The organism is Mucilaginibacter sp. CSA2-8R (genome assembly GCF_038806765.1).
Taxonomy (GTDB): domain Bacteria; phylum Bacteroidota; class Bacteroidia; order Sphingobacteriales; family Sphingobacteriaceae; genus Mucilaginibacter.
On the sequence record NZ_CP152389.1, the window covers coordinates 5,071,144 to 5,128,814 of the forward strand.

A 57,671-nucleotide genomic window follows, 5' to 3' on the forward strand; every position below is an offset into this window, starting at 1 on the left:
ATCTTGGTAAGTCGGTATTGCTTTGTAAATTAGGCTTCGAAACTATTAACTGTATTTCATGAAAAAACTTGCCTGCTTTATACTGGCTTTTGTTATGGCAAACACTTTTGTTTTTGCACAGCAAAGCGATTACGCCAAAGAGCATTACACCAAAAAAGAGGTATACATCACCATGCGCGATGGTGTAAAACTTTTTACCTCCATTTATACCCCCAAAGATGCCTCTGCGCAAAAAAAGTATCCTGTTATTATGCAGCGCACCTGCTACAGCGTAGCGCCCTACGGTGCTGATAAATATCCCGCTCGCTTAGGCCCGTCAGAACTGATGATGAAAGAAGGTTATATTGTGGTATACCAGGACGTACGGGGCCGCTGGAAAAGCGAAGGCAACTGGACCAACATGACACCGGTGATTGATAATAAAAAGAGCAAAAAAGATGTAGACGAAGGCTCTGATACTTACGATACTGTTGACTGGCTGGTAAAAAATGCTCCTTATAACAACGGCCGTGTAGGGCAGTGGGGTATCTCTTATCCGGGCTTTTATACGGCAGCCGGCATATTGGCTAATCACCCGGCTTTAAAAGCTTCATCACCGCAGGCACCAATATCCGATTTTTGGTTTGATGATTTTCATCATAACGGCGCATTGCTGGAGTCGTACTTTTTTACTTATCCGGTTTTTGGCGTGCAGAAAAAAGATACCACTTCTAAAGCATGGTATGCCGACCAGAACATCAAAACCAATACCCGCGACGGCTACCAGTTTTTACTGGACATGGGCCCTTTAAGCAACGCAGACAAGTATTATAAAGATAACTTTTACTGGCAGGAAACTGTGAACCACCCTAATTACGACGAGTTTTGGCAAAAACGCGATTTACTGCGCCACTACAAAAAGGTACTGCCTGCCGTAATGCTGGTAGGCGGCTGGTACGATGCCGAGGACTTACGTGGCCCGCTGGCTATTTTCAAGACCATTAATCAGAAAGATCCATCGGCTTACAACACTATCGTAATGGGGCCTTTCGGCCACGGGCGCTGGTCGCGCGAGACGGGGCATACCCTGCATAGCAATGTATACTTTGGCGATAGCATTGCTACATTTTACCAAAAGAATATCGAGGCTAAATTTTTCAACCACTTTTTGAAAGGTAAAGGCGACAAAAACACTGATTTGCCAAAAGCTTACATGTACAATACCGGCAAAAAAGAATGGGAAACTTTTAGCCAATGGCCTGTAGCTACGGCATCACACCAAAAATTATTTTTGGGAGCAGATGGCAAGCTGCCCATGAGTCAGCCTACAGCTGCCGCCTCAACTTCGTTTATCAGCGACCCGTTAAAACCGGTTCCGTACACTGAAGATAATACCACTACCATGGGCTTTACGCCTCACAATTACATGAGCGAGGACCAGCGCTTTGCCGGTCGCCGTCCGGATGTACTGGTATTCCAGACTGATGTACTGCAAAACGAGGTAACTTTAGGCGGCGAAATTATGGCGCATTTAAAAGTGGCAACTACCGGTACCGATGCCGACTGGATAGTTAAACTGATTGATGTGTACCCGCCAGATGAGCCGAATCATGCCTACATGCCTAATAAAAACATCATACTGAGCAATTACCAGCAAATGGTACGTTCGGAAATTATGCCGGGCCGTTTCCGCAACAGCTTTGAAAAACCAGAAGCTTTTGTACCTAACCAAAAAGCCAGCGTAGATGTAAAATTGCAAGATGTGCTGCACACCTTTAAAAAAGGGCACCGCATTATGGTGCAGGTACAAAGCACTGCCTTTCCGCTGTTTGCCCGTAACCCTCAAAAGTTTGTACCCAACCCTTACAAAGCAACAGAGGCTGATTACATTAAAGCCACCCATACCGTTTTCAACGACAGCTATGTTGATGTAGAAGTGTTAAAATAGCCGTCAGCATTTAATAAAACCAAAGGCGCATAGATTAAGCAGCAAGCCGTTTAATCCATGCGCCTTTTTTGTTGATGTATTGCGGTGAATTTACTCTACACAATTATCCTTACGCCGGGTGTCAACAATGTAAATAATTTTCCAGCCTTCAGCTGTTTTCATTAACTGAAATACGTCAACACCACAATGGCTGAAGGTATTGCCTATATAAAACTTGTACGGCGCCCAAACACTCGCCAGTGGACCATCAATTTTCACATCGGTAATGACGATGCGTTCGTCGTAAACCTCTTTGTGTGGTGTGCCTACCGATTTAATAAAAGCAACCGCTTTTTCGGTAACCAAACCTACATTGCCGTCGCGCTTATTCATCACGCTTTGCAAAACCATATCCGGCGCAAAAACCGATTTAAGTGAAACGGTATCGTTGGTGCGCATGGCAGTAAACAGATTATTTACCACCTTTTTAACAGCCTCCTGCTCACCCGACTGGGCAAATACTGCCGGGGTAAACAAAGCGAATAATATCAGCAGAATTGATTTTTTCATTTTTAGATCTTTAATCATCCTAAAATAAGAAAAGCCCTGCCGGTTAGGCAAGGCTCTCATTATAAAATCTGTCTTTATATTATTGCCCTAAAGCAGCAGATGTATTGGTTGCGCGGCTTTGTTTTAGCGACTGTACTTCGGCTTTCAGCATTTCTATTTGCTGTTGCTGCTCTTGTATAGCGCCCAATAATACCGGTACCAGGCTTTGCATATCTACTTTGGTTACATCGACCGAGCGGTACTGGTTTTTACCGGCAGGGTACATTACGCTTTCGGTTCTAACTACGGCTGGCAATACTGACTGCATGTTAGCGGTGTTAAAACCGTATTGAGTCCCGCCCGGTAATTTGGCACCTTTAGCCATTTGTGTATTGTACTGAAAAGAGATTGGCTGTAAGCGATTAACATAGCTTAACGAACTGGTTAAGGGCGTAACATTGGTTTTCAATTCGTTTTCTGATACGGTAGTTTGAGCTTTAGCAGTAACGCTAAATAAAACCACTGCAAAAAGCAGTGCTATATAATTTGGAGTTTTCATGATATAAAATTTGATGTAAATAGGTAAACAGGGTAAAGTATCACCCTGCAATAAATTAAGTAATAGCAGTTGTAAGTTGGCTTAACAGTTAGGGGGAGGCGTAAGCACATCAGGATAAAAGGACATCCGCATGCCTAAATCCGGCAAAACATAATGCTTTACAGGTATAATAAATACCGGAGAATGAAAATAGAAAGCAAAGGTTTGATGCAAATAATCCTTAATCGATTCGGCTTTAATAAGCTCTGCCTGGTCGGTGGGGCTTTCGGCACAACCATTGTCAGTTGGCTTGCTTTGGCTGGTTTGATTAAAGAAACCGCTGATCACAGGTATACCATTACTCTCTGATATGCTCAGCAGCAAACAAATGGTTATGATATATTTGAAAATAACGGTTTTCACTTTAACACCTTTTCAGTTACAAAAGTACGACTTTGAAAATTAAATTGCTGAAAATTACACAGGGCAGCATTGTCTACTCCATACAGTTTAAGCAACATAAACTATGCCGTTATTTCAGGTATTTAAATTCCAGATGCGCTCTGCCCGTCGCCCAATTAACCAGAATGACGCGGCCAGTATGGCAAAGAAAAGGGTGTACGGAATATGGCTCCACAAATACTCAAAATATTTGGTGTAGATAAAAATGAGTACAAAGGTAATTCCAAATTCGCGGGCAATGGCATCTTTGGTTTTTAGCCCGTAAAAAGTAAAGCCGGCTGCTACAGCCATAGCAATGAGTCCCCAATAATAAAGGCTAATTTGTTTTACCTGCAGCCAATCCTCTAATTGCCCGTAGTTGCCAAAAATACTCATCAACCATAGTGAGACAAACAAGTAAAGTAAACCCACTACATAAGTAAGCTCCCAAAACTGGGCTATCCATTTTCTGCCTTTTAAAATGTAACAGGCGGCTAAAAGCACCAGCCCGAAAAGCACAAACCGTAACGGATAGTTCATTCCCAAAAAGTAATAACTCCACTTGGTTTGATAACCGGTTTCGGTACCAAACCAGCTGCCTAATGACACCAGCGCAAACAGCCAGATAAGGCGCGAGTTAAGTTTCCACCCTAAAAAGCCATATACAAAAACTGATAAGAGAAACAATAAAGAGTAATGGCCTGAACCGTTATCAAACGCCTTACCCAGGTATGCTATACAGCAGGCTGTAAACAAGATGCCTGTAAAAATGGTAGCCTCATTACTAAACACCCGCTCCGGGTACCGTTTTTGGCGGTAACGGCCCAGGTAAAACGCACCAGAAGCCAACAGCCCAGCCCCTACACTTATAAAGATATCGGGTGTATAATACAGGCTTTTTATCCAATTAATTACTTTATCGCTAATGATGAGTGACCCAACAGCAATAGCACCGCACACCAGAGCTACCCAAAAAGAGTATTTTGCCAGACGCATCCAATCAAAGCCCTTCACCTCGGCCGAATTGCGCAGGGTTTGCGCCTGTTCTGCAGAAAGCATATTTTCCTTTTCCCAGTGCGCAATCACCCGGTTCAAAAATTCACTTTCCTGTTTATCGAGATTAAGCTTCATTGCTATTTATTGTTCGCCGACAAGGATGAGCAGACTCTAATTTCCCTGCGTATAAAAGCCTAATGTATAAACAATCTCAGAATATTAAAACTGACCGATTAGCTTAAAAGCAATTTACGGGTACTTCTAATAGTAACTTAGTTGTTTAAAAGCGCCAGCACATTTAACCTATCCTGGGCTAATTGGTCTTTTAACCCGTCTAAAGATGAAAACTTTACATCATACCGCACAAAATGGATAAAGTTCATTTGCAGCACCTGGTGGTAAATATCCCGGTTAAAATCAAATATATTTACCTCGATGTTACGCGTCATGCCGTTAATAGTTGGCCGGTGGCCGATGTAGGCCATGCCCTGAAACACTTCGTCGTTTAATTGCACGGTAACTGCGAAGATACCATCGGCCGGAATGAGCTTGTAATTTTCTTCTACCAGCAAATTTGCTGTTGGGTAACCAATTTGCCGGCCTATCTGGTTGCCGCGTATAACCTTGCCGGTAATAAAAAAGGGATAACCCAAAAAGTTGTTAGCCTGTTCAATGTCGGCCTTCAACAAAGCTTCGCGTATGCGGGTGGAACTAACGGCCACATGGTCAATATCCTGTGCAGGTATTTCGATGACCTCAAAGCCGTAAACCGGTGCCGCTTGTTGTAAATCAGACAAACCACCCTGCCGGTCTTTTCCAAACCGGTGGTCGTAGCCGATGATGATTTGGCGGGTACCTATTTTATTGACTAAAACGTCCCTGATATAAGCCTCGGCAGACTGGTTTGAAAAATCGCGCGAAAAAGGCGTGATAATTAAATGGTCAACACCCAACTGCTCCAACAAGGCTGCACGCTCGTGTATGGTGGTAATGAGTTTTAAATCCTGGTCTTCGGGATGAATAATCATCCGTGGATGCGGGAAAAAAGTAAGAATCACCGTTTCGCCACCGGTTTGCCGGGCTAACTCTTTAAGGCGGGCAATAATCTGCCGGTGCCCCTGGTGTACCCCATCAAAGGTACCAATGGTAACTACAGCGTTATCAAGCCGCTGAAAATCGTCGATGTGGTTGTAGATTTTCATAAAGCCCCTCCTAAATCCTCCCCGGTAGGGAGGACTTCCTGCTGGGATTGTTTTTCCTTCAACCCTCTAATCAAACCAACCAATTCCATCACTTCCCAGGCATCTGCTACCTTAAAATTACCGCTTCGGGTACGACGCAGTCTTGACAGGTATGCTCCGCTATTAACGTATTTACCAAAATCATGAACCAACGAACGTATATAAGTACCCTTACTGCATACTACCCTAAAGTCAACTTCCGGGAGTTCGATACGAGTCAGTTCAAATTCGGTTATGGTGATGGTGCGCAATCTTAATTCAACATCTTCGCCGCGCCGTGCCTTTTCGTACAGGCGTTCGCCGTTAATTTTGATGGCAGAATGCGCTGGCGGATATTGTTGTATTTCGCCAATGAATTGTGCGCAGGCCTCTTTTAAGTATTGCTCATTCAAGTGAGTAATATCGAAAGTTTCGTCGGGCTCGGTTTCCATGTCGTACGAGGGCGTGGTCGCTCCCAATACCATGGTGCCGGTGTATTCTTTCTCTTCGGCCTGAAAGCTGTCAATCTGCTTGGTCATTTTGCCGGTGCATACAATGAGCAAACCGGTAGCCAGCGGGTCGAGGGTACCGGCATGGCCTACTTTAAGTTTAAGCGGCTTAAATGCGTTGCGCACCTTGCCTACGATATCAAAGCTGGTCCAGCGGTAAGGCTTATTAATTAACAGCAGTTCGCCGGCTGCAAAATCAAAGTCTTTATGTTTAGCGTGTAAATCGTTCAACGTGTACTCAATAAAGGCACAAAGGTAACGAATAGTGCCAAGATTTGTTAATTAACCAAAAAGGCCCGTCTTTTTACAAGACAAGCCTCAAATCATAATATATTACCAGGTCAGTTTTATATCATTTCCAGGTTATGCCCAGTCATGTATAAGCCAATAATAATGGCACCCACAATAATGCGGTACCAGCCAAACAGTACAAACCCTTTACGCTGTAAAAAAGTAATGAAGCTGCGGATAGCCAGTAAGGCTACTATAAAAGCTATTACGTTACCAATAGCCAGTAACTTTATTTCTTCGCCGGTAATGGCATGGCCTTCTTTGTAAAAGTCGAGCAGTTTTTTTGCCGTAGCGGCAAACATAGTAGGCACCGCTAAAAAGAATGAAAACTCGGCAGCGGCCTTACGGCTTAACTTTTGCGTCATACCACCCACAATAGTAGCTGCCGAACGCGATGTGCCTGGAATCATGGCGATACACTGAAAAAAACCGATTTTTAACGCTGTCAAGTAGTCTACCTCATCTTCGTTATCAATTTTAGGGTTATTGAACCACTTATCAACAAATAACAGGATAATGCCACCTACAAACAAAGTAATACCTACGGTAAGCGCACTTTCAAGCAGCTGATCAATCTTTTTGCTGAAAAGCAAACCGAATATAGCAGCAGGAATAAAGGCAACCACCAGCTTAATGTAAAACTCGACGGACCGGAAAAAGCGCTTGAAATACAGCACTACAACCGATAAGATAGCACCTAACTGGATAGCAACGGTAAATAGCTTAACAAAATCATTATTGGCAATACCCATTGCCGATGAAGCGATAATCATGTGGCCGGTGGATGATACCGGCAAAAACTCTGTCAGGCCCTCAATAATGGCCAGGATAATAGCATGGATCAGGTTCATGCCTCGGGCGCTGTTTTTTTCATGATGGCGTAAAAGCCTAATCCAAAACCAGCCAGTACCACCAGCGGCGCTACTACAATTTTAGTGTTGCTGTAAATATCGGTAGTGCCCGACATGATAACAAAGCCGATAGCTACAATCAGTACACTAAGGGCCAGTAACTGGTAATTAGCTTTTCCAAATACAAACCTCACCGGGGTTTGCTGCTTAGCTTCCGTAGCAGACAGTATGGGTCTGCTTACGTAAGGCTTATCTTGTTTTTGTGCCATAAATATCGTTATCTGTAAAGTTGATATATTTTTAATCGTAAAAAGCGGTTCACGGCCAGGAAGGTACTGAAGCCGGCTATAAATATGCCCAGGGCTGTCAGTCCTAAAAACACCACCACAAACTCAAACGGATTTTGCAGTACCACCAAATCAGGAATTTGCCGGTAAGCCAAGTATAAAATACCTACCAGTAAAATAATAGCAATTAAAGCACCCAGTAAACCATGCCATATACCATACAGCAAAAAGGGCTTACGTATAAAGGCTTTAGTGGCCCCAACTAATTGCATTGATTTAATTAAAAAGCGTTGCGAGTAAATAGCCAGCCTGATGGTATTGTTGATTAGGGCCACCGAAACAACCACAAAGATGCTGGCAAAGGCCAGTATAACTAAGCTGATGGCCGTTAAATTCTTATTCATCTGCTCTACCAGCGATTGCTGATACTTTACCTCTTTAACTAACGGATTTTTTCGCAGGTCGGTGGCAAAGCGAGTCAGGTCGGCATTGTTGGCATAATCAGCCTTCATATATACGTCGATGGATTGCGATAGCGGGTTTACACCCAAAAATTTCACAAAATCTTCGCCCAGGTCTTTTTGCAGGTTACGGGCTGCCAGCTCTTTACTCACATACTGGGTGCGTTTTACGTAACGGTTGTTATCCAGTTCGCGCTGAAACTGCAACACGTCGGTTTCGCGGGCACCCTCGTCTACAAACACATTTACCACCATATTTTCTTTAATATAGCGCGACAAATTGTTGGCATGTACCAAAATAAGCCCCAGCATACCCACCATCAGCAACACCATAGCAATTCCAAAAACCGTTGAAATATAAATGGCTTTTGTTTTTTTGGCGGCCGTACTTGCTTCAAATTCTTCCATATCGTACCTGTTGGGTTGCGAAATTAACAAACACTGCTTAAAGGTAAAACTTTGTTGTTGATAAATGTGATTTATATGTTACTGCCTAAAGCGCTTTTAACAATATTTAACTACTACGCCTGTTTATTAACCCTTATTGCATATACATAAACAAAGGTTAGTAAACTACTGTTACCCATAAAACAAAAGGTATGACTACACCAGCAAACTCACATCAAAAACCATCGCCTTCTGATACACCGACGGAAAGACCTGACGATAACGGCAACAAAGCAGTAAAGAAACAAGAAGACGAGCAATACAACCAGGATAATGCAGATTTTGGCAACGTAGCTAAAAAGCACGAAGAAGACGAAGAACCGGTTAAGCCTATCAAAACACCGCCCGACGAGTTCCAGGACCCGGAGAAGGACAACCCGCCGGTGAGATAACAGTGGGGATTAGATTCAAGAATATAGAGTCAGGAATTGAGAAAAAATACAGCAATCCAGTGTGTCTTTATTTTAAGAACTAAAAACGAAAATTCTTAGTCTGTATTCTTGACTCTATATTCTATACTTCAAAAAAACTCTATACTCCAAAATCAGCGCTCAATACCAGCAGAGTTAAACTGTAAGTCATAAAGTTTACGGTAGTAGCCGCCCTCGATGCGTAATAGTTCCTGGTGAGAGCCCATTTCTTTGATTTCGCCGTGATCAAGCACAATGATTTTGTCGGCTTTCTGTATGGTAGATAAGCGGTGGGCAATCACAATGGCCGTACGCCCCTCCATCAAGCGGTCGATGGCATTTTGAATGAGAATCTCGGTTTCAGTATCTACCGAAGAAGTTGCCTCATCAAGCACTAATATAGCCGGATTATAAACCAAAGCCCGCACAAACGAAATTAGCTGCGCCTGCCCTGCCGAAAGCGTGGCACCGCGTTCCATTACATTATAATCGTAGCCACCGGGTAATCGTTCAATAAACTCATGTGCGCCAACATTTTTTGCTGCTTCTACCACTTGAGCAGGGGTAATAGCCGGATTGTTCAAGCTAATATTATTGGCAATGGTGTCAGAAAACAAAAATACATCCTGTATTACCGTAGCAATCTGCGAGCGCAGGTAACGCAGTTCGTATTGCTGCAAATCAACGCCGTCAATTTGTACACTGCCCTGGCCAATCTCGTAAAAACGGTTCAGGATATTGATGGTAGATGATTTTCCGGCACCGGTAGCGCCCACTAAAGCCAGCGTTTCACCAGGCTGTACGGTAAAGCTGATATTTTTGAGTACCCAGTTATCATCAATATAGGCAAACCAAACGTTTTTAAACTCAATTTGCCCGCGTAGCATACCTGCTTGTATGGTACCGGTGTTAGGTGCCACCTCGTCAGTATCCAGCACTTTAAAAATACGGTCGGCACCTACCATACCCATCTGCAGGGTATTAAATTTGTCGGCCAATTGCCTGATGGGCCTGAAAAGCAGGTTAAGTAACGTAATAAAAGCCAGTATTTTGCCCGGTGTAATTCCCTGCCGATCGGCCGTGATAGAGGCCAGTTGCTGATCGCTCAAAATGCGCTTGCAGCCATACCAAACCAGCAAACCGATAGAAGCAGCCACAAAAATTTCGACCACCGGAAAAAAGATAGAGTAATACCAGTTGGAGCGGATGTTGGCATCGCGATATTTCTCGTTAACCGCTTTAAACTTGCGCATCTCCTGCGCCTCGCGCGAGAAATATTGGATGATGCTGATGCCCGAAATATGTTCCTGCAAAAAAGTATTGAGCTGAGCCACATGGGTACGCACATCCTGAAAAGAAGACTTGATAGCTTCTTTAAAAATATAAGTGGCAGCCAGCAAAAAAGGCAAAGGAATTAGTGTAATGAGCGACAGTTTCCAGTCTTGTATCATCATATACACCACAATAGAAACCACCAGCAGTAAATCGCCGGCGATAGAGATCAACCCTTCCGAAAATATATCGGCAATCGTTTCCAGGTCAGACACGGTACGAGTAATGAGCATACCTATTGGTGTGCGATCAAAGTACCGCAGCCGCAAGCTCATAATGTGTTGAAATACATGGATGCGTAAATCGCGGATAACCGACTGCCCCAAGGCATTGGTTAAATAAGTTTGATAGTACTGGGCAGCGGTTTGTACAGCCAGCAAGCTCACCATCAGCCCTACAATCATCACCAGGCCATTGTAATTACCGGCCAGAATGTATTTGTCTAACCCTATTTCCATTAATATAGGTTGCGCCAAAGTGATGACCGCTAAAAAAATGGTTAAAAGAGCAGCAATTACAAACGTACGGTTGTAAGGCTTTACATACTGCATAATGCGCAGCAGTAATTTCCAATCAATCGCTTTTCCGGTTACCTGAGACATAGTTTATCTTTACACTGTATTGTTGCTACAAGAGGCATCCCCTTCAACAACACTGATCTGATTTTTCATTGCAATAATTTAATTCAACAGCAAAATTACAAATACGGATATTTTACTTGGGTTAAATACAATCCGCACGCCGGAACCGAAGTGCCTGCATTACTACGGTTCTTGCTTTCAATAATTTGCCTGATTCGTTCAGGCGCAATTTCGTGCCGACCTACCATTATACAGGTCCCCACGATAGCCCTCACCATGTTACGCAAAAAACGGTCGGCCGAGATATGAAACACCAGGCTATCACCATGATCTATCCACTCGGCACGACTAATTTTACAGTTATTAGTAAACACCTGCGTGTTTGATTTGCTAAAACAGCTAAAATCATTATACTCCAGCAAAATGGCGGCTGCTGCATTCATGGCCATAACATCCAGCCTGCCTTTAATAAGCCACGAATAGTTTTGCTTAAACGGATCCTTCAAAAAATGCAGATGATACTCGTAAGACCGCAAAGTAGCATCAAAACGGGCATGAGCATCAGTATGTACCGGCACAATCCGCTTCACTGCAATATCATGCGGCAACAACGCATTCAAAGCCTCCAGCCTAAGTTTGGGTTTTTTTACTAAATCCTGTTCCGCCTGCAAATCAACTCCTGGGACCCCTTCAGGGAGCTGGGGGATTTGAGATACCTGCACATCAATATGCACAAACAACTGCCGGGCATGCACGCCCGTGTCGGTGCGGCCGGCACCTGTAGTTTCTACCGGCTGCCTTAATAAAATAGCCAGGGCTTCGTTTAGCTTTTGTTGTACTGTGATGGCGTTAGGTTGTAACTGCCAGCCATGGTAACGGGTACCGTCATAAGCTAATTCTAAAAAATAACGTTGTAAAGCCACAGCAGCAAAGTTAAGAAACGCCTACACAAGGTTACGTCATTATTTAGGCAAACAATTTTATATTTGCAGCACTATTATTATCAGTTATGATACAACGTGTACAAAGTGTATATCTTTTTTTGGCCAGCCTGGCTATTTTTGCTCTTTATGTGGTTACTATAGCCAACAATGTATATCTCAACGGTATCCCAACCAGCATCAAAGTAACTGGCTTGTTTCAGGATATTAACGGTGCTCAAAGCCATATACAAAGCTTTGTAGCACTTACTGTGGTTACTGCATTGGTTGCGTTAATTCCTTTGGCTGCTGTATTTATGTTTCGCAATCGTAAGCAACAGGTAACACTTTGCTACAGTGCAGTACTGGTAATTATAGGCCATAGCTTTTGGCTGGCACAAACGGTAAAAAAAGCAACCGGCGGCATAAACTTAGGCACCAACAACTTTGGAGTGGGTTTATTTTTACCACCTATTGCCATACTGCTTATTTTTTTGGCTATAAAGGCGATAAAACGAGATGATGCACTGGTGCGCTCGGCCGACAGACTTCGCTAACATTTAATTTTAATTATATTAGCTAAACGCCATGCAGCCATGCATGGCGTTTTTATTTCTTATAAGAATTTTAAAAGTTATATAGTTCGTTACAACTGCTCACTTTTGCCGGCTGCAATTGCCGTTAAGTTTTAGCATAAGTACAAAGCATTTTACTAGAATACAACTTTTTGATTTTCAGTTATAAAAGACCATACATCTTTCATATATCACTTTAATCTCATTTTAAAATGCCTATCTAAAAACAGCTTAATTTTTCGTACATTTGCACCCGATTTGGCGATGTTGCCGAATTCGTTATTTTAATTCATGAACAACCCATTTTTTGAACTGGGAATCCGTCATGATATTGTTAATGCCATCACTGAGTTAGGATTTGAAAATCCTACACCAATCCAGGAGCAGTCAATCCCGGTATTGTTAACAGGCAGCAACGATTTTGTCGGATTAGCCCAAACCGGGACCGGAAAAACTGCTGCTTTTGGCTTACCATTATTGGAACTGCTGGATTTTGAAGAAAACTATCCACAGGCACTGGTTTTGTGCCCTACACGTGAACTTTGCTTACAAATCACTAATGATTTGAAAAACTACTCTAAAAACATGAACAACGTAAACGTTGTGGCTGTTTATGGAGGTGCCAGTATTTCAGATCAGTTACGCCAAATTAAACGCGGCGTACAAATTGTAGTTGCTACCCCGGGCCGTATGCTCGATATTATCAACCGCAAGGCTATTGATTTTTCGCAAGTACAATTTGTAGTACTGGATGAAGCTGATGAAATGCTCAATATGGGCTTTCAGGAAGACATTGACAGTATCTTATCCACTACGCCCGAGGATAAAAAAACCTGGCTATTTTCGGCCACTATGCCAAGCGAGGTACGCCGTATTTCTAAAAAGTACATGACCGACCCTTACGAGTTGACCATGGGCGCCAAGAATACCGGTAATGCCAACATTGAGCACGAATACTATATTGTACGTGCCCGCGACAAGTATGCAGCGTTTAAACGTATTGTAGACTTTAACCCCGAAATTTTCGGTATCGTATTTTGCCGCACCAAAATTGAAACTCAGGAAATTGCTGAGTCGTTAATTAAAGACGGTTACAATGCCGACTCTTTACATGGAGACTTATCACAACAACAACGTGACAAGGTAATGAAACGTTACCGTGAGCGCAGCCTGCAATTGTTAATTGCTACTGACGTTGCCGCCCGTGGTATTGACGTTAATGATGTTACCCACGTTATTAACTACTCGTTACCTGACGAAATTGAGAATTATACCCACCGTAGCGGCCGTACTGCACGTGCCGGTAAAACAGGGGTATCTATCTCTATCATCAATGGTAAAGAAATTGGCAAAATACGTCAGATTGAGAAAGTAATTGGCAAACGTTTCAATAAAGCGGAGATACCAACCGGTTTTGATGTTTGCGAAAAACAATTATTTGGCTTGATACACAAGGTACATAACGTGGAGGTTGATGAGCAGCAAATTGAGCAGTACATTCCACGCATCATGACCGAGTTTGCAGATTTAAGCAAAGAAGACCTGATTAAACGTTTTGCTTCAATTGAGTTTAACAGCTTCCTGGCCTATTATAAAGATGCACCAGATTTGAACGCACCTGAGGATACCCGCACAGCGTCACGCGATGGCGGCGAACGCTTCCCGCGTACAGGTAACCGCTCTGATTTTACCCGTTTGTTTATCAACCTGGGTTCGGTAGACGGATTTACCCGCGGCGACTTACTGGGTTACTTCTGTAATCAAACTGGCATTGTAGGCCGCACTATTGGCAAAATTGACATTAAAGGTGTTTATTCATTTTTAGAGGTTGCCAATGAAGATACCGATAAAGCCTTTGCAAGCTTTAAAGAAGCTGAATTTAAAGGCCGTCAGGTAAGGATAGAAATATCTGCTGATGGTAGTGGTGATAACCGCGGCAGCTTTGGCGGTGGCTACAGAAACCGCGAAGGTGGAAGCCGTCGTGAGGGTAGCAGCAACCGTGGCAACGAAAGAAATGGCGGTGGTTTCCGCGATTTCTCGGGCAAACGCCGCGAAGACCGTACCGAACGCCGTAAAAGATATTAATACTATAACTACGATCTAATTTAATACAAAACAGCGAAGCCTCCATATTGGAGGCTTCGCTGTTTTGTATTAAAAGACTTTTTTAATTGAAATAGTAATTAACGCCTAATGCCGCGCCCTGGTTTGCGTTAAAATCAAAACTTGTGAATTTAGTAGTTGTGTAGTTACTTTTGTTTGTTTGATAACTGTAAGCCAGTGCCCCATAAGTAAAGTTTAGCGCCAGTTTTTTAGTGGCAAAAAATGTTAAATTAGGATTGATACTGGTTCTGAACAGCTTAGTATCTGTATTCGACTGCCCAATTGATACGAGGTAGCTGCTCGATAATTGCGGAAAGAAAAACAATTTGGGCACAATAGCAAAGTAGTATCTAAAATCAATTCCACCGCCTAATAAATGCGATATGTTTTTACTTATACTAAGCCCATTGCCGGTAAATGCCTCTGTATTATTTTTTGAATAGCTGTATTGTGGTGAAAGACCTACCGAAAAGTTTTTTGCTAAAAAAAGCCCGACAGTTGGTGTAACGTAGGCTGTTGAGAATTCATTACTGTAGCCATTCTGACTGGTGGTTGATCTATTAAAAGATAAACTGCCGCCAATGTAAACGTTTCCTTTTTCCGTCTGCGCTTTTGCGCAGATTGAAAATACGATAAGAGTTAAGGTTAAAATGAGTTTGTTCATAAATTATATTTTACTCTCAAACGGAATAAAATATAATTATTGTACGTATAACTAAAGATTTAATTATTCCTTAACGCACAAAGTCAATCGCTGTTGAATCTGGGTATAGCAGCTTTAAGTTGTGATTATCCAAGTGTTCAATCACAAATTTAGTGTAAGGTTGGTTACCTTCAAAAGAAGTGAATATTGAGTCTTCTTTCAAAAAATAATCTTCGGCCATAGGTGCGCCGCTATCATTTAAGATAAACTGTTTACTGGTAATTTGTAATTTACTTTTGCCATCCTTAGTATGCCAGTCGCCTTTCAGATTGCCTTTGCCGGTATCAGAGCAAGCTGCCGATACCAGTATAAGCGCACACGCTACATGCAGGAATGCTAAGAAATAATTTTTCATGGTAGTAAACAGTATTGAAAGAGTGCCTGCCCAAGGGCAGGCACTTTCATAAATTACATAGGTTTATTTTTCAGCTCAGCCTCTCTCACATAAATGCGATGGCCTTTTTTGTTTACATAGTAGTAAGCCGAATTTTTGTCTATATAGATAGTTTGACCACCAGGACCAACCTTAGCGTCATATTTTTTATCAACTACTGCAGAAGCACCTTTTGATGCAATTTCAGATGTTTTACGTCCAACAGCTTTAGCACCTTTACCTACAGCTTTGGCACCTTTGTCAATTCCGCGACCTGCTTTTTCGGCCACTTGTGCGTGAGTATCGGCAGCTACAAATAATCCAGCTGCCAGCAGAGCAACTTTAAATACGTTTTTCATGGTTTTAATTGAATTTATTTTAAAAACTAACTCAATTGTTCTGCCAAACGTCTCATTTCCAGTGCCGGAGTCTGTTTTTTGTATAAAATACGGTATACAGCGTCGCAAATGGGCATTCGTACGGTGTATTGTTTATTTATCTGGTGTAGACAATTTACTGCATAATAGCCCTCAGCCACCATATTCATTTCGAGTTGGGCCGAGGTTACCGTATAGCCTTTACCTATCATATTACCAAAAGTACGGTTGCGGCTAAACTGCGAATAGGCCGTTACCAGCAAATCGCCGAGGTAAGCCGACTCTTTAATATCGCGGTCGATGGGATGAACGGCATCTACAAAATCCTGAATTTCGCGGATGGCATTAGAGATAAGCACCGCCTGAAAATTATCGCCGTATCCAACGCCATGGCAAATACCACTGGCTACTGCATAAATATTTTTAAGTACTGCCGCATACTCGGTACCATAAATATCATCAGATACAATGGTTTTTAAATAGCGAGTATTTAACATACCGGCCAACCGGGTGGCAAGCGCGGCATCAGCCGATGCGATGGTAAGATAAGAAAGCTTCTCGAGCGCCACCTCTTCAGCATGGCATGGCCCGCTGATGACAACCAAATCCTCAAAAGGGATTTGATAATATTTGTGCAAAAACTCGCCGATAATCAGGTTCTCGTCGGGAACGATACCTTTAATGGCCGATATGAGTTTTTTACCGGCTAAATCGACCGGTGTAATTTCGTGCAAGGCATTTTTTAAAAATGCGGCCGGCACGTTAAGCAACACAAAATCGGCTTTGGCTATTAAGACTTTTAAATCGGTAGACACGTTTTCTACCGGTACCTTTACTTCAACAGAGCTTAGATAATTAGGATTATGCCTAAACTTCTGTATATCTTCAACCGCCTGTTGGTTACGCATCCACCAAAATATTTCTTTCGAGGTGCCGTTATCACTAAGCATTTTTATGTTTGCGGTGGCCCAGCTGCCTCCTCCTACTACCAGTATTCTTTGTGGTTGCCCTTGCATGGTTTATCATCGGCCCGGCAAATTGATGTTCCTTTTTCCGGATGAGCAAAGGTATAACTTTTTACATGTGCAGCGGGGTATTATTGGCGGATGGTGATGTGGTAAGCCGTAATAGCGCTTAAATAAATAAAGCAAGCCAAAAATAACTTACTTTGCCTGCATGTATCTGGTTAAAACGCCGTGGCTGCTTAAAAAGCTTTACCCTCAACTGGTATGGAACTACAACCGTACACAGCCTGTTATTTACTTAACTTTTGACGATGGGCCAATACCTGTTGTAACCCCATTTGTACTTAAAACCCTAAAAGAGTTTGACGCCAAAGCTACGTTCTTTTGTATAGGCGATAACATTAAAAAGCATCCGGATATTTTTAAACAAGTACAGGCCGACGGACATAGCATTGGCAACCACACCTTTAACCATCTAAGAGGCTGGAAAACAGAAGACCATATCTACGCCGAAAACTTTACCAAGGCCGATGAGCAGCACCCAACATTATTGTTCAGGCCGCCTTATGGCCGCATTAAACGCTCGCAAACTAAGCAATTGCAGGCCTTAAAGCCCGGCTTAAAAATTATTATGTGGGATGTGTTGAGCGGCGATTTTGATATGTCGTTAAAACCCGAAGATTGCCTTAAAGGTGTAATTAAACATACGGGTAACGGAGCTATCATTGTTTTTCATGATAGTTTAAAGGCCTTTAACCGGCTCGAATATGTACTGCCACGAGCTTTAGCGATATGGCAAAAAGCGGGGTATACATTTGAAAAGCTCACCGTTTGATTAAATTTCCGTAAAATTGCCGGCTCAAAATATAACCAATGTCACGGTTTTGTGTCTGGTGAGTTACAGGCACCATTATTGACTAAGTTATCTAAAAGTTAAAATATGTCTATTACTTCAGATACCGAGTTAGCAGGAATTCAAGAAATCAGCAATTGTGTAGCACTGGTACTAAAAGCCATGCGTGAGTACTGTAAACCCGGTATCACCACCTACCAGCTGGATGAGTATGGCGGTAATATGCTGGCAGACATGGGTGCCAAGTCGGCCCCTAAATTAACTTACGGTTTTCCGGGGTATACCTGCATCAGCATCAATAACGTGATTGCACATGGTATACCATCAGCCAATGTGGTGTTAAATGAAGGCGATTTGGTTAACATTGATGTATCGGCCGAAAAAGACGGTTACTGGGCAGATAATGGCGGCTCATTTGTGTTAGGCAACGACATTAATAACCACCAGGCCCTGGTTACCGCATCACAAGAAATATTACAGAATGCACTGAGCCAGATACGCGGCGGGATAAAGATAGCCGACATTGGTAAGCTGATTGAAACGCAGGCTGCCAAACGGGGTTACAGAGTAATTAAAAACTTAGCCGGACATGGCGTGGGCCGCAGCCTGCACGAAGAACCGCATGATATTTTAAACTATTACGAAAGGTCAAACACAGCACGCTTTAAAAAGAACAGTGTCGTAGCCGTCGAAACTTTTATTTCCACCCAATCTACCTGGGCCAACACCGGGGCCGATCAATGGACACTGACTGGCGACAAGGGCGGTTATGTAGCCCAGCACGAACATACTATTATCGTAACCTCGGGCGAACCTATTATTTTAACGCAAGCCAACGGTATTTTTGCCTAACTGTTAAGTAACACGCTTACTTTTTTCGGCGACCAAAAGGCTTCGGCCAGTTGTTGCCAGTTAGCTACAGGCTGCCTAAGTTGCATGCTGTCGGCAATATGCTGATAAACTTGCCCGGGCTTATAACCTTGCTCTCGTAAGTACTTAACAGACGTTGCTCCGGAAGATTTGGACAGTTTTTGGCCGTCTGCTCCGGCAATTAGGTCATGATGGTAAAACTGCACGTTGCTAAAAGCATCAGCGGGTAACGCTTGCGCCAGGTAAAGTTGCGCCAGGGTAGACGCCCATAAATCAACACCCCTTACAATGTGGGTAATGCCAAAATGCAGATCATCAATCACAGAGCTTAACTGGTAAGCTGGATGCCCATCCTTTTTACGCACTACAAAATATTGCATGGATGCTGGCAGCGTTATTGTTTGCTCTTTTAGTTGCCAGGTATTTACCGATACTTGGGCGCTTGGCGACGTTTGCATTCTCCAATTTACCTCTGCCTTGTCAAACTCCAACGCTTTGTGGCAACAGGTACCGGGGTAACTTTCGTCGGCACTCAGCGCTTTTATTTGCGACCGGGAACAGTTACAAGCAAACAGTTGACCTTTCTGCTGCAAACTGCTTAGTACCTCGTGGTACAATGGCATACGGTGCATCTGCGACCACTCGGTGGCAAATTCCTGCGCATTACGCGGTCCCTCGTGCCAGGGTAGCTCTAAAAAATTAAGTGTATCAAAAATATCCTGCACATAAGCAGCATTGGCACGCTGCTGATCCATATCGTCAATACGCAACAAAACATTAGCCTGCTCACGCTCTGCAAGTGCAACGGTTAACGCAAACGAAAGCACATTACCAATGTGCAGGTAACCGCTGGGGGTAGGTGCAATGCGTACTTTATTCATGAGTATTACACTGGCAAATCTAATATCTGTATGCAATTTAAGCATTGCTACAGATTGATTTTTGACAGCAAAATCATTATTCATTCACCCGATGTTATATTATTCAGAATAAATCTAAATAGTATTTGCTAAAATCCTACGGTCATATTTGGGAGTTAAATTTCGTACATTCGCGGCGTTCGCCCTGTAAAGGGGTTCTGAACAGCGAATTGTTCATTTTTTACCTAAAAATCAATCAAATGGCTTTTGATTTAGATATGATTAAAAAGGTGTACGACCGCTTTAGCAGCCGTATTGAAGCTGCCCGCCAAGCGACCGGCAAACCTTTAACTTTAACTGAAAAAATCCTGTATTCACACCTGTCTGAAGGCGAAGCAAAACAAGCTTTTCAGCGTGGTACTGATTATGTTGACTTTGCACCCGATCGTGTAGCAATGCAGGATGCAACGGCGCAAATGGCATTGTTGCAATTTATGCAGGCAGGCCGCCCGCAAGTGGCTGTACCTTCAACCGTACATTGCGACCACTTGATTCAGGCAAAAATCGGCGCTACCGAAGATTTAAATACAGCTAAAGATATCAACAGCGAAGTTTATGACTTCCTGGCTTCTGTGTCTGATAAATATGGTATTGGTTTCTGGAAACCAGGTGCAGGTATTATTCACCAGGTGGTTTTAGAAAACTATGCTTTTCCGGGTGGTATGATGATCGGTACCGACTCGCATACACCTAATGCAGGTGGTTTAGGCATGATTGCTATTGGCGTTGGCGGTGCTGATGCCTGTGACGTGATGGCCGGCTTACCTTGGGAGCTTAAATTCCCTAAATTGATTGGTGTTCACTTAACCGGTAAATTATCGGGCTGGGCATCAGCTAAAGACGTGATTTTAAAAGTTGCAGGTATTTTAACTGTAAAAGGTGGTACCGGTGCAATTGTAGAATATTTTGGTGAAGGTGCACGCTCATTATCAGCTACCGGTAAAGGTACTATCTGTAATATGGGTGCTGAGATTGGCGCAACTACCTCTATTTTTGGTTACGACGAAAAAGCAGAAGCTTACCTGCGCGGTACTCAACGCGAAGATATTGCTGACCTGGCTAATGCCATTAAAGAGCATTTAACCGGTGATGCTGAAGCTTATGCAACTCCTGAGCAATACTTTGACCAAGTAATTGAAATTAACCTGAGCGAGCTTGAGCCGCATGTAAACGGTCCTTTTACTCCGGATCTGGCTTGGCCTATTTCTAAGTTTGCCACTGCAGTTAAAGAAAACGGCTGGCCAACTGAGTTAGAAGTTGGTTTGATTGGTTCATGTACCAACTCATCTTACGAGGATATTACCCGTGCAGCATCTATTGCTAAACAGGCTACTGATAAAAACCTGAAAACTAAAGCTGAGTATACTGTAACGCCAGGTTCAGAACTGGTACGTTACACCGTAGAGCGCGATGGTTATCTAGATACCTTTGAGCAAATTGGTGGTGTAGTTTTGGCTAATGCTTGCGGACCATGTATTGGCCAGTGGGCACGTCATACTGATGACCCGACCCGTAAAAACTCTATCATCACTTCGTTTAACCGTAACTTTGCTAAACGTCAGGATGGTAACCCTAATACACACGCTTTCGTAGCATCTCCGGAGATTGTTACTGCCTTTGCTATTGCAGGTGATTTAACTTTTAACCCATTAACCGACACGTTAACTAACGAAAACGGTGAGCAGGTTAAATTAGACGAGCCACTGGGTATTGAATTACCGGTAAAAGGCTTTGCAGTAGAAGATGCCGGCTACCAGGCTCCTGCCGAAGACGGCAGCCAGGTACAGGTAATTGTTGATCCAAAATCATCACGTTTACAATTACTGGATCCGTTTAAAGCTTGGGAAGGTACCGACTTAAAAGACCTGCGCTTATTAATTAAAGCTAAAGGTAAATGTACTACCGACCATATTTCGATGGCTGGCCCATGGTTAAAATTCCGCGGCCATTTAGACAACATCAGCAACAACATGCTGATTGGTGCTATTAACTACTTTAACAACACTGCCGACAGCGTTAAAAACGAACTGACCGGCGAATACGGTCCGGTTCCGGCTACCCAACGCGATTACAAAGCTAACGGTATCGGTACTATCGTAGTAGGCGATGAAAACTATGGCGAAGGTTCATCACGTGAGCACGCTGCTATGGAGCCTCGCCACTTGGGTGTTCGTGTTATCTTGGTAAAATCTTTTGCCCGTATCCACGAAACCAACCTGAAAAAACAAGGTATGTTAGGTATCACCTTTGCTGATACTGCAGACTATGATAAAGTTCAGGAAGATGACAGAATTGATGTATTAGGCTTAACTGAATTTGCTCCGGGCAAACAGTTAACCGTAGTATTACACCATGCTGATGGTACTGAGGATTCTTTCGCAGTTAACCATACTTACAACGCTCAGCAAATTGAGTGGTTTAAAGCTGGTGGTGCGTTAAACATCATCCGTAAACAACAAGTAGCTTAATTAACTACTTTATTATAATAACAAGAAAGCCGTTGCATTTTGCAACGGCTTTCTTGTTTACAGCGCTTTTTAATGTGCTTATATCTGCTTATCCGTCGCTACATGATAGGCAGGGTCTTCCAAAATATTTACATCAATTACTGCATCCGCATTTTTTAACAATTGCTTGCAATCGGCACTCAAGTGTTTTAAATGAAGCTTTTTGCCGGCCTTTTGGTAACGGTCGGTCAACTTATTCAACGCCTCAATGGCCGACATGTCAGCCACCCGGCTATCCTTAAAATCAATGATGACTTCCTGCGGATCTTCATTTACATCAAACTTCTCGGTAAAGGCTGTTACCGAGCCGAAAAACAATGGGCCGTATACTTCATAATGTTTTGCACCCGTAGCGTCAACATATTTACGCGCACGTATGCGTTTGGCACTTTCCCAGGCAAATACCAGTGCTGATATAATTACGCCTACCAGTACAGCCAGTGCCAGGTTATGCAGCCAAACGGTAATCAGCGCCACTAATATGCCTACAAAAATATCCTGCCGAGGCATTTTGTTGATGATGCGGAAACTGGCCCACTCAAAAGTGCCAATGGCCACCATAATCATTACCCCGGTAAGGGCCGCCATAGGCACACGCTCAATCACCGGTGCACCCACAAAAATGATGAGCAGTATAGTAAGCGCAGCCACAATACCTGATAACCTTGCCCTTGCCCCGGCTGATAGATTAACCAGCGTTTGAGCAATCATGGGGCAGCCCCCCATTCCAGAAAAGAAACCATTTAAAATGTTGGCCGTTCCTTGGGCTATACATTCGCGGTTGCCATTGCCACGGGTGGCCGTCATTTCGTCAACCAGGTTTAAGGTAAGCAATCCTTCGGTTAAACCTACACCTGCCATAATCAGAGCGTAAGGGAATACAACCTTCAGGGTTTCTAAATTAAACGGTATGGCCGGGATGTGAAAAGGCGGAAAACCACCGCTTACAGCTGCAATATCTTTCACGGTTTTAGTTGGGATACCAAAGCCCAGCACTATCAAGAACACAATGATAATGGCTACCAGCGATGGCGGAACGGCTTTGGTAAACCGGGGCAGTAAAACAACAATAGCAATGGTTAAAGCGACTAACCCAGCCATAATAAATAACGGCTCACCGCTTAGCCAAACCGATTGCCCGTTAATCACAGTCTTAAACTGCTCCAGCTGGGCGGTAAAGATGATAACGGCCAACCCGTTAACAAAGCCATACATCACCGGCTGCGGCACCAGCCTGATGAATTTGCCTAATTTAAACACACCGACTAAAATCTGCACTACACCGGCCAGCGCCACGGCAGCAAAAACATATTCGATGCCATGGGTTTTCATTAAGGCTATCAGCACCACTACGGTAGCTCCGGCTCCGCCAGATATTAAGCCAGGACGGCCGCCTAACACTGCTGTTACCAAGCCCATGATAAAGGCAGCATACAAACCCATTAGCGGCGGAAAGCCGGCCAGGATGGCAAAGGATAAAGATTCGGGCATCATGGTCATGGCAACGGTTAAACCGGCCAGTACCTCGTTTTTATAATTTACTTTTTGCGAAAAATCAAAAAGGCGCAGAACTGCATGCATATAGAAAGAAATAGAAAAGATAAAATAATAGCGTCCGGCAGTCATTTGCCAGGCACATTAATAGCAATAGTGTATGAATTATTATTTAACAGAAAGATATTGCCCGTTTATAGAAAAAGAGGCAGCTGTAACGTCAGAAGAGAAACCTAACTCAAGGTGGTGTAACCGGATTATGATAAATAGCTTTTTTCATGGCTTGGCTGCAAAGTTAATAACTTAATCCCCTTAACTAACATTTATTGTGGTATTTCGGCCAAACCCGCCATGATTTCCTCCAAGCTGCTTTCGTCCAATATCAACCGCTCAGGTATTCCGGCAGTATTGTACTCCCATTTAATCAAACGCATTTGGCCATCGCTAATTTCTAAGCCGGTGATATCACCATCATCAAAACAACAGCAACCGCTGTTAAAATAAGATGGCCGGTAACCGGGAAAGGTAAATTGAGCTTCGCCTTTTAATACATGCTTATTTATTTGTTGCTGCAATTGTTCAACCTTTTGCTGGTCGCCTTGCTTTTGGGCTGTTTGTAAATTAATATACAGGCGCTCCAGGTGTGTTAACGACTGGAATACCGGCTGGTGGGTGTGCCCGGTAATCAGCAGCAAATTATTTTGCCTGCTGCTCCACTGGTACATAATTTCGTTATGCAGGGTTTTTAAATGATCGTTAGTAGCCGGTGTATTGGGGTTGATGGCCAGGTAAGCCTGTAACGGCCCCCAAACATTGGCTACAAACCATTTGCTAAACCAGTTACCGTCGCTTTGTAAATCGCCCTGATGGCCGTGGGTTAAATAAATACCTAAGGGTTTATCCGCAACGCGGGTTTGCAGTACCACGCCTTCATATACTTTTACCGGCTGCCCGTAAATTTGCTGCAGTACCACCTTGGCCAGCGGGTCATTGTCCCAGTACAAATCGTGGTTGCCAAATACTTTAATAAATGCATTACGTTTTAAAAACTGCGCTTCGTGCGCAAAGGTGGCTTTATTGTACTTGGTTACTCCAATGATGCCGTTTTCCCATAACTCTTCGCTATCACCTAAGTTGATGTAATGATATTGCTGCTCATTGTAGTAGTTCAGTGCAGTTAGGTAGTTCTTTTCAGCAAGCGTAAAATCATCTGCACTATTGCGGGTACCCTTGTGCTGGTCTGAAAGGATTACGAATTTGCCTGTTGCCACATCAAACGGGATGATGACGCCACGCTTTCCATGGTCAGTGATTAAAGAGTTATACAAATCAGTCAGCGCTGCATGTACACGTTTGGTGTCCGGCCTCGACGAGTATTTGTTAGCGATGTTAATTAAAGGTTGCTTTAACCATTTTTGCAGCAAGCGGCGCATGCTACATCAACAGCATAGTGCAGGATAGGTTTATGTATTGAGCATAATTAATGATAATCAGTAAGTTATTTAAATAAGGATAGCACTGTCAGAGCTTTGGATGAGAAAGCTTGGCACTAAACTTGTACCTATAAAGCAGATTACAATGAATTAACAATATAAAAATCACAAACCATGAGCTTATTTAAATGGGCCGTGTTCGGCGCCGCTGCTGCCTACGGCATACAACACATCACTAAAAAACGTGTAGAAGATGGTAAATCAATCATCGATGACTGGAACGAAAAAGCACCGGAGTGGATTGAAAAGGCTAAGCAGTATACTGATGAGGCCATCACTAAAGCGACCAGCAAAGTACAGCCGGAAGAGAATTACCAGTAATATATCATAAGAACCAACGCAAAAAGGCTTTCAAATTGAAAGCCTTTTTGCGTTATGATAATTAATAAAGCGTTATTTACTCAATGGCAAGCGCAATACATTAAATGAGTAGGGCTTAACAGCCAGTGCCAGTGTTTTACCTTTAACAGTAACCCGCTCATCTTTAGGACTTACATTTACCGCATTTTCGAACGAGTTGATTGCCTTAAGGTTCGGGGTGCTAATGCTGGTTAATATAGCGGTGGCAGGCATCTGTTTACGGCTCTGCACTTGTATATTACGGGTTTGTGCTTTACCCGATGCATTAACAATCTTTACAATCAGCTCGTTATGCTTGCTATCCACCACGGCTGAGGCATATAAGCTATCCTGACCGGCCACTACTTTTTTACCAGTACTAATGCTAACTACTTCTGTACCTTTGTATAAAGAATATAACTTTTGCACGTAATAATTTGGCGTTCCATACACATTCAGGTTATCTACCCAAATCATGTCGGGTGTCCACTGCCAGGCATCGGCATGGGCAAAAAGAGGTGCGTAGGAGGCCATGTTAACTACCTGGGCATTGCGCTCTAAACCCGTCATAAAAGCAGCTTCGGCAAGGGCACACTGCCAGTTGTTTTGATTTTTGGCGCTGGCTATCCCATCGCTTTGCGCAGCATATTCACCTGCAAAAACTTTAGAGCCATTACGGTCGTAATTGTCATAACGGGTAGCATTGCTCAAAAACCACTCCGGCGAACGGTAGTAGTGCTCGTCAATAATATCGGCTTTATTTTTACGCAAATTACTATTCAAAAAATCGAACCGCGCGCCGTTCGGGTCAGTACCCGAACTGTTAACCAGTTTAATTTCAGGATATTTAGCTTTAAGGCTATCGGTAAATATTTTAAGGCGTTCTAAATACTGCGGTCCCCAGTTTTCGTTACCCACACCCATCATTTTTAAGTTGAACGGAGCCGGATGGCCCATTTCGGCACGTTTTTTACCCCACGGCGTATTCACGTCGCCATTGGCAAACTGCACCAGATCTAACGCGTCCTGTACGTAAGGGCCTAATTGGTCTAATGGCACTAACTCAGCGGTATTAAACTGGCAGGCCATGCCACAATTTAAAATGGGCAGGGCCTGAGCACCAATATCTTCGGCTAACTGGAAGTATTCAAAAAAGCCCAGGCCATAAGTCTGAAAGTAATCTCCGGTAAGGCGGTGCTTAAATTCGGTATTCCATCGGTTAATATTCAGTTCACGGTTTTCAACCGGGCCAATGGTTTTTTTCCAGGGGTAACGGGTAGCCAGGTCGCGGCCTTCCACAATACAACCGCCCGGAAAGCGGATAAAGCCGGGCTTCATATCAGCTAGCAATTGTACCATATCTGCCCTTAAACCTCCCGGGCGCTGTTTCCAGGTATCACCAGGGAACAAGGAAATCATATCCAGATCGATAACACCTGTACCTTCCATCCAGATAGCAAACTTGCCTTTTGGAGCCATAGCATTCGCGGCGAAACTTACACCTTGTTTATGCCATTCGGCACCACTTTGATCAGGTTGCAATACTGTAGAGCCTATGACGTTCCCTTTTTCATCCTGTAATTCCAAATGCAGTTTTACGCCGGGCTTTTCTTGGCGGTACATGAAAGAGAAATTATAATTAAGCCCTTTCTTGACGCCCATTCCGCGAAATCCCTCATTAGTTAAACTAAAGTCTTCCCTTTTATCAGCGTTTTTAACGTTGGCTCTTAAAAAGCGAGGATTGGGATTAGTGATCGGATTTTGCTGGCGGTTTAAAATAAGCACGTCGCCCTCGTTAATCTTTTTGCCTTTTACAGACCAGCCCATTAGCGGAGAGTAAAATTCGAAAGAGCGATTTTTAACCAGTTCGGCATAAATGCCGCCGTCGGCACCCATATTAATATCTTCAAAAAACACACCCCACATAGTGGGCTGCACTTTGGCGGTTACCTTATCGGCATTTACTACAATTGGTAAACTTTTTTGAGCCGAAGAGTTTAGAGAAAAGGCCGTTAACAGGGCGGCGGTTAAATAAGTAAATTTTGTAACTGTCATATTTACACTTAAAAGAAAGAGCAAGAAGGCAAGCTAAACCACTAAAAGATGATTAAAGTTTACTTTCAGGAATTAAGCTGTAAGCCGGTTTAAAATCGGAATCTAAAGTAATCAAAAATCGGTCAACGATGACACCCGGATCCATTAAATATAATTTAAGCTGATGCTTACCAGGTTGTAATGCCGGGATATTGAGTTTGCGGATGGCATTATTGCTAAGCACATTATTTTTCCATTCGGTGCTCCGACCTTCGGTTTTAAAATTGACCACTTGCGGTGTACCACCGTCTACAGAAACCGCATAACGCATACCATAAGCTTTATTAAGCGGATGCGTTGGCAAGGTAAAAATATGCAGCTGAGGTTTTGATGCTGTATTTACGGTATAAAAATCATAGGCTACCCACGAAGCTGATTTTAGTGCTGTATCTACAGTAATATCCTGGCTAAGAGGCCATGCTATCAAAGCATTTTGAGCATATCCTAAAGTGCTGTCGGCCTGCCAGCAGCTTGCGCCTTGATTTTGGTGGTTTTGATAATTACCGGCAAATATTGATACCATGCCGTTGTTTTCTATCACTCCTTTGTATTTAGTTAAAGCAGGCAATTGGCTGTTATTGGCCGAAACATTAACCACATATGTTTTACCATCAGCACTGATGCTAACCTGGGCCGTATGCACAGCAGGCTGCCCGGCTAACAGCTTCCAGTTAATATTTAGATAGATGCGGCTTTGCCGCTGGTTGTTTTGATTAGCCAACTGCCCTTTTTTTGCAGACAGCAAAATCCAGGGTTGCGAAGCGGTAGCCGTCCAACTAACATCAGCTGCTTTTTGCAGGAATATATCTATAAATTTTGCCTGTGGCGACCATGGATGAAATGCTGATAAAGCAAAAGCTGGGTTGCTGCCATGCACCGAGTCGGAGTAACTTCCTTCGGGTTCGATACTCCAGGCATTTACCGCAGGTTTCAAATTAATTATCGGTAACTCCGGCTCCTGGTAAACCGGCAGATTGCGCGGCTGCATTGACATGATGTTTTTCCATTTTCCACCCGCTAACTGGTTATTGTAATAAGCTGTTTCGGTAACAATGTCTCGGTACGCCTGCCTGCTTTTATCCGCATACTCCTGCGCTATTAATCGGTTTTGCTTTCCGTACAGATATGCCTTATCGCGATATAAGAACTTTTGATTTATTAGAGACGCGCCTACAACAGGATAATAAACCAACTCGTAAAAAGCATCTTTATTAGGCAGCTTGGCATTTGTGTATATCGATTTTGCTTGGGCAGCCAGTGTTTGGTACCTAACAACCCTACGTTGCGCCTCATCGCCGTAGGCAAAATGATTATATGCTGTGTAATTGGTTTTAGTAGTAGGCTCGGTTTGGCTCCAACCCATAAATTCAGGCCGGCGCTCCCCGGCCAAGTGATAGTATTGTTGTAGAAGCCCGGCAATGTTGGCTGCATTTTTAATGCCCCATTTGCCGGCACACCATTGCTGTAAGTGCGCTTTCAGATACGTGCTGTTTTTAAATGGTTCGGCCTGGTAAGCCATATCTAAAAACAGCTGCATGTTATATTCGCAGGGTTTAATGTCGCCTACATTAAGCACCCAGATGTTTTTGGCCTGCATAGCATAGGCTTTCATCATTTCTTCGCGCATGAGTGCCGGGTTGGTCGTGCTTAGCCACAAATAATCGTGCGGGCGTCCCCAGTACGAGGCATGATAATACACTCCTGCACCTCCCGAACGTTGTTGCTCCTGTGTATTGCTCAAACGCTGGATGTAGCCATAGTTATCATCGGGCCATACCAAGGTAATATCCTCCGGAACTTTCAAGCCGCTCTCATACACATCCAAAACTTCTTTATAGATGGTAAAAGCCTGTGGTACTTTTTTGATGTCTGGGTTTACATACTTTTGCAGCAGGCCGCGCTGGTCAGCAAATATTTTGTCCAGCAAAGGCACAGCCTCCTTTGGCGATTTCACACCTTCCATGCCGCTATCGTGTACGCCACGCATACCCATGCTATAAATGGCATTGTTCGCGCTGCTTTCTTTTACCCGGCTTTCCCAGTAGCTGTATACTTTGGGCTGATTGGTGATGTAATTAAACGCTCCCATCGTTTTCTCGTTCCATTCCCCCACGTTGTTGCGCAACATCGGCTCGGCGTGCGATGAGCCTACTACGATGGCGTAATCGGCTGCTGCTTTGGCATTACCGGGGTAAGAATAAAATGCTTTAGTACTGGGGTGCATGGCCGGCCAAATGAGGTTGGCTTTAAGCCGCAGCAGCAGTTCGAAAACCTTGGCATATGTTTTCGGGCCAATATCCCCGGTTTCGGGCTCAAAGGTTTTTGCAGCCCAGGGTTGCAGGCCCCAATCTTCATCATTGATAAATATGCCCCGATATTTAACAGAAGGTGGAGCCGACACATACCTGTCAATATTAATACTCAAGCTTTTTTGCTGCACCGGTGTTACATCGGCCCACCAGTACCAGGGTGACACGCCGATACGCTCTGATATATTGAAAACGCCGTAAGCTGCTCCGCGGATATCACTGCCTGCAATAACCAAAGCCTTGGTAATATTTTTGGAGGGATAACTGACGATTTGTAATAGATAACTTTCCCATTTACCTTGCAAAGCTTTGGTGTTGAGGTGCAGGCTCTTAATTAAAGCCGACTGTAACGTACCTATCACAATTACATTTCCGCTTGCCTTGCTGATGCTGTTAGTTACTTTAGGTAAATATCCGCTCACCTGCTGAATATCACGCGCCAGCAAACCGGCCGCAATAGAATCCAGTTGATGCTCTCTCGGTGCGTACACGATAGTGACCTTGCTTTGCGGCGTAACCAAATCAAACGGCACTGCCTGTAACCTTAAGTTGGCAAATATCAAAACAGCTATCAGCAGTAAACAGAATTTGAACTTCATTTTTTCAGAGAGGTATCTATATCACAAAAGCCTTCTGTTAAAAAGGCTTTTGTGATAGTTAATTAATAAACAATGGTTGTAGGTGTACTGTAGTGCTTAATAACTTACCAGTTTTACCGGCCCCAGCAAACCTGATGGCATCGGTTTCCAGTTGGAGGCATCAAACGGTTTGTAGTCGATATTCACAAAATTGATTTCGTGGTATTTGCGCCATTCAATTTTGTGCTGGTCCATGTACCTGATGCGGTTGGCCATCAGGTTATCAACCTCTACCTTAATGGTGTTGTTGCCTGCTTTGAGGAAACTGCCTACGCGGGCTTTAAAAGGGATGCTCCATAAAATACCTACTTCTTTACCGTTAATCCATACCCGGGCACTTTCATCAACCTGACCTAGGTCGAGCACATATTCGCCCGCCTTTTTAGCCGGTAAATTAAACGTGCTTGTATAAACACCCGTCCCGGAAAAGTTTACCGCAGTAGTATCGCCTAAATCAGTCCAGGAAGTAAGTTTAGGCAACTTTTTAGCGGCAGGTAATACCGGCCCACCCTGGGTAAACTCCAGCTTCCAGGGGTTATCCAGCTTTACTTCGCCGGTTGGTTTATCCAAATAGCGCCATTTAGGTAAAGCCGCTTTGGCCTGTTGCCCGGCCATCAGTATTAAGGCTTCGCCCGATTGCAACTGCACCCTTACCATGCTTTGGTTTTGCCCTGCGGTTACCGGAGCGGTACCGTAGGATCCGGTTTGCGGGTCCATGATGGTTACCGAAGCGTAATTGCCGTTAAGCGGTAAGCGAGTATCAATAGATTTAGCGGTGTGGTTAACCAGATAGTAATATTTGCTACCATTAACATCCCGGCGGATAAACTGCAAACCGGTTTCCACCAGCTTTTCGCCCCTTACCGATGCCATTGTCAGGGCATCTTCCAGATTATCCGACAACAATACTTTACCGCTGCCCACAGTGGCTTGCTTTACACCGTTACCCGCATTGTTAAATTTTAATGCAGTGAGTATTTGTTTGAGCTGAGCTCTGCGCCCCTGCACATTAGCCAAACCGGGTACATCTTCGGGCAGTTTCTGGAAAACCACGGTAGCACCCTGCCCTGCAATTTTTAATATCTGCTGCAGCGTTTCTACCGGCATCATGGTGCACTCGGGTACTACCAATACTTTATAACTGGCGTTAGCGCTGGTTTTTATACCGACGCCACTGCCTGTGCTTTTAGATAACGCCAGGTCGGATACAAAATCTAAACTGTAACCTTCTTTTTGCAGACCAACCGCATTTTTGTAAAACGGTGTAGGTATCAGCCATTCTTTAATATCGTGTATGGCTAAAGGCATATCCATACCTTTGGGATGATTCCAGGCATCGTATATAGGCCAGTACATCAGTATTTCGTTATCGGCACGGCCGGATTGTAATACCGACTGGCAACGGGTGATGTAGCCGTTAAGCCCTGTGGCATGGCTCCATAAGCTATTATCGGGTACCATATTCATGGAGGCATAAAACAGCCAGCCCGGAAACTTCACATCCTCCGGCGAGTAGGTAGTACCATGATAAAACACATGGTTTACGCCCGATAAAAATATCTGTTCTACTTCGGGCTTACATTGCGAATACGAGGTTTTAAAATGCTCGGTAAGCCAGGTAAACGTTTCGGACGAGATGAGCGGCTTGCTGTTCACATGCCCGGCCGAAGAGGCAAACTTGAGCATAATAGGATTGGGGTCCACGTTACGCACATCAGCGCTATCGCGGCGCAGGCCCGGAATAGGAAATTTGCTGGAGCCAAAGGTTTCGCACTCGGGTATATCAACCGTGCCATATAAATCCAGCAAGTTACCCGGCGAACCGTGCGACTGGTTTTTAGTAATACTTTTTAAACCATGCGCCCAGTTGGTCCAGTTTTGAGTAAAGTTATGGAGCAGCATATTGCTCATAGTTTCGCGGTAGTCCGACTTTACCCGGCCTACGCTTTCATTATCATCATTGCTCATCAGTTCGCGCAAGTGCATGCGCAAATCGTAACCGTGATCTTTTTGGAAAGCTTCAAACAAAGTGGGCGACCAGCTGGCACCATATACTTCATAACTATCGTTAAAATAAGCACGTACTGCGGGTTTCCCGCCTTTATAGGCATCCGTAAAGCGGGCCAAGTAAACATCGGTAGCCTTTTTCGACAGGTGGTCGAGTGTATAACCCTCGCCGCCCGGCGCAGCGCGTTTAACTTTTTGCAAGGTTTTGCCCACAAAGGCAGCGTAAATTTCGGTTTTGGTTTTAACCGGCGCCATGTTAAAATTACCGTTGGCATCAACCTTATCCATCACATTGGTCGCGTTACCTTTATCATCATAGGCTACCAAAGCCTGTAATACCGCCACGTCACGCTGCTTGGGGTCGGTTACCCGGATCGCTTCTTTTACAATTTCGCCGGGGTTGAGTTTATAAGTTTGGATGATGAGCTTGCTGGCAGCATCGGCCGTTTTAATTTGCGGGCCGCCAAAAGGCCAGCCGGTACCGGTGTTCATATCCACGCCCATGCCTAACTGTGCTGCAGTAACCGTAGTATAGTTAAGCATATCCATCCATTTGGGCGAGAGGAAATCGATATACCTGTTTTCATATCCTATGGCTCCATAAATAGGTGTTACTTCAACACCGCCAAAACCAGCTTGCTGATATTCCCCCAGCAGCATGCCTATATTTTTCTGGTCAACGGCATTGCCCATCCACCACCAGCGGGTCCAGGGGCGGGTTTCCTTTTTTACAGCGGGCCAAACGGAGGGCTGTTTGGTTTGCGCAATGCCCGATGTAGCAACGGCGCAAAAGGTAGTGATATATAAAAAACGCTTTAACAACATGGTTTTAAATTTTAGTGATGGTAATTAATCCATGTGAAAAACTTCGACCAGCGGCTTGCTTACCGGCGAGTTATCCGCGTTGGTTTCCATAATATCGGCCATGTAAGCCCACCATTTTTGTACTACTTCGGTGCTGCCCAAATCCTGTGATGACTGGCCGGATTGCAGCTGTACGCCAAAAAGGGTATTGGTTTCTTCGTCTAAAAAAATAGTATAATCACTGATGCCGTTGGCTTTAAGCAATGCAGCCAGTTCGGGCCATATTTCATTGTGACGTTTTGTATACTCATTTTTAAAGCCTTCTTTCAGCTTCATTTTAAAAGCTACCTTTTGCATATTCGTCTCATTTATCAATAAGCAGCTTGGTTTGCACTGCTGTACTGTATTATCAATTAAAATAATTCGTCTTTTACCGGGCGGGTAAAGTTTTGTTGATTTTTACCTGCTTGCTCCAACAAGCCAAAGTAAAAGTATAAGGTACGTTTAGTGGTGCCGTTGATATGATTAGCCTCACTCTGCGGACCTAATTTAGCGGTATTGCCATCAATTTTTAAAGCCAGCTTGGTACCCTCGGCCGGTATAGCATCCAAAAATGATAAATTACCCGATGGCAAACCCGGAAAAGGCTTAACGCCAGATAAACCATAAAAATCGAACAGGCGCACATACAGGTCAGGCTCTTTAGCAGCCATCAAAAACTTACCTTCAACCGTATTCAGTTCCATCCAGGTTACATTGGCAAAATACCCTTTAAACTCCGGGAATATCCAGGGTGCGCTACCCGTCTGGGTGTTATTGTAAGGGTTAATCCATACATCATCGGCCACGCCCTGCAACCGGTTTTTCCAAACACGATAAGGGCCTTTGCCTAACCATTTAGCACCTAACACATAGTTTTCGGGGTAGGTAAAAGTAATACCTGCATAAGGGTAATCGCCTTGCAGGGCATATTCATAATCGAGGCTAATCCAGCCGCTGCCAAACATTTTCCAGCGGGCGTATTTCATATCGCCGGTATAGCTAATCTCTACCACCTCGCCGTCGGCTTCCTGCCGGTGCTTGATGTCTTTAAATGTGGCGTTGCCGCTAACCAGCGCCGGTCCGCCACCAAACGAGACAGGGTCGCCTGCATAACCAATCAGGTTAATAATCTGTCCATTCCTTTTGTTGAAGGTTAAAGCAATGGCACCGGCTTTTAACTGCAAAGTCGAATCTGTTTCGGCAACCTGCACCGGGCTTTTGCCGGTCAGGTTCATTACGTTATTCAGCAAACGGTCGTTGCTGTTTTTCCAAACCCAGCGGTAAAGCTGGTTTTTAAACGGATCATAAGCCGATAAAGCCAGCGCATCGTAGCTTTTCCAGTCGGCAGGTAAATTTAATGCGAGGTTACCTGTAGCCAGCGGGGCTACCGACGGGCCTGTGAACGAGCCTTTCTTTTTAATGATATAGCTTCCATCTTGTTCATTAGGCTTGCGGTAATCAATCAGTTCCCAATTAAATGTGCATTGGTTTAGGTTGGTAAAATGGAATCGGTTTTCGACCGGAATACCGCTATTAAAATCAGCAGGTAACGTTTTAAGGGTGATGTGTACCGGCGAGAAAATTTCGCGCATGGCATAAAAGCTGCCCTCCTTTTCGCGGTGCGGACCTAAAACACCATCAGGTGCGTTTACGCCGTTTACATCAATCATATTGTTGTGATCGGTGCGCACAATACCTTCATCAACCAAAGCCCAGATAAAGCCGCCGCCGCTGCGTTTCGATTTCCAATGCAGTTCCCAAAAATCGGACAGGCCTGTGGCACCGCCGCCGTCATCCTGCGCATGCAAAAACTCGGTAGGCATGTAAATATTGGTATCAGCCAATATGCTTTTGGTACTGTAATAATCTTCGTAGTGGTTACAATCAATGCCGTTAAAGGCATTACCCGGACGATGGTGCGGATGGATTACCGTACGCTTAGAAAAATCATACTGCGTAAAATATTGGTCCAGTTCTTTATTGGTACCGCCCTCGTTACCGTTATCCCAAAAAATGATAGAAGGGTGGTTTACATCGCGCAGCACCATTTCTTTTACCAGCTTTTTACCGGCAGCTGTGCTGTAAGCTTTTTGCCAGCCGGCCAGTTCATCTAACACATAAAGCCCTAATGAATCGCATATTTCCAGAAACTTTTTATCGGGCGGATAATGTGACATGCGCACGGCATTCATATTCATTTCCTTCATCAGCTTTACATCCAACAGCTGTATATCGTCATTAAGCGTACGTCCGGTTTCGGGCCACCAGCTGTGGCGGTTTATACCCTTCATTTTGATGTTTACACCGTTGAGGTAAATCCCATCGCCTTTACGCACTTCGATGGTACGAAAACCAAACTTTTCGGACGTTTGATATACGGTAGTAGCCCCTGCTTTTAAGGCTACATTAACTTTATAAAGATTAGGCGTTTCTGAAGTCCATAACTGTGGGTTGCTTACCTTGGTTACCAGGTTTACCACGCTGTCGGCCGGGCGCACATTAGCGGTGGTACGGTTAACTACTTTACCTTTGGCATCGGTAATTTCGGTAACCAATTGCAGGTTTTGCTTAACATGCTCCGGGCGTACCTGCATTTTAAAACTACCATCGGCTTTGGCATCAATAGCCAGGTGACTGATGTGCTGTTTAGGATAAGCCGCTAAATAAACCGGGCGAAAAATACCCCCGAATACCCAATAGTCGGCCAAACGTTCGGCATTGTTTACCGATGCATCGGCAGACATTTTACTAACCCGCGCTTCGAGCAAGTTATTGCTGCCAAATTTCAGCTTATCGTTGATATTGTATTTAAACTCGTAAAAAGCTCCCTGGTGTTTGTCGCCGGCCGATTTGCCATTGATTTTCACTTCGGTATCGGTCATGGAGCCTTCAAAAACCAAATAAACATCCATGTCTTTCCAAGCTTGCGGTACCTGAAAATTTAATTTATAAATACCCTGTTCGTCGGCAAAGCGGAAGTTTTTGCCGTAGGTTTTGTAATCACGACCGTAATTATAGTTGCCAAAACCTTGCTGTTCCCAGCAAGACGGAACTGCTATTTTAGTCCAGTAACCGCTTTTGCGGCCACCAGTACAATAAAAATCCCATAACACATTGGTGCGGTTATCTTTACCCGACAGGTATTTAATTTGCCGCATGCCCGGTGCGGGCGCAGCCTCGGCGCGTAAAAACATTGCCGACAACAGGAATGCCAAAAATAATTTTAAGTGTGCAGGCAAAGAGTAATTGTTAATCATCATAGGCTATTGGTTCAAGAGCCGCCGTGTGGTGTTAACACCATTCGCTTTTGCTCTTTTTCACATTGTACTTTTTTATCCGTTTACTACCGTTGTAATATCCGTCGTTTTTTGATTGAACCCGGACGACGGATGCAAAATGGATTAAAGTATCATGTGTTTATTTGACTATAAGTTTTATAATCGGTTTTGGAGCACAATGTACCTACTCGGGCAAATTCATCTATCCTGAACCGTCATGTTTTACCTGTAACATTTTTATACAATATTTGCATCCAGGCGGGCATGATGCATCAGGATAGTTACATTGAAAGGGTTGATTAGGTTCGGGCTAACAACAACATTATAGCTTCATTTAAAAAGAAAAAAACTAACCGCTGCTAACCAATTATCTTTGAAAACCAAATATCCGCAATGAGTAGTCTATATTTATTTAGCTTGAAAGCATCCATTTTGTTGGGAATGGCCAACTTGTTTAACGGCAGCTATACCAGCAAGTCGCATCAGCCTTTAAGCGATACTGTGATAAATGCCGAAGGCAACCCCATAATCAAACATAAATACACGGCCGACCCGGGTGCCATGGTGTATAAAGGCAAAGTTTACCTATATACCGGACACGATGAAGCACCTAAAGCACAGGCCCGTTACGTAATGCACGACTGGCTGTGCTTTTCATCGCCAGACATGGTAACCTGGACCGAACACTCTATTCCGTTAAAGGTGACCGACTTTGCTTGGGCTAAGGATGATGCCTGGGCATCACAGGTAATTGAGCGTAATGGTAAATTTTACTGGTACGTGGCTATTGAGCATAAAACCATACATGGCAAGGCTATTGGCGTAGCGGTGGCCGATAGCCCGATAGGCCCGTTTAAAGATGCCCGTGGTTCGGCTATCATTACCAATGACATGACCACCGAAGCTAAAATTAGCTGGGATGATATTGACCCATCAGTATTTATTGACGACGACGGACAAGCTTATCTGTTTTGGGGCAATACCACCGCCCATTATGCCAAATTAAAAAGCAACATGATTGAGCTGGACGGCCCTATAAAAACCGTCAAAGGCTTGCCGCGCTACACCGAAGCCCCATGGATACACAAACGTAACGGCTGGTATTACCTTTCATACGCCAGCGAATTTCCGGAGAAGATTTGTTACGCCATGAGCCGAAACATCAATGGTCCCTGGCAGTATAAAGGCATTATTAACGAGATTGCCGGCAACTCTAACACCAATCACCAGGCCATCATCAATTTTAAAGGCAAAGATTATTTTATTTACCATAACGGCGCGCTAACGCCCGATGCCGGAAGCTACCACCGTTCGGTATGCATTGATTATTTGTATTACAATCCGGATGGTACTATTAAACGGGTAATGATGACTACCGAAGGGGTTAAGAAAGTGAAGTAATAAACGTTATAAAAGCGATGAAGAAATTCCTTATTTGCGCCTTTTTGCTTTGTATCAGTTACTATGTATTTGCACAGCCTAATTGGTATAACATACGCAGCTATGGCGCCAAAGGCGACAGTCAAACTATTGATACGCGAGCAATTAACAATGCCATTGATGCAGCAGCGGCGGCAGGTGGAGGTACGGTATACTTTCCGGCGGGTAATTATCTCAGCACATCCATCCATTTAAAAAGCAAAATTACATTGCGGTTAGAGCAGGGCTGTACACTGATTGCGGCCGACAGTGGCCTGGATGAACCCGAACCGAACCCCGCCGGCTTTAACTACCAGGACTTTGGCCATAGCCACTGGCATAACAGTTTAATATGGGGCGAAAACCTAGAAGATGTATCGATTATTGGCCCAGGTAAAATTTGGGGTCGCGGCCTTACCCGCAACGACCGGCCCAAACCAACGCAGGGAAATAAAGCCATTGCCCTGAAACTTTGCCGCAACGTAATGCTCAAAGATTTTTCGTTACTATATGGCGGGCATTTTGGCTTGTTGGCTACCGGGGTTGACCACCTGACAATTGACAACGTCATGATGGATACCAACCGCGACGGCATGGATATTGATGGCTGCCAAAACGTACGTGTAGCCAACTGCGCCATAAACTCGCCCTGGGATGATGGTATTTGTTTAAAAAGCTCGTACGCTTTGGGCTATGCCCGCCCTTGCGAAAACATTACCATTACCAACTGTAATGTGAGCGGGTTTGACCGCGGCACATTCGCCAACGGTACCTATCAACGCAAAGAAGCACACCTGGTGCCCGACCACGAAGGCCCTACCGGCCGAATTAAGTTTGGTACCGAATCTAACGGCGGATTTAAGAACATAGCCATCAGCAACTGCACGTTTCAGTTTTGCCGTGGGTTGGCTTTAGAAACCGTAGATGGCGGTGTTTTAGAAGATGTTACTATAAGCAACATTACAATGCGGGATATTGGCAACTCACCTATCTTTTTACGATTAGGTGCCCGCATGCGTGGTCCGGCCAATGTTCCGGTAGGCAGTTTAAAGCGCATTATTATCAGTAATCTGATGGTATACAACGCCGACTCGCATTTCTCTTCACTAATTTCGGGCATACCCGGTCATGATATTGAGGATGTACAACTCAACAACATCCGGATTTACTATCGCCCTATTGACTCGGCCGTCAGTAAAATTCAACAAGTAGTTCCCGAAAACGAGAAGCAATATCCAGAACCCGAAAAGTTTGGTATACTACCAGCTTATGGCTTTTTTATTCGCCACGCCAAAAACATCAAACTCAACAATATTGAAGTTAGCTATATAGGCGCTGAAACCCGTATACCAATTTTATTAGATGACGTTAAAGGCGTTACCCTAAACCAAGTAAAAGCGCAAGTTCCAGCCGGGCAGCCTATGTACAAATTGCACCAGGTAAGTGGCTTTGAAATTATACCGGCAAAGTCAGTGAGTAAGAAGTTGATTGTAGTGGAGTAACTATTAAGTAAAATCAATAATAAAAAACACCCTCTTGCTATCTGTTAGCAAGAGGGTGTTTTTTTATATAACCCTGCACAGTAGTCCTTTTAAATACTCTCCTTCGGGAAAAGAAGCGCGTACGGGATGATCCTCGGGTTGACAAAATTGGTAAATAAACTGTACTTGTTTGCCGGCATCCAGGGCGGCCCAGGCCAATACCTGTTTAAAGGTGTCGATATCCATGGCGCCCGAGCAGGAAAACGTTGCCAGCAGACCGCCTTTGTTGAGCAACAGCATAGCAATACGGTTTAAATCTTTGTAAGCCCTTGAAGCACGGTCGAGTGCCGAACGCGATGGGGCATATTTAGGCGGGTCGAGTACAATGATGTCGAACGTTTCGTTTTCTTCTTTAAAGCGACGTAGCTGTTTGTTGACGTCCGACTGTATAGCCCGGTGCTTTCCGGCATCAAGGCCGTTAAGTTCGATGTTCTTTTTCAGGGTATCCATAGCTAATGCCGAACTGTCTACACTGGTTACCGATGCTGCGCCTTGCTGCAGGCTGTTGAGGGTAAAGCCCCCGGTATAACAAAAGCAGTCCAGTACCTTTTTGCCTGCTGTATGGTTGGCCAGGATGTGGCGGTTATTGCGCTGGTCGCAGTAAAAACCTGATTTTTGCCCCTCGGCAATGTTGATGCCGTAGGTTAAGCCATTCTCTTTAACCTCAACCAACTCAGGCGGCGGACTACCGGCTAAAACTTCATTGGTAGTGTCCAGCCCCTCGTGTGCACGCGAAGAAGCATCGCTCTTATCATAAATGCCCTTAGGTTGCAACAAGCGCTGCAATTCATCAATAATTACACCGATGTTGTTTTGAATGCCTGAAGTAAGAATCTGTAGCGAGAGATAATCAGCATATTTATCTACAATTAATCCTGGCAGGTAATCGGCCTCACTGAAAATGAGGCGGCAGGTATTGGTTTGGCCCGATTGCAGCACAAAATTACGGCTTTCAACAGCAGTAGAAACCTTTTGCCTAAACCAGTCATCATTAATCTCAGTATGCTCATCCCACTCCAGCAAGCGCAACGCTACGCGCGACTGGTCATTGTAAAAGCCGTAGGCCATAAAGCGGCCCTGTGCATCAATCAGTTTAACCACATCTCCATTGGCAGGTTTACCCTTTACACGCTCGATAGCGCCCGAAAACACCCAGGGGTGGCGTTGCAGCACTGCTTTTTCTTTTCCTTTTTTCAGGATCACTTCAACCATAACGGCAAAGATACGCAGCCTTAGCTAATTCACTTTGATTGCAATAGGTTTTTTGCTGATAGAAGAAGTCGTAAGTAACAGTTTTGGGAAAAGGCAGCGCTTTACTTGTCCTGAACACACCGGAAGCCGAGGTGTTCCATCCCGCTGTCCTCTGTACTTTTCATCCGTCGGGCAACCCTGAAACCACTGCAATAACTGTTATTGCACAAAAAAGAGCCGCCGCGTATTACCCGTTTAACAGCCTGGGGCTCCTGCGGATCATAACTACGGTCAGGGCCTTGCGGATTTTTAACCGGACTATGCTGGTAGTAAGTTTCGTTATAATAATCGTGGCACCACTCCCACACGTTGCCGGCCATATCGTAAAGACCGTAGCCGTTGGGTTTAAAAGACTTTACCGGGGCAGCGCGGTAAAATTTGTCGTGTAGGGTGTTTTTGTACGGAAAATTGCCCTCCCAAATATTGGCTTTTGCCAGTCCGGCGGTTACCGGTTCGTTTCCCCATGGATAGATTTTATTGGCTTGCCCGCCGCGGGCGGCCCATTCCCATTCGGCCTCGGTTGGCAGGCGCTTTCCGGCCCATTTACAGTATGCTTGTGCATCATACCACGAAAGTTGTGTTACCGGGTAATTGCCCTTGCCATTAATACTGCTGGCCGGCCCTTGTGGGTGCCGCCAGTTGGCGCCTTTTTGCCAGGTCCACCACTGGCTGTAATCATTCAGGTCTACTTCGGTGGCGGTTGGTTTAAAAACCAACGATGCCGCTACCAGCACACTGTCGGGTGGCTTGGGTGTGCCAGGGGGCAATTGTTTTTTCAGCTCATTCCAATCAGGCTTTTTTTCGGCCGTAGTGATGTAACCGGTAGCCTTTACAAATTCGGCAAACTCTGCATTGGTTACCTCGGTAGCATCCATCCAAAAACCGGTTATGTCTACCTGGTGCTTTGGGTATTCATCGGCCGAAGCTTCGCGGTTATCGCCGCCCATAGCATACGTGCCGCCATTAATCCAAACCATACCGGTATGGCTGGCTAAAGCACCGGCCTGCACATCTTGCGGCTGCTCCAGTTTTACGTTACCAAATCGTGAAGGGATGTTCGACTCACAGCAGATCACTTTTTTAGGAACGGGAGGTTTAGCAATTTTTGCAGCAGTATTGTTCGGTTTGGATGCGCCTGACTGTTGACAAGCCGGAGTAAAAGCTATTGCAATAACACCAAAAGTGAATGCGACACTTTTAAGAAAACTAAATTTATCCGGACTGATCAGCTGCACGAGTGCTAAACTAATTATTTATCATGTTGATAACAATAGCTATTTAATTGCTTAATCACCTTTCATCAAGTTCAACTTTTCAACCGATACCCTAACAATACTTTGATAGACAAAAGCTATACTTGCGTGACTGTATTATCAATTATCTTATTTTACCAATAAATTTGGATAATCAGATATAATACCATCAACACCCAGTTGCTTAAGCACATTTATCTCTTCGGTAGTGTTCACCGTCCAAGGAATAATTTTGACGTTTTGGTTGTGGCAGTCTTTGACCAAGTCGGCATCTACCAGTTTGTAGGCCGGGCTGTAAACATCAGGCGTAAAACCTAATTCTTTGAGGTTATCAGCAAGCGTTCCTTTTTCAACCAAGTAAGATGTTTTTACCTGAGGATATTTTTGATGCAGCACCTGTAATGTGCGTTTATCAAAAGATTGGATAATTACATACGGCGTTATTTTTTTACTTTGAGTAACGGACATCAGCAGGTCTACAAATTTTTCGGGCTCAGGGTTGTAAACGTTGTCGTTTTTGGGGCTGCTTTTTGTTTCGATGTTATAAAAAACCTGGGGCTTTTTGTTACTTTTTAAGCATTGCTGTACGCTGTCAATAACATCGGCCAGTAAGGGGATATGCGCTTTAACTTTTTGCTGCTGGGGAAATTTTTCATACAGTTTAGAACCCACATCAAAGCGCGCTATCTTGGCATAGGGCATTTTATAAATGGCATAACGATGGGCGTCCTCTTTGGGTATCTCTTTACCTTCTGGTGTTAAAGCAAATACAGGGTTTAAAGCATCATCGTGTGACAGCACAACTTTACCATCAGCTGTAATGTGAGTATCCATTTCCAGAGTAGTTACGCCAAGTTTCAGCGCGTTTAGCATAGCGGGAATCGTATTTTCGGGTTGCAGGCCGCGCCCGCCCCGGTGCGCCTCAGTATCAAACGCCGGAAATGCAGGAGACGGAAATTTCGCTTTTTGTGCCATAACACTCGTGGTAGTTAACAAGCCGGCCAATATTAAGTAAGCTGATTTTTTCATTGCAATATAAACGGACTGTTGCCATCCGGTTTAAAGTGAGGTGGTTTTTGTTGGGATACCCCATCGGCAACCGCCTCACTTTGTTCCGAATAGCAACAGGGCTATCAGTTAATCTTTAATATTTAAACGCTCATCTCGCGTTCATACTTGTCGCCAAAACGATCAGTGGCCACCACTTTAACATTTTTAATACCGTTGTCCAGTTGTGCCGCAAAAATATGGTCTGTATTCCTTGGCTCTGGGAAGGTACGCCCAGCCGGCAGTTTATCGCCCAGGTACAGTTTTACCGCCATGGGATCCATGCCCAGCTCATTTTTCAAGATACCTTTATATTTTCCGTCCAGCCAGTATTCAACCTTCCATTGCGGGTCCCAGTTGTAAACGTTGGCTACCAGTTTTTTCTGCTCATCAATATGTAACGATAGCTGGTTGTTTTTATCGCTGTCCATTGATTTGTAATACCATTTCAGCTGGTTGCCCTCAACGCTGTAAACACCGTAACCACGTGGCGTGCCATCTTCGCAAATTGGGCCGGTCCACCAGGCACCGCATACGGTACCATGGTTGTGCTCGTAAATGTTGCCATCTATATGGTTGGCATTGTAATGCGTATGCCCCGACATGATATGCACATTTTTAAACGGCCTTAACAGTTTGTACAAATCTTGGTTGTTTTTTACTTGGTCGTAAACCGGTATGTGCAGACAAATAATGAGCAGGTCATCCTTTTTAACGTACTGCAAATCTTTAGCTAGCCAGTTCAATTGCTCTTCTGTTATATAACCGTCGTACTCACGCTCTTTGCCTAAATAGCGTACATCGTCCATCATTACATAATGTGCACGGCCGCGGTTAAACGAATAGTATGTGGGGCCATACGTCTTCTTGAAAGTACGATCGGAGGTTTCGTCGCCACCCTGGCGGTAATCCATATCATGATTGCCTAAGCCCTGAAAAAACGGAATACCTATTTGTTTAACGGCTGCGTTATAATCGGCAAAAAGCTCCAGATTATCCCAGGCCAAATCGCCCACACCAATGCCATGCAGCAATTCGCCGCTCAGGCCGGCAACCGTTTTCTGCGTATCCGGTACCGATTGCGCCATCATTTTTTCAACGTCCTTTTTGTTGCGTACCTGCGGGTCGGCCCAGACAATAAAGGTGTGTTTGCTGTCATTCTTTTTTAGAGGCACCAGGTTAAAATCAAAGCTACTGCCTTCGCTTAAGCGGCGATAATGTTTAGCCAGATATTGCTCGTGCGGAAATTCATAGCCTGAAGGGATGCTGATAAACACAAACTCAGCTTTGGCATCTGGTGTAAGCTGATAAGTGCCGTCTTTGCCAGTTGGCACAATGCTAAAGCCGTCTGATATCAGCACGTTGGCCAGCGGTTTACTGCCGGCAGTTACCTTACCTGTAACGGTAGCTGCACGTTTGCTGCGGGCAAAAGTATTTCTAAATGTTAAAGTTAAAGCACCCGTTAATACCAGGGAACGTTGTATGAATAATCTGCGGTTCATATGTTTTTAACAAAAAAAGGGTACTGTATAAGATATCTAAGCAGCACCCCACATAACTTGGATTGTAATAATTAATCTTTTATACTCGTTGGTGCAACAGCCGGTGTTGTGCCCGATGATGCCGGGAATTCACCCTCAATTTCGTTAATTGCTGAGGTTTTAGTAAGCTGCACGATAGATTGTGTGCGGGCTTTAACCCACCTGCCTAAACGCGCGTTATAAATACCACCCAGCTTGTAAAAGAAGCCCTGATCTGCCGGGGTAGTGTAAGTGAGGCAAAGTGTATTTGATCCTTGTCTATAATAAGGTTGTGATTGTAGGGTGATTGGATTAACCACATCATAAAAATCTGTGTTAGTTATTTTATAACCTTGTACCGGAGGACCAGCTAAAAACAAATTACCACCGGTGCTTACAAACATTACATCAATCGGTTCGCTATCTTTAGTTACATTGGTACCGTTAAACACGGCCATACCAAACGCGTTACCACTATTGGCAAAAAAACCGCCATTTCGTATTCCAAAGCCATCGCCGTCAGTGGTTGTGTAATTAAATGATCTTATCCAGTTAGATGAAGCCATGCTAGTTGATCCGGAGCCATTGATCATTTTACCTGAACCACCTACATAAAAGAAAGTGCCTTTTTTTGCTGTACCTGATGTTAAATTAAATTTAAAAGTACGGAACGTTGTAGCTGGGGTTACAGAACCACCACCGGTAGCCCAGCCGTTAGCTGGAAAGTTTCCTGGGGTGGATGCGCCTGCGTTATTACAAACTACTACCGAAAACGGTGTTGCCGCAAAATCAATGTCGCGTGTGGCCAGCAATTGTATATATTCATAGTTTCCATCGCTTCCTGATACGTCATTAATGAACCCGCTGATAACAATTGGTGTAAGTGATATGGTAGAGCTAAGCACTTGCGCATCATCTGCCTTGCGCATCCTGATTTGCGGAACCAATCTGCCGTCAGCTGCCTTAGTGTTAAATACTATACCGTAAAAGTTTGCACTCACTGGCAGGGTATTATTTGCAAATACAGCGTTAGGCTCAGTATGTAAGGTAATATTATCAAAGCCGTCATTTACAACTCTATCACCAGCGTACTTATCAGTAGGCTTAGGTATAGGATCAAAACCACCTTTAACTATGGCTACTAACGTGCTTTCATAATTAAGCGGATTAGCAAGGATGTCACTGCTGTTAACCCGGTTAGGAGCTATAGTCTTACCGCTTGCTATTTTAGTAATGGCGCTTGTAGAAATATTTTTAATTTGTAATAGGTTATCAGCCCTGGTTAATATACCGCCAGTCACGGTTACAATTACCGAATCTCCTGACACGTAGTTAGTAGCAGCAGCACCAATAGGTATAGCAATACCCCTCAGTTGCGCCAACCTGCGCTTATCTTGCAGTAATAAATAGCCGGGGGGCAGATTACCTTGCGCATAATCAGATATTACTACACCTGTTATTTTTTCACAACCGTACATGTTTTCTTTCGTCAGGTTAATATCCGATCCCTCATAAAGGTCGCGCAGGTCATAGAGTGAAATGTATGGACTAACTGTAACCGGAATATAATCACTGTCACGCTTACAGCCCATCCAAGCTGTACCTACTACCAACAGTGCGGCAATATAGAGTATTGTCTTTTTCATGTTATTTCGTGATTCAATTATGGTTTTTGCCACCAAACTAATGTATTAATATCATCAGGCCCTTGTGATGCCACAGCATTACTATAACTTGTTGGGCTTGTTGATTGAGATGCTAACGGATAGTTTAACCTGGCAGGCATTCGGCCGCCATTTATTAAACCGGTACCTTTAGGAAGGAAAGGATGCCCTGTTCTACGATATTCAAACCACTGCTGAAAATCGACCAGAAACATGGCATAGTACTTTTGAAGATGGATCGACTCCATTTTGCTGGGTGTGCCTGGTGTGGTGGTGTTTATAGGCAAGCTATTATTCCAATCTATATCAGCATCATTAATGTATTTAACTAAAACAGGGTCTGATGTAGATTTGAAATTATTAGGTAGCCAGTAGTTTAGCGCATCAGCAATACCTTTAGTATAATAGGTTTCGCCTGTACCATTAATCCATCCTTTGGCAGCAGCTTCTGCTAAAATAAAGTCTACCTCTGCACAGTTCATGATAATACCTGTATAAGGATCGGTTTGTAAAGTGACGCCAGCATTTTGGGCATCAGAATAGAAATAGGCTTGCTTAGTTACTAATGAACCAATATCATAACCACTTGGTACACCAACTAAACCAGATGGCCCAGACGCAATACCAAATCGATTATAGTTATTAGTGCCGTATGAGGCTGTAATTCGGGGATCAGACCAGTTAGTTAAATTTCCAAGAAAGAAGTTGGTGATCGCTGGTGTTCTAAAGTCAACCGCCCTTACGTTGATCATAAATGGTGAAGAGTATACCGCCGTACTGCTATTAGTTCCATTCCATAAAATTTTCGCGGTATGGGTATTATCCTCCATGATAGGGTAATTGCCTCTATTGGTATCAGCAATTTCTTTTATTTTGGCGATTACCTGTGCACTCACTTCCGCTTTACCAGACACACGCAGCAATAATCGCAAATATAGAGAGTTGCCAAACCTGCGCCATTTGCTAACGTCGCCCTGGTAAACCGGATCACCAGTTTTAACGATTGCGGTTCCTTCGGCTAACAATTTATTAGCCTCTTCCAGCTTGCTAAACAAATCAAGATAGATGTCTTTCTGTTTATCATAAACCGGTTGCAAATTGCCTTCTTTACCCTGGTTAGCCTGTGAGTAGGGCACATCACCATAAACATCTGTTAATAGTTCAAATACCCAGGCCTGTGTAATTAGCGATATCCCTTTGTAAGACGAATTCAAAGATTCAGGCTGATTGGCAATGGTATAAATATCACGCAGATTGGTTAGTTCAGGGTACCAGGCATTCCAGGTATAATCTGCCCAAGTACGTCTTACGTCATACCTAAAAACTCTACCTTCTGCATCACTCACATCTACCGTAACCTGCATTAGCTCATTATTAAAGCCGCGGTTACGAACCATATTAGCTTGTAAAACGTTTACCAACGCCGGCGCTAACAACTGGTTGGCTGTTGTTTTAGATTTACCTATGGGGTCGGTATTTACTTCGTTAAAATCTTTTTTACAAGAGATTAAAGTAGTGAATGCCAACAGTATTATATAGCTGGTTATCTTATTTAAAAATTTCATAAATTTCTTTTTATATCCCTACAACTAAACGAAATCCGTAACTTCTGGTAGATGGTAACTGGCCAGTTTCAAAGCCCTGAACGATGTCGGTACCGGATAATGTACCAAACTCGGGATCAAACGCCGGCCAGGGCGACCATATGAATAAGTTCCGTCCGTATATGCCCAAACTAAGCCTGTTAATACCAATCTTCCGTACCAATCTGGTGTCGAAATTGTAGGTTAAGTTGGCCTCCCTAAATTTTAAATAATCGGTTTTGAACACACTGCCTTCTGCTTGGTCCGATCCGTAAATTGAGGTATAAAAGCTTTCCAGGTTTGTGGCTATTACATCATTAGGACGATAGGTTCCATCTGAGTTTTGCACCACCCCATTACCAATAATGCCGTTATAGCGTCCGGGTAATGTAACTTTTAGCTTACCTAAAGCTGCCATTCTCGAAAAGGTAAGTGAATGCGCTACCGCACCTAATTGTGCGTCAAACAATCCTGACAAGCTAAAACGCTGATAAGTAAGGGTAGTACCGAAGCTAAACCTGAACTTTGGCGATGTGTTACCTAAATATACCAGCTGGTCGCCGGCTTTGGCATTACCTGAAACAGCATCATAAACAATTTGACCATCAGGAGAACGTACAATAGCTCTTCCATATAAATCACCCATACTGCCGCCAACGTTAGCCACAATTGCAGCGCCACCTAAAGGTCCGGTTCGGAGGACAACTGAACTATCTGCCAGTTCTAAAATCTTGTTGCGATTAGCTGTAAATGTTCCGTTAAGTTGCCAGGTAAACTTTTTAGTTTGAATAGGCGTTCCGGTAACCGCTATTTCAATACCTTTATTTTGAACGTTACCTACGTTAAATACGGCTACGTTATAACCGGTAGCGCGGTCTACCACCCGGCTTAATATCTGATTTTTAGTATTGCCTTTATAAACCGCTAAATCAAAGCTCAGCCGGTTGTTAAACATACGCAGTTCCGTACCTAACTCTATAGAAGTTGTTTTTAAAGGCTTTAAGTTGGGGTTAGGCAATACGTTAGGGTTAGTCATGGCACTATCCGGGTAAATGCCGTTAGATGCAAGCGTGTAATTATAAGCAGTACGGTAAGGCGTAGTACCACCGCTACCTACCTGCGAGATTGATGCCCTAAGTTTCAGGAAGCTAATATCTGTTGGCAACTTCCAAAAATCAGAAGCAATAAAAGATGCGCTTGCTGATGGGTAAAAGAAGCCTACATTGTCGGTTCTTAAAGGCGTTGCTAACGTGCTGTTCCAGTCCTGACGGCCGGTTAAATCTAAATACAGATAATTCTTTACACTAAAAGATACCAAACCATAAAAACTATTTAACCTGTAACGAGCGGTATCAGGAACGGAGATTAGCGGATTAGCGTTATTGTCCAGGCTAAATACCCCCGGTATTACTAAACCGTCGGCCCGAAGCTCTGACTTCTTATACTCATTGCGCATTTCGCTACCACCAATAGATGCGTTCATTTGTATGGATGGCGTTATTTTTTTGTTATATCTTAACAGGAAATCAGCATTGATTTCGTAAGATTTGACATCTTGTACCCGGTAAGATCCCTGCGCAAACTTGTTTCCGGCAGCATCCCAAGGCCGCAGCGTTTCGCGAACATCTTTGTTATAGTCGATAGAGCCACGCACCATCAAACTTAAATCATTGGTTATCTTATAGGTGGCCTGTAAATTTCCAAGAATGCCGTTTCGGCGTTGTTTATTAATATACTGCTCTGAAATAGCATAGGGGGCTTCAGGATTGGTAGTAGTAATATTTACAAACTGTTGATTCTCTTTTCCATTAACCCAATAATCTCTATACCAGTCTGTGTTTACGTTTGGTTGAGCAAACATAAACCAGTACATCAGGGATTGGTTGCCGTAACCGGTGGCGGGCAAATTATCGCTATTCCGGTTGTTGTAAATGGCCTTTACCTGGATATTTAGCTTTTTGCTGACATCGCTATTGGCAGAAAACGAAATATTAGTACGTTTTAAACCTGTATTTGGAGCAATCCAGTTATCATCTCCGTGGCTGGCCGAAAAACGCATACCTACGTTTTTTAAACCACCATCTATACTGATAGAGTTTAAAGTTTCGAAACCGGTTTTAAAAAAAGATTTAACCGGGTTTTCATAAGCTACCCATGGTGTTCTGGTTAGCCCTCTTGTTTTGGTAGCAGGATCATACTGATAAAAGCTTGTACCACGGTTAAAAGGTGCTCCCCAGCTTGCACTTGTTGCATTAGTGCTTGCACCATCATCCGTTGCTCCGTAAGAGAAGTAATTTACCCCATTTTGGCCCTGACCATAGTCGCTTTGAATGTCCGGGCTTTTATTTACCGACTCCCAAGTATTATTAGACGTAAGGGTTATGCTCAGCTTCTTTTTGGCTTTTCCGGATTTGGTAGTAATAATGATGGCTCCGTTTGCCCCGCGCTGGCCGTAAAGTGCCGATGCTCCCGGCCCCTTTAATACAGTTACACTTTCAATATCATCGGGATTCAAGTCATTTAAGGCTGAACCAAAATCTGCGGGCATAACATCTCCTGATGTTCCATATACACCCCCGGATGAGGCGGCCGTTCTTCTGGACGAGCTACTGGCTACCACACCATCAATTACGATTAAAGCTTCGTTGTCACCGGTCAGGTTGTTTTCACCACGTAGAATAATTTTGTTTGATCCGGCAGGGCCACTGTTTCTTACTAGGTTTAAGCCAGCTACTTTTCCGGATAAGGCATCGGTCCAGTTACTGGCAGGGGCTCTGGTAAACGCTGAGGTATCGAGCTTTGATGCAGAATATCCTAAAGCACGCTCTTCTCTTTTGATACCTAAAGCGGTAACAACAACTTCGTTTAATTGGCTCGATCCACGCTTTAAGCGAATAACAACTTTGCTTTGATTAGCATTGAAAGTACGCGTTTCTGAGGTGTAACCAATATAGCCAATTTGTATTTCGCTGCCGGCAGGTATGGTTGCCGTAAACGCACCTTGCGAGTTGGTAATGGTAAGCGAACGTCTTTTACCATTGCTGATGGTAACTCCAATCAGTGGTTCAGAATCGTCGTTATCAATAACAGTACCTTGTACGGTAACAGTGCGTGGCTGCGTTTGTGCCGTTGCCGTGTGGTAACACAATGCTTGAACGGCAAGTGTAATGATGCAAATAAGCAGTGTGTAGGGGTTTTTGCTTAATGACGTTTTGGGGTTTAACCGGTTCTGCTTTGCAGCCTGACCAGATAATTGCCAAAGCCTGCTTATGCCATAAGTAAAGCTTTTGTTCATAAAAGGGATTTTATTGTAGTTACAGTAAGTGTGCCCGGCATTGTTAAATACCGCTGCAAAGGTGGGTATGTGCTGTTAAGCGAAAGTTAAGCACACATCATGCTTGCATTATCACTTTGTCAATAAAAGGCCCTGAAATTGAAAATATGTAAAAATTTAGATACAAGTACAATTATCCCTTCAAAACATTAGCGAAAGCTTTTTATACTTAGGTGGTGTGATTGATATAATAAGAAAGCTTTTTTAATATAATTTTTATAGACAATTAACAATAACCCAGTATTAACTTAACCTGCACAAAAAAATATTCTGCACTTTACTTTTTACCTCACTGATAATTTCGGATTTTCGCGGGCGTTAATTGGGGATATAATCGATATGATGTTTTTGTATAAGTATGTTTTGGCAGGTGTATTTGCTGCTGTGGTAATGTCATCGTGCTCGCACACTTCAAAAAAAGGTGTTGATAAATCGGACAAGCCTTTTGAGCCGCAAAAACTATTAAAATATAACCCTAAGGATGCCGACGAAAAGATTGATGCCTTTATGCAGCAGTTGCATAAAAAAAATGCCTTTAACGGCAATGTACTGGTAGCCAAAAAAGGGAAGATTTTGTACGAAGGCTCGTTTGGCTGGGCTAATCACCTCACCCGCGACAGCCTGAAAATAGAGTCGAAATTTGAACTGGCCTCGGTATCTAAAACCATGACCGGTACAGCTATTATGCAGCTATGGGAAGAAGGCAAAATTAAACTCGACCAGGATGTGCGCGATTTTTACCCTAACTTCCCTTACGCCGGGGTAACCATCCGCTTGCTGCTCACCCACCGCTCGGGTATGATGAACTATGTTTATTTTGTTGACGGTTTGTACCGCTCGCAGCACCTTGACCAGCGAAAAGGAATTACCAACCAGCAGGTAATGGAGCTGATTGCCAAATACAAGCCGGCTCCGTTTAATAAACCTAATGCCCGGTTTTTGTATAACAACTCTAACTATATGGTGCTGGGTTCTATTATTGAAAAAGTTACTGGTGTGCCTTATGCACAGTATGTACAGGAGCACATTTTTAAACCTGCCGGCATGACCCATACTGCCGTATACTCTAAAGCGGTATACGACAAAATTCCGGTTGATGTAGTAGGGCACGACCGTAACAGCTGGCGCTACTCTGTTGCGCAGAATTTTTTAGATGGGCCGGTAGGCGATAAAGGCATTTATAGCACAGTTGGCGATTTGTACCTGTTTGACCAGGCTTTAAAAGCTGGTAGATTAATTAAAGCCAGTACCCAAGACTCAGCCTATACCGCTCATGTTACCCCATTGATACGCGGGCATTTCAGCTACGGGTATGGCTGGCGTATATTTGAAAGTAAAAACGAAAAGGTGGTTTACCATACCGGCTGGTGGCATGGTTTCAGGCATATATTTTTACGTGATTTAAAAAACGATGTGACTATAGTTTTGTTAGGAAACTTAGTGAACGGCAGCTTGCTGCATTTAGACGAATTGTTTAAAATTACCGGGATGCCTGTTGTACGCAAAGGTGCTTACACCGGTACCGGCGAAACGGCAGACGATTAACACCTGGTAATTCATCAGCATAAATTATTCACTTTTAAACCAATTTTTATGTTCGACAAAATATTAGAAGCTCAGCAAAAAGCTGGCGAAATGAAAAAACGCCTGGATGGCATCACTGTAACCGGCGCGGTAGAAGGCGGTAAAATTACCGTAACCGCCAATGCCAACAAAGTGGTGCAGAGCATCGTTATTAGCGATGAGTTTTTAAGAGAAGCTGATAAAGATGAGTTGGAAGAATTACTGGTTACAGCCGTAAACAAAGCGATGGAGCAGGCCGACAATATTAACCAGAGCGAAATGGCTGCCATGACCAAGAATATGTTTGGTGATTTGGGCGGTATGTTTGGACAATAACATACCATAGCCATGTAATAAATCGGTAAAATCAATTTTACCAATAAAGCGTTTAAACAACTATTAATAGTTTTGTTTAAACGCTTTATTTTTTATTTATGAAACTGACTTATTACGGGCACTCTACCGTAGAATTGCAAACCGGCGGCAAAACGCTGTTATTCGATCCGTTTATTACACCGAACGAATTAGCCAAACATATCAATATTAATGAGCTGAAACCCGATTATATCCTGATTTCGCATGGGCACGGCGACCATGTGGCCGATTTACTGCCTATCCAAAAAAACAGTGGCGCTAAAGTAATTTGCATTGCCGAGATTGCTACCTGGTTAGGTAAAAACGGTGTAGAAGATGCACATGGCATGAACATTGGCGGCAGCTACAGTTTTGATTTTGGCCGGGTAAAAATGGTATATGCCCTGCACTCAAGCTCAATGCCCGATGGCAGCTACGGCGGCGTACCAGCAGGCTTTGTAATTTACGCCGAAGGCAAAAAGATTTATTTTGCAGGCGATACAGCTTTAACCTACGACATGAAATTACTGGCTGAAGAAGAACTGGATTGGGCCATTTTACCGATAGGTGATAATTACACCATGGGTATTGATGACGCTGTTAAAGCCAGTGATTTTATTGCTTGTAAAGACATCATCGGTGTGCACTATGATACTTTTCCGGCTATTAAAATTGATAAAGACGAGGCGATGGAAAAATTCATCAAGGCCGGCCTAAATTTAAAGTTGCCGGCTATTGGCGACAGCATTGAGCTAGTGGGTAATTAACAACACACCTACTATATAAACAAACAAGGTCATTGTGTTATACGATGACCTTGTTTGTTTTAAGAAAGATAAAACTACATTTTTGTAGCAGTGGTGTCTTTTTTCACTTTCACTTTCATCTTACCATTTTTCTTTTTCATTTTTTTCTTAACAGTGTCTTGGGCGGCAACATCAGCTTTAGCTGATACGATTGGGCCGTGTGCAAATACAGTTCCGAAAGAGATTGCCGCTAAGGCAACCATACAAATCATTTTTTTCATAGCAAGCTGATTTTAATAAGTTCCTAATGTTAACATCGCCAAAGTAAGTAAAGTTTGCTTTAGGCTTAATTAAATTAAATTATTGTTCCGGATAGTATTACTGCGCGTTTTTTTACCACTACAATGCCGCCTTGTACGGTGTACGAACCGTAATCACCATCAGCCAATGGCTCGTCGCCGCAGTTAATGCTTACATCATCGCCAATGTGGGCATTTTTATCAATAATGGCGTTTTTAATTTTACAGCGGTCGCCTATACCCATAATAGGGGCGTTGGCTGCCTTGGCATCGGCAATCTGCTCTATGGTTTGGTAGTTGTCGCTCCCCATTACATAGCAGCTTTCAATTTCGGTACCTAAACCTATGCGGGTACGTACACCGATGATTGCATGCGTAATACGGCTGGCATTGATGATACAGCCATCAGCAATAATTGATTTTTCGAGCAGGGTACCTGATATTTTTGAAGGCGGCAACATGCGCGCACGCGTAAAGATGGGCTTTTTATCAAACAGGTTAAACTGAGGTATATCATCAGTAAGACCTAAGTTTGCTTCAAAAAACGACGGAATAGTACCGATATCTTCCCAGTAACCTTCGTATTGGTAGCTGGTTACGCGGTGCGTTTTAATAGATTGCGGTATAATCTCTTTACCAAAGTCTGGATGATCGTTTCCCTGTAATAGTTCATAAAGCGCTTTACGGTTAAAAATGTAAATACCCATTGAGGCCAGGTAGTTACGGTCTTTAGCCGCCATTTCTTCACTTACCTCTGCAGCCCAACTCTCAAAACCGCTTTTTGGTTTTTCAATAAAGTCGGTAATTACACCTTCGGTATCAGTTTTTAAGATCCCGAAGCTCGGCACGTCTTTAGCGTGTACGGGGATGGTAGCTATAGAAATTTCGGCACCGGCGTTGATATGCTGCTGTACCATGTCTTTAAAGTCCAGCTGGTACAACTGGTCGCCGGAGAGGATGAGCACATACTCAAATTCGTGTACAGACAAATGGTGCAGGCTTTGCCTAACGGCATCAGCCGTACCCTGAAACCAGCCCACATTTGATGGGGTTTGCTCGGCAGCTAAGATATCAACAAACGAATCGCTAAAGCTGCTGAAGTGATAAGTGTTTTTGATGTGCTTGTTAAGCGAGGCCGAGTTAAACTGCGTAAGCACAAAAATGCGTTCGAAGCCCGAGTGCAAGCAGTTAGAGATCGGAATATCAACTAAACGATACTTACCGGCAATAGGTACGGCCGGTTTTGAACGGGTGGCGGTTAACGGGAATAAACGTGTTCCCTGGCCCCCGCCAAGTACTATGCTGATTACTTTAGAGTTCATATAGTTGGTTTTAAGCTTTCATAGAGTTGGATGTATTGTTGGGCCGAGCGGGTCCACGAAAAATCGAGCCCCATCATACGTTTACGTAACAATTGTAAATGCGTGGTGTTCTGGTAAAGTGTTACCGCACGGCTAATAGAGTAGCAAATATCATTAACGCTGCTTTGGTTAAAGCAGATACCGTAGCCGCCTTCGTCGCCAAAATCAAGCACAGTGTCAATCAGTCCACCGGTACGCCTCACAATAGGCAAAGTACCGTAACGCAAGGCATATAATTGGTTAAGACCGCAGGGCTCCACGCGCGATGGCATCAGCAAAAAGTCGCTGCCGGCATAAATGAGGTGGGCCAACTCCTCGTTGTAGCCTACGTAAGTGATATAATGGTTCGGAAATTTTGCTTTAAGCTGCGTAAGCGCGGCTTCTGTTTCTTTATCACCGGCGCCTAACATTAAAATATTGAGTTTGCCGGCATGTTCTGTCAGGCTGCGGGTAAAGGCCTCGGGCAGTAAGTCGGCACCCTTTTCAACCACCAGCCTGCCAATAAAAGAGATCAGGGGTAAATCGGGCGAGAAGCCAAAATGCTCGCACAAAGCCTGTTTGTTTTTGAGCTTACCGGCTTCGGGCTGGGCAGGTGTAAACGGCGCAGCAATCATGGGGTCGGTTTCCGGGTTCCACACCTCGGTATCAATCCCGTTAATGATGCCCTGTCCTTTGGCCCGCTCCAGGTAAAACAGTAATTCAAGCCCGTTGGAGTTAACCGAAAGCTCTTCTAAATAACTTGGCGATACGGTAGTATACCTATCACAGCATTTAATGGCGCTGGCCAGTGGGTTAATGCCGCCGTTCCAGTCGAGCAAACCGGCATGAGCCATGTCAACCTCGGGCAGGTAATCAAACTTTTGGTAGCCAAAGGCACCGTGGTACTGCCCATTATGTATGGTAAATACGGTAACGGTTTTGGCCAGCCGCTTGTACAAAGCCGAATGCTGAAGCAAAAAGGGAATCAATCCTACATGATGATCATGGCAGTGAATAATATCGGGCTTTTGCTGCGACCAGTTAATCCAGTCTAAAAACGCCAGCTGAAAAGCAATAAACTGTTCGCGCTCATCGGGGTAGCTATATACCTCGGGGCGGTCGAGCAGGCCGGGAATATAAATCAGAAAAAGCTCAAAGCCTAATTTATTGGTACGCTCTTTCCAGATCTCAAATTCATAACGTTTGGTACCTAACAGGTTCGAGGCTTCAAACACCACGTCAAATTCATTTTCCTGAACAAATTTGCGGTCGTAAAAAGGTAAAACTACCGAAGCCTGTAAACCGGCCTCGTTTTGATATTTGGGTAAGGCGCCTACAACATCGGCCAGCCCGCCAACCTTAGCGATGGGATAACACTCTGCGGCAAGATGAAAAACTTTCATTTTATAGGTATGATGGGCTCAAAGTAAGTAAATACTTCGCTTACAACAATAACCCATCATTAATAAAATGTGTTTTTATCATCTGTTGATTATTGCTTAAAAATGAATATCAAATAATTAACAAATGAGGCTTTATACGCGAAGGCTTGTAAGAACTGCTCAGCATATTAACCGGCTGCATCCACTACAAAAAACCTTTTTTGTTACTAACGGCTGCGCAAGAGGCATCAAATAAAAAAGCCGGAACCGTATATCAAGACTTTACATGCTTGATATATGGTTCCGGCTTTGGTATAGCTCAAAGGGCGGCTTAACCCGCCAGCCTATTTTTGCCTGAAGAATATTTGCACCGGTACGCCGGTAAAATCAAAGTTTTCGCGCAGTTTGTTTTCTATAAAGCGCTTGTATGGGTCTTTAACATATTGCGGCAGGTTACAGAAAAATGCAAACATGGGCGATGTAGCGTTAATCTGGGTAACGTATTTAATTTTTACGTGCTTGCCCTTTAATGCCGGCGGCGGATAGTTTTCAATAATCGGCAGCATCACATCATTCAGTTTTGAGGTTGATATTTTTTTGCTGCGGTTGGCATATACGTCTGCTGCGGTTTCAATTACTTTAAGCAGGCGTTGTTTTTCTAACACCGAGGTAAATACGATAGGCACGTCGGTAAAAGGCGCTGTTTTTTCGCGGATTTGCTCTTCAAAACGTTTAATGGTTTTGTTGTCTTTTTCAATCAAATCCCATTTGTTAACCACCAGCACAATGCCTTTTTTATTTTTTTCGGCCAGGTGGAAGATGTTGATATCCTGCGATTCCAAACCTTCTACCGCATCAATCATCAGAATGATGACATCGGCTTCTTCGAGCG

47 protein-coding genes (1 of these 47 running past the window's edge) are annotated in these 57,671 nt (G+C 43.8%); 13 read left to right on the forward strand and 34 right to left on the reverse strand.

All coding sequences use genetic code 11. The features are described from left to right. Positions 1 to 58 precede the first annotated feature (58 nt). A complete protein-coding gene (locus AAGR14_RS21565) occupies positions 59 to 1,927 on the forward strand; it encodes a CocE/NonD family hydrolase (protein WP_342646311.1) in 1,869 nt (622 codons plus the stop codon). Between the two features lie 90 nt (positions 1,928 to 2,017). Here the strand turns inward: AAGR14_RS21565 and AAGR14_RS21570 are convergent, their stop codons facing one another. The 9 genes from AAGR14_RS21570 to AAGR14_RS21610 form a co-directional block, all read right to left on the reverse strand. Beyond that, entirely contained in the window at positions 2,018 to 2,476 is a 459-nt protein-coding gene (locus AAGR14_RS21570; RefSeq protein WP_342646312.1) for a nuclear transport factor 2 family protein, read from the reverse strand. Positions 2,477 to 2,555: 79 nt separating this feature from the next. Next, positions 2,556 to 3,014 (reverse strand): tail fiber domain-containing protein, encoded by a 459-nt coding sequence (locus AAGR14_RS21575; protein ID WP_342646313.1) that lies wholly within the window; start codon positions 3,012 to 3,014, stop codon positions 2,556 to 2,558. A gap of 81 nt (positions 3,015 to 3,095) precedes the next feature. Then, positions 3,096 to 3,416, reverse strand: coding sequence for a hypothetical protein (locus tag AAGR14_RS21580; protein WP_342646314.1), 321 nt, complete (start codon positions 3,414 to 3,416; stop codon positions 3,096 to 3,098). A gap of 114 nt (positions 3,417 to 3,530) precedes the next feature. Further along, a complete protein-coding gene (locus AAGR14_RS21585; protein WP_342646315.1) occupies positions 3,531 to 4,565 on the reverse strand; it encodes a DUF2157 domain-containing protein in 1,035 nt (344 codons plus the stop codon). A gap of 137 nt (positions 4,566 to 4,702) precedes the next feature. Then, positions 4,703 to 5,632, reverse strand: a complete 930-nt coding sequence (locus AAGR14_RS21590) for a bifunctional riboflavin kinase/FAD synthetase (protein ID WP_342646316.1) — start codon at positions 5,630 to 5,632, stop codon at positions 4,703 to 4,705. Continuing rightward, entirely contained in the window at positions 5,629 to 6,390 is a 762-nt protein-coding gene (truB, locus tag AAGR14_RS21595; RefSeq protein WP_342646317.1) for a tRNA pseudouridine(55) synthase TruB, read from the reverse strand. Before truB ends, AAGR14_RS21590 begins: the two co-directional genes overlap by 4 nt. A gap of 116 nt (positions 6,391 to 6,506) precedes the next feature. After that, positions 6,507 to 7,301, reverse strand: coding sequence for an undecaprenyl-diphosphate phosphatase (locus AAGR14_RS21600; RefSeq protein ID WP_342646318.1), 795 nt, complete (start codon positions 7,299 to 7,301; stop codon positions 6,507 to 6,509). Further along, entirely contained in the window at positions 7,298 to 7,570 is a 273-nt protein-coding gene (locus tag AAGR14_RS21605) for a DUF3098 domain-containing protein (protein WP_342646319.1), read from the reverse strand. The genes AAGR14_RS21600 and AAGR14_RS21605 overlap by 4 nt, the downstream gene beginning before the upstream one ends. 8 nt (positions 7,571 to 7,578) lie before the next feature. Continuing rightward, entirely contained in the window at positions 7,579 to 8,457 is an 879-nt protein-coding gene (locus AAGR14_RS21610; protein WP_342646320.1) for a permease-like cell division protein FtsX, read from the reverse strand. Between the two features lie 191 nt (positions 8,458 to 8,648). Between AAGR14_RS21610 and AAGR14_RS21615 the strand changes: the two genes are divergently transcribed. Further along, positions 8,649 to 8,888 carry a hypothetical protein gene (locus tag AAGR14_RS21615; protein WP_342646321.1) on the forward strand — a complete coding sequence of 80 codons (240 nt, stop codon included), beginning with the start codon at positions 8,649 to 8,651 and terminating at the stop codon, positions 8,886 to 8,888. A 152-nt stretch (positions 8,889 to 9,040) separates the two neighbouring features. Here AAGR14_RS21615 and AAGR14_RS21620 read toward each other — a convergent pair whose 3' ends face one another. Further along, positions 9,041 to 10,840, reverse strand: a complete 1,800-nt coding sequence (locus AAGR14_RS21620; protein ID WP_342646322.1) for an ABC transporter ATP-binding protein — start codon at positions 10,838 to 10,840, stop codon at positions 9,041 to 9,043. 95 nt (positions 10,841 to 10,935) lie between these two features. Further along, on the reverse strand, positions 10,936 to 11,742 hold the full coding sequence (truA, locus tag AAGR14_RS21625; protein ID WP_342646323.1) for a tRNA pseudouridine(38-40) synthase TruA: 807 nt from the start codon (positions 11,740 to 11,742) through the stop codon (positions 10,936 to 10,938). Positions 11,743 to 11,828: 86 nt separating this feature from the next. Between truA and AAGR14_RS21630 the strand changes: the two genes are divergently transcribed. Together AAGR14_RS21630 and AAGR14_RS21635 are read left to right on the forward strand one after the other, a co-directional pair. After that, a complete protein-coding gene (locus AAGR14_RS21630) occupies positions 11,829 to 12,296 on the forward strand; it encodes a DUF4293 domain-containing protein (protein WP_342646324.1) in 468 nt (155 codons plus the stop codon). A gap of 309 nt (positions 12,297 to 12,605) precedes the next feature. Then, entirely contained in the window at positions 12,606 to 14,399 is a 1,794-nt protein-coding gene (locus tag AAGR14_RS21635) for a DEAD/DEAH box helicase (RefSeq protein WP_342646325.1), read from the forward strand. An 82-nt stretch (positions 14,400 to 14,481) separates the two neighbouring features. Here the strand turns inward: AAGR14_RS21635 and AAGR14_RS21640 are convergent, their stop codons facing one another. From AAGR14_RS21640 to AAGR14_RS21655, 4 genes are all read right to left on the reverse strand, one after another. Beyond that, positions 14,482 to 15,081 (reverse strand): hypothetical protein, encoded by a 600-nt coding sequence (locus AAGR14_RS21640; protein WP_342646326.1) that lies wholly within the window; start codon positions 15,079 to 15,081, stop codon positions 14,482 to 14,484. 70 nt (positions 15,082 to 15,151) lie between these two features. Further along, a complete protein-coding gene (locus AAGR14_RS21645; protein ID WP_342646327.1) occupies positions 15,152 to 15,475 on the reverse strand; it encodes a hypothetical protein in 324 nt (107 codons plus the stop codon). Positions 15,476 to 15,528: 53 nt separating this feature from the next. Then, complete coding sequence (locus tag AAGR14_RS21650) at positions 15,529 to 15,852, reverse strand: hypothetical protein (protein WP_342646328.1); 324 nt, start codon at positions 15,850 to 15,852, stop codon at positions 15,529 to 15,531. A gap of 26 nt (positions 15,853 to 15,878) precedes the next feature. Further along, entirely contained in the window at positions 15,879 to 16,886 is a 1,008-nt protein-coding gene (locus AAGR14_RS21655) for an NAD(P)H-dependent glycerol-3-phosphate dehydrogenase (protein ID WP_342646329.1), read from the reverse strand. Between the two features lie 160 nt (positions 16,887 to 17,046). Here AAGR14_RS21655 and AAGR14_RS21660 point away from each other — a divergent pair, with 160 nt between their 5' ends. Together AAGR14_RS21660 and map are read left to right on the forward strand one after the other, a co-directional pair. Then, positions 17,047 to 17,670, forward strand: a complete 624-nt coding sequence (locus tag AAGR14_RS21660) for a polysaccharide deacetylase family protein (protein ID WP_342646330.1) — start codon at positions 17,047 to 17,049, stop codon at positions 17,668 to 17,670. 105 nt (positions 17,671 to 17,775) lie between these two features. After that, positions 17,776 to 18,540 (forward strand): type I methionyl aminopeptidase, encoded by a 765-nt coding sequence (map, locus tag AAGR14_RS21665; protein WP_342646331.1) that lies wholly within the window; start codon positions 17,776 to 17,778, stop codon positions 18,538 to 18,540. Here the strand turns inward: map and AAGR14_RS21670 are convergent. Further along, on the reverse strand, positions 18,537 to 19,484 hold the full coding sequence (locus AAGR14_RS21670) for a glutamate--tRNA ligase family protein (protein ID WP_342646332.1): 948 nt from the start codon (positions 19,482 to 19,484) through the stop codon (positions 18,537 to 18,539). The genes map and AAGR14_RS21670 overlap by 4 nt on opposite strands. A gap of 194 nt (positions 19,485 to 19,678) precedes the next feature. Here AAGR14_RS21670 and AAGR14_RS21675 point away from each other — a divergent pair, with 194 nt between their 5' ends. Further along, positions 19,679 to 21,946 (forward strand): aconitate hydratase, encoded by a 2,268-nt coding sequence (locus tag AAGR14_RS21675; RefSeq protein WP_342646333.1) that lies wholly within the window; start codon positions 19,679 to 19,681, stop codon positions 21,944 to 21,946. Between the two features lie 78 nt (positions 21,947 to 22,024). Here the strand turns inward: AAGR14_RS21675 and AAGR14_RS21680 are convergent, their stop codons facing one another. Then, entirely contained in the window at positions 22,025 to 23,566 is a 1,542-nt protein-coding gene (locus AAGR14_RS21680; protein WP_342646334.1) for a SulP family inorganic anion transporter, read from the reverse strand. A 236-nt stretch (positions 23,567 to 23,802) separates the two neighbouring features. Further along, positions 23,803 to 24,912 (reverse strand): metallophosphoesterase, encoded by a 1,110-nt coding sequence (locus tag AAGR14_RS21685; protein ID WP_342646335.1) that lies wholly within the window; start codon positions 24,910 to 24,912, stop codon positions 23,803 to 23,805. 174 nt (positions 24,913 to 25,086) lie between these two features. On the opposite strand from AAGR14_RS21685, the gene AAGR14_RS21690 reads away from it, so the two are divergent. Then, positions 25,087 to 25,293 (forward strand): YtxH domain-containing protein, encoded by a 207-nt coding sequence (locus tag AAGR14_RS21690; protein ID WP_342646336.1) that lies wholly within the window; start codon positions 25,087 to 25,089, stop codon positions 25,291 to 25,293. 72 nt (positions 25,294 to 25,365) lie between these two features. On the opposite strand, the gene AAGR14_RS21695 is transcribed toward AAGR14_RS21690, so the two are convergent. The 5 genes from AAGR14_RS21695 to AAGR14_RS21715 form a co-directional block, all read right to left on the reverse strand. Then, the gene (locus tag AAGR14_RS21695) at positions 25,366 to 27,366 is read right to left on the reverse strand and encodes an alpha-L-arabinofuranosidase C-terminal domain-containing protein (protein ID WP_342646337.1); all 2,001 of its coding nucleotides are present in this window, start codon (positions 27,364 to 27,366) and stop codon (positions 25,366 to 25,368) included. A gap of 52 nt (positions 27,367 to 27,418) precedes the next feature. Continuing rightward, entirely contained in the window at positions 27,419 to 30,313 is a 2,895-nt protein-coding gene (locus AAGR14_RS21700; protein WP_342646338.1) for a glycosyl hydrolase 115 family protein, read from the reverse strand. A 96-nt stretch (positions 30,314 to 30,409) separates the two neighbouring features. Further along, on the reverse strand, positions 30,410 to 33,184 hold the full coding sequence (locus AAGR14_RS21705; RefSeq protein WP_342646339.1) for a glycosyl hydrolase: 2,775 nt from the start codon (positions 33,182 to 33,184) through the stop codon (positions 30,410 to 30,412). Between the two features lie 24 nt (positions 33,185 to 33,208). After that, positions 33,209 to 33,499, reverse strand: coding sequence for an L-rhamnose mutarotase (gene rhaM / locus AAGR14_RS21710; protein WP_342646340.1), 291 nt, complete (start codon positions 33,497 to 33,499; stop codon positions 33,209 to 33,211). 77 nt (positions 33,500 to 33,576) lie between these two features. After that, a complete protein-coding gene (locus tag AAGR14_RS21715) occupies positions 33,577 to 36,465 on the reverse strand; it encodes a glycoside hydrolase family 2 TIM barrel-domain containing protein (RefSeq protein WP_342646341.1) in 2,889 nt (962 codons plus the stop codon). Between the two features lie 411 nt (positions 36,466 to 36,876). Here AAGR14_RS21715 and AAGR14_RS21720 point away from each other — a divergent pair, with 411 nt between their 5' ends. Continuing rightward, positions 36,877 to 37,884 (forward strand): glycoside hydrolase family 43 protein, encoded by a 1,008-nt coding sequence (locus AAGR14_RS21720; RefSeq protein ID WP_342646342.1) that lies wholly within the window; start codon positions 36,877 to 36,879, stop codon positions 37,882 to 37,884. Between the two features lie 17 nt (positions 37,885 to 37,901). Beyond that, positions 37,902 to 39,404, forward strand: a complete 1,503-nt coding sequence (locus AAGR14_RS21725) for a glycosyl hydrolase family 28-related protein (protein ID WP_342646343.1) — start codon at positions 37,902 to 37,904, stop codon at positions 39,402 to 39,404. Positions 39,405 to 39,467: 63 nt separating this feature from the next. On the opposite strand, the gene AAGR14_RS21730 is transcribed toward AAGR14_RS21725, so the two are convergent. The 7 genes from AAGR14_RS21730 to AAGR14_RS21760 form a co-directional block, all read right to left on the reverse strand. Beyond that, positions 39,468 to 40,655: a class I SAM-dependent rRNA methyltransferase gene (locus tag AAGR14_RS21730; RefSeq protein ID WP_342646344.1), complete on the reverse strand. Its 1,188-nt coding sequence runs from the start codon at positions 40,653 to 40,655 to the stop codon at positions 39,468 to 39,470. A 101-nt stretch (positions 40,656 to 40,756) separates the two neighbouring features. Next, positions 40,757 to 41,929 carry a formylglycine-generating enzyme family protein gene (locus tag AAGR14_RS21735; RefSeq protein WP_342646345.1) on the reverse strand — a complete coding sequence of 391 codons (1,173 nt, stop codon included), beginning with the start codon at positions 41,927 to 41,929 and terminating at the stop codon, positions 40,757 to 40,759. Between the two features lie 147 nt (positions 41,930 to 42,076). After that, entirely contained in the window at positions 42,077 to 42,976 is a 900-nt protein-coding gene (locus AAGR14_RS21740) for a glycerophosphodiester phosphodiesterase family protein (RefSeq protein ID WP_342646346.1), read from the reverse strand. Between the two features lie 122 nt (positions 42,977 to 43,098). Continuing rightward, a complete protein-coding gene (locus tag AAGR14_RS21745; protein WP_342646347.1) occupies positions 43,099 to 44,496 on the reverse strand; it encodes a calcineurin-like phosphoesterase family protein in 1,398 nt (465 codons plus the stop codon). Positions 44,497 to 44,567: 71 nt separating this feature from the next. Further along, positions 44,568 to 46,160 (reverse strand): DUF5689 domain-containing protein, encoded by a 1,593-nt coding sequence (locus tag AAGR14_RS21750; protein ID WP_342646348.1) that lies wholly within the window; start codon positions 46,158 to 46,160, stop codon positions 44,568 to 44,570. 17 nt (positions 46,161 to 46,177) lie between these two features. Next, complete coding sequence (locus tag AAGR14_RS21755) at positions 46,178 to 47,743, reverse strand: SusD/RagB family nutrient-binding outer membrane lipoprotein (RefSeq protein WP_342646349.1); 1,566 nt, start codon at positions 47,741 to 47,743, stop codon at positions 46,178 to 46,180. Positions 47,744 to 47,753: 10 nt separating this feature from the next. Continuing rightward, entirely contained in the window at positions 47,754 to 51,056 is a 3,303-nt protein-coding gene (locus tag AAGR14_RS21760; protein WP_342646350.1) for a SusC/RagA family TonB-linked outer membrane protein, read from the reverse strand. A gap of 381 nt (positions 51,057 to 51,437) precedes the next feature. Here AAGR14_RS21760 and AAGR14_RS21765 point away from each other — a divergent pair, with 381 nt between their 5' ends. From AAGR14_RS21765 to AAGR14_RS21775, 3 genes are all read left to right on the forward strand, one after another. Further along, positions 51,438 to 52,640 (forward strand): serine hydrolase, encoded by a 1,203-nt coding sequence (locus tag AAGR14_RS21765; RefSeq protein WP_342648714.1) that lies wholly within the window; start codon positions 51,438 to 51,440, stop codon positions 52,638 to 52,640. Between the two features lie 48 nt (positions 52,641 to 52,688). Beyond that, positions 52,689 to 52,994, forward strand: coding sequence for a YbaB/EbfC family nucleoid-associated protein (locus tag AAGR14_RS21770; protein ID WP_342646351.1), 306 nt, complete (start codon positions 52,689 to 52,691; stop codon positions 52,992 to 52,994). A gap of 98 nt (positions 52,995 to 53,092) precedes the next feature. Continuing rightward, entirely contained in the window at positions 53,093 to 53,779 is a 687-nt protein-coding gene (locus AAGR14_RS21775) for a metal-dependent hydrolase (RefSeq protein ID WP_342646352.1), read from the forward strand. Positions 53,780 to 53,853: 74 nt separating this feature from the next. Here the strand turns inward: AAGR14_RS21775 and AAGR14_RS21780 are convergent, their stop codons facing one another. From AAGR14_RS21780 to der, 4 genes are all read right to left on the reverse strand, one after another. Continuing rightward, a complete protein-coding gene (locus AAGR14_RS21780) occupies positions 53,854 to 54,039 on the reverse strand; it encodes a hypothetical protein (RefSeq protein ID WP_342646353.1) in 186 nt (61 codons plus the stop codon). 74 nt (positions 54,040 to 54,113) lie between these two features. Continuing rightward, on the reverse strand, positions 54,114 to 55,379 hold the full coding sequence (locus tag AAGR14_RS21785) for a glucose-1-phosphate adenylyltransferase (protein ID WP_342646354.1): 1,266 nt from the start codon (positions 55,377 to 55,379) through the stop codon (positions 54,114 to 54,116). Then, positions 55,376 to 56,800 (reverse strand): glycogen/starch synthase, encoded by a 1,425-nt coding sequence (locus tag AAGR14_RS21790; RefSeq protein ID WP_342646355.1) that lies wholly within the window; start codon positions 56,798 to 56,800, stop codon positions 55,376 to 55,378. Before AAGR14_RS21790 ends, AAGR14_RS21785 begins: the two co-directional genes overlap by 4 nt. Before the next feature lie 323 nt (positions 56,801 to 57,123). Next, positions 57,124 to 57,671: the final stretch of a ribosome biogenesis GTPase Der gene (gene der, locus AAGR14_RS21795; RefSeq protein WP_342646356.1), read on the reverse strand. It continues 754 nt past the right edge of the window; the window shows 548 of its 1,302 coding nt (coding positions 755–1,302); the start codon falls outside the window, past its right edge — the gene reads right to left on this strand; its stop codon occupies positions 57,124 to 57,126.

What these genes read in the sequence shown, in the direction of transcription:
- AAGR14_RS21565 (WP_342646311.1), top strand. Translation starts at nt 59, where the DNA reads ATGAAAAAACTTGCCTGCTTTATACTGGCTTTTGTTATGGCAAACACT.
- AAGR14_RS21570 (WP_342646312.1), bottom strand. Translation starts at nt 2,476, where the DNA reads ATGAAAAAATCAATTCTGCTGATATTATTCGCTTTGTTTACCCCGGCA.
- AAGR14_RS21575 (WP_342646313.1), bottom strand. Translation starts at nt 3,014, where the DNA reads ATGAAAACTCCAAATTATATAGCACTGCTTTTTGCAGTGGTTTTATTT.
- AAGR14_RS21585 (WP_342646315.1), bottom strand. Translation starts at nt 4,565, where the DNA reads ATGAAGCTTAATCTCGATAAACAGGAAAGTGAATTTTTGAACCGGGTG.
- AAGR14_RS21590 (WP_342646316.1), bottom strand. Translation starts at nt 5,632, where the DNA reads ATGAAAATCTACAACCACATCGACGATTTTCAGCGGCTTGATAACGCT.
- AAGR14_RS21600 (WP_342646318.1), bottom strand. Translation starts at nt 7,301, where the DNA reads ATGAACCTGATCCATGCTATTATCCTGGCCATTATTGAGGGCCTGACA.
- AAGR14_RS21605 (WP_342646319.1), bottom strand. Translation starts at nt 7,570, where the DNA reads ATGGCACAAAAACAAGATAAGCCTTACGTAAGCAGACCCATACTGTCT.
- AAGR14_RS21610 (WP_342646320.1), bottom strand. Translation starts at nt 8,457, where the DNA reads ATGGAAGAATTTGAAGCAAGTACGGCCGCCAAAAAAACAAAAGCCATT.
- AAGR14_RS21615 (WP_342646321.1), top strand. Translation starts at nt 8,649, where the DNA reads ATGACTACACCAGCAAACTCACATCAAAAACCATCGCCTTCTGATACA.
- AAGR14_RS21620 (WP_342646322.1), bottom strand. Translation starts at nt 10,840, where the DNA reads ATGTCTCAGGTAACCGGAAAAGCGATTGATTGGAAATTACTGCTGCGC.
- AAGR14_RS21630 (WP_342646324.1), top strand. Translation starts at nt 11,829, where the DNA reads ATGATACAACGTGTACAAAGTGTATATCTTTTTTTGGCCAGCCTGGCT.
- AAGR14_RS21635 (WP_342646325.1), top strand. Translation starts at nt 12,606, where the DNA reads ATGAACAACCCATTTTTTGAACTGGGAATCCGTCATGATATTGTTAAT.
- AAGR14_RS21640 (WP_342646326.1), bottom strand. Translation starts at nt 15,081, where the DNA reads ATGAACAAACTCATTTTAACCTTAACTCTTATCGTATTTTCAATCTGC.
- AAGR14_RS21645 (WP_342646327.1), bottom strand. Translation starts at nt 15,475, where the DNA reads ATGAAAAATTATTTCTTAGCATTCCTGCATGTAGCGTGTGCGCTTATA.
- AAGR14_RS21650 (WP_342646328.1), bottom strand. Translation starts at nt 15,852, where the DNA reads ATGAAAAACGTATTTAAAGTTGCTCTGCTGGCAGCTGGATTATTTGTA.
- AAGR14_RS21655 (WP_342646329.1), bottom strand. Translation starts at nt 16,886, where the DNA reads ATGCAAGGGCAACCACAAAGAATACTGGTAGTAGGAGGAGGCAGCTGG.
- AAGR14_RS21660 (WP_342646330.1), top strand. Translation starts at nt 17,047, where the DNA reads ATGTATCTGGTTAAAACGCCGTGGCTGCTTAAAAAGCTTTACCCTCAA.
- map (WP_342646331.1), top strand. Translation starts at nt 17,776, where the DNA reads ATGTCTATTACTTCAGATACCGAGTTAGCAGGAATTCAAGAAATCAGC.
- AAGR14_RS21670 (WP_342646332.1), bottom strand. Translation starts at nt 19,484, where the DNA reads ATGCTTAAATTGCATACAGATATTAGATTTGCCAGTGTAATACTCATG.
- AAGR14_RS21675 (WP_342646333.1), top strand. Translation starts at nt 19,679, where the DNA reads ATGGCTTTTGATTTAGATATGATTAAAAAGGTGTACGACCGCTTTAGC.
- AAGR14_RS21680 (WP_342646334.1), bottom strand. Translation starts at nt 23,566, where the DNA reads ATGCATGCAGTTCTGCGCCTTTTTGATTTTTCGCAAAAAGTAAATTAT.
- AAGR14_RS21685 (WP_342646335.1), bottom strand. Translation starts at nt 24,912, where the DNA reads ATGCGCCGCTTGCTGCAAAAATGGTTAAAGCAACCTTTAATTAACATC.
- AAGR14_RS21690 (WP_342646336.1), top strand. Translation starts at nt 25,087, where the DNA reads ATGAGCTTATTTAAATGGGCCGTGTTCGGCGCCGCTGCTGCCTACGGC.
- AAGR14_RS21695 (WP_342646337.1), bottom strand. Translation starts at nt 27,366, where the DNA reads ATGACAGTTACAAAATTTACTTATTTAACCGCCGCCCTGTTAACGGCC.
- AAGR14_RS21700 (WP_342646338.1), bottom strand. Translation starts at nt 30,313, where the DNA reads ATGAAGTTCAAATTCTGTTTACTGCTGATAGCTGTTTTGATATTTGCC.
- AAGR14_RS21705 (WP_342646339.1), bottom strand. Translation starts at nt 33,184, where the DNA reads ATGTTGTTAAAGCGTTTTTTATATATCACTACCTTTTGCGCCGTTGCT.
- rhaM (WP_342646340.1), bottom strand. Translation starts at nt 33,499, where the DNA reads ATGAAGCTGAAAGAAGGCTTTAAAAATGAGTATACAAAACGTCACAAT.
- AAGR14_RS21715 (WP_342646341.1), bottom strand. Translation starts at nt 36,465, where the DNA reads ATGATGATTAACAATTACTCTTTGCCTGCACACTTAAAATTATTTTTG.
- AAGR14_RS21720 (WP_342646342.1), top strand. Translation starts at nt 36,877, where the DNA reads ATGAGTAGTCTATATTTATTTAGCTTGAAAGCATCCATTTTGTTGGGA.
- AAGR14_RS21725 (WP_342646343.1), top strand. Translation starts at nt 37,902, where the DNA reads ATGAAGAAATTCCTTATTTGCGCCTTTTTGCTTTGTATCAGTTACTAT.
- AAGR14_RS21730 (WP_342646344.1), bottom strand. Translation starts at nt 40,655, where the DNA reads ATGGTTGAAGTGATCCTGAAAAAAGGAAAAGAAAAAGCAGTGCTGCAA.
- AAGR14_RS21740 (WP_342646346.1), bottom strand. Translation starts at nt 42,976, where the DNA reads ATGAAAAAATCAGCTTACTTAATATTGGCCGGCTTGTTAACTACCACG.
- AAGR14_RS21745 (WP_342646347.1), bottom strand. Translation starts at nt 44,496, where the DNA reads ATGAACCGCAGATTATTCATACAACGTTCCCTGGTATTAACGGGTGCT.
- AAGR14_RS21750 (WP_342646348.1), bottom strand. Translation starts at nt 46,160, where the DNA reads ATGAAAAAGACAATACTCTATATTGCCGCACTGTTGGTAGTAGGTACA.
- AAGR14_RS21755 (WP_342646349.1), bottom strand. Translation starts at nt 47,743, where the DNA reads ATGAAATTTTTAAATAAGATAACCAGCTATATAATACTGTTGGCATTC.
- AAGR14_RS21760 (WP_342646350.1), bottom strand. Translation starts at nt 51,056, where the DNA reads ATGAACAAAAGCTTTACTTATGGCATAAGCAGGCTTTGGCAATTATCT.
- AAGR14_RS21765 (WP_342648714.1), top strand. Translation starts at nt 51,438, where the DNA reads ATGTTTTTGTATAAGTATGTTTTGGCAGGTGTATTTGCTGCTGTGGTA.
- AAGR14_RS21770 (WP_342646351.1), top strand. Translation starts at nt 52,689, where the DNA reads ATGTTCGACAAAATATTAGAAGCTCAGCAAAAAGCTGGCGAAATGAAA.
- AAGR14_RS21775 (WP_342646352.1), top strand. Translation starts at nt 53,093, where the DNA reads ATGAAACTGACTTATTACGGGCACTCTACCGTAGAATTGCAAACCGGC.
- AAGR14_RS21780 (WP_342646353.1), bottom strand. Translation starts at nt 54,039, where the DNA reads ATGAAAAAAATGATTTGTATGGTTGCCTTAGCGGCAATCTCTTTCGGA.
- AAGR14_RS21785 (WP_342646354.1), bottom strand. Translation starts at nt 55,379, where the DNA reads ATGAACTCTAAAGTAATCAGCATAGTACTTGGCGGGGGCCAGGGAACA.
- AAGR14_RS21790 (WP_342646355.1), bottom strand. Translation starts at nt 56,800, where the DNA reads ATGAAAGTTTTTCATCTTGCCGCAGAGTGTTATCCCATCGCTAAGGTT.